Origin of the sequence: Pseudomonas sp. 10-1B, assembly GCF_000935045.1 — a bacterium.
GTDB lineage: Bacteria > Pseudomonadota > Gammaproteobacteria > Pseudomonadales > Pseudomonadaceae > Aquipseudomonas.
In genome coordinates this window covers 1-57,671 of sequence record NZ_JYKS01000024.1, presented here as the reverse complement: position 1 = coordinate 57,671, position 57,671 = coordinate 1, and the positions used below count along the sequence as shown (strand labels likewise).

Sequence of the window (57,671 nt, the reverse complement as noted above, 5' to 3'; positions counted from 1 at the left end):
TACCAGGGCCTTACCGCCGAATACGCCAGCCTGCTCGGCAAGGCCCTGCAGTTGCCGGTGCGGGTGCTGCGTTTTTCCAGCCGGCAGGCGGCGGTAGAGGCGCTCAAGCACGGAGATATCGACCTGCTTGGCAGCGCCAACGGCTATGAGGCGACCAGCGGCGGCCTGGCGCTGTCGCACCCTTATGCCATCGACCAACCGGTGCTGGTAACGCGTGAAGACGAAAGCCGAGCGCTGGACATGGACCTCAGCGGCATGCGCCTGGGCATGCTCTACCACTACTTGCCCAAGCAAGAGGTGCACAGTGCCTACCCCAATGCCGATCTGCTGGCCTTCGGCTCTTCCAGCCAGGCCCTGAACGCCGTGGCTTTCGGCCAGGCCGACGTATTCATCGGCGACACCATCTCCACTCACTACCAACTCAACCGCGGCCACCTGCCACACCTGCGCATGGCCAATTTCGGCAAGCACGAAGCCATCGGCTTCGGTTTTGCCCTGCGCCAGCAGGACACACTGCTGATGGGGTTGGTCAACAGCATCCTGGACAGCCAGCCCCCGGCCATACGCGCCAGTATCTTCAAACGCTGGAGCGCCGGCAGCGACCTGCTGCTGACAGACCGCAAGCTGCAGCTGACGGATGCCGAGGAGCAATGGTTGCGGCATCACCCGGTGATGCGCGTGGCAGTCGACGACACAGCTGCACCGGTATCCTATTTCGATGGCTCGGGGCATTTTCGTGGCATCACCGCCGACCTGCTGGAGCTTATTCGTCTGCGCACCGGTTTGCGTTTCGAAGTACAGCGCGCCAGCGGCATCGCTGACATGATCGCCCGCCTCAAGGATGGTCGCGCAGATGTCATCGCGGCGTTGGCCATCGATGGGTTGGCCGAAGGCGACCTGCAAATCAGCCGCCCCTACCTGGAAAGCACCTATGTGCTGGTCAACCGCAAGGACAAGGGCGCATTGGACTCGCTGGAGCAGCTGCAGGGGCATCGCATCGCCATTACCCGCTACAGCGCCATGGACGCGATGCTGTCCCGGCATTATCCGCAGATAGGCTGGGTCGAGACCGAAAGCCCGTTCTATTCCATGGCGTTGCTCAACAGCGGCGCCGTCGATGCGGTGATCACCACCCTGATCGACGCCAATCATGCCCTGGCGGGCAACCCTGACCTGGTCATCCGCACCACAGTCGGCAGCGAACCCGCCAATTTCGCCATGGCCACCAGCGCCCCGTCACAAGCGCTGGTGTCGATCCTCGACAAGGCGCTGCTAAGCATCTCGCCGGAAGAACTGGGGGTGATCAATAACCGCTGGCGCGGCTACACCCTGCACGACGATGGCAATGGCCAGGGCTACCGCCGGCTGGCGGTGCAGGTAGTACTGGGCACTGCCGTGCTTCTGCTGCTGGCCTTGCTCTGGAACGCCCGCCTGCGCCTGCAGATTCGTCAACGCCAACGCGCCGAACGCGCCCTGAACGACCAACTGGCGTTCATGCGTGCCCTGCTCAACGGCACTCCCCACCCCATGTACGTGCGCGACCGCGAGGGCCGCCTGCAAAGCTGCAACTACAGCTACCTGGAAGCGGTGCAAGCCCGTTCCGAAGAGATCATTGGCAAGCAGCTGGAGGGCAGCCTGTTCGCCGATTGCGAGCAGGCCCGCCAGATCCAGGCCGATTACCTGAAGGTCATGGCCGAAGGTTCGCCGCTGATCATGGACCGGCCGCTGCGGATCAAGGGACGGGAACTGACCATCTACCACTGGATTCTCCCGTATCGCGATTCGCTGGGTGAAGTTCAGGGCATCACCGGCGGCTGGATCGACATCAGCGATCGCCGCCAACTGGTCATGGAATTGCGCCTGGCCAAGCAGCAGGCCGACGATGCCAACCGCGCCAAAAGCACATTCCTGGCCACCATCAGCCATGAAATCCGCACCCCGATGAATGCAGTGATCGGCATGCTCGAATTGGCAGTCAAGCGCGCCGACCAAGGCCAAGTGGACCGCTGCGCGCTGGAACTGGCCCACCATTCGGCCAAGGACCTGCTGGGCCTGATCGGCGATATCCTCGACATCGTGCGCATCGAGTCCGGGCACCTGACCCTGGCGCCAGAGGCGGTCGACCTGGCAGCGCTGATCGAATCGGTAGGGCGCATTTTCGAGGGCCAGGCGCGGCAGAAAGGCCTGGCCCTGGAGGTGATGATCGCGCCGGCCGCGCGCTGCCATGCACTGCTCGATCCTCTGCGTTTCAAACAGGTGCTGTCCAACCTGGTGAGCAACGCCATCAAGTTCACCGAGCATGGCCAAGTGCGCATCTGCGTCGACCTGGTGGAAGACGGCACCACCACCCCCGCCGTGCTGGAACTGGAAGTGCGCGACAGTGGCATCGGTATCCACGCCGACGACCTGCAACGCCTGTTCAACCCGTTCATCCAGGCCAACCCACATAGCCAGGGCGCCCGCGCGGGTACCGGGCTGGGCCTGGCCATCTGTCGCAACCTGTGCGAAATGATGGGCGGCAGCCTGAGCATCAAGAGCCTGGAGGATGTCGGCACCCAAGTGCGCCTGAAGATGCCACTGCAGCGGGTTGACGCCGCGGCGCAGGCGGCCCCGCTGATCGAGAACGTCGACGTGCCCGACCCACGGCTGAACGTGCTGGTGATCGACGACCACCCGGCCAACCTGCAACTGATGGCGCAGCAGCTTGGCTACCTGGGCCTGGAGCACGCCAGCGCCCGCGACGGCCGTGAAGGCCTGGCCACCTGGCGGGCGGGCGACTTCGACGTGCTGGTGCTCGACTGCAACATGCCGCACATGAATGGCTACCAACTGGCGACCGCAGTACGCACTGAAGAACGCCATGGCAAGCGGCCACGCTGCACCATTCTCGGCTACACCGCCAACGCGCAGCCAGAAGTACGCCGCAAGTGCCTGAGCGCCGGCATGGACGACTGCCTGCTCAAGCCTATCAGCCTGAGTACCCTCAGCCAGCGCCTGGCCGGCATCCATCCGCGCCGCCAGCAAAAACGCCGGCGCAAGCTGTACCACCTGGACGGCCTGGCCGCGGTGGTCGGGCATGACCCGAACGACCGCCAGCGCTTCCTGCATGCCTTGCAACAGAGCCTGCAGGCAGACCTGGCCACCTTGATGGCGCTGGATCCAGAGCACGATACCGGCGCAATCGCCGAGCAGGCCCACAAGGTCCTCAGCGCGGCACGCATGCTGGAAGCCCCCGACCTGATGGCGGCCTGCGAAGCCCTGGAGGCCAGCGGCTTGACGACAACTCGGTTGCGCCTGCGGCGCCAGGCACTGGCACGGCACATGTGCCGTGTAGAACGTGCCCTGGCCAAGGAACTGGCTACAGGGACCTGCACTCAGGCAGGCAGCCAGGCGTGTTAACTGGTAGACTGCGCGGCGTTATTACCTAAGAGGATTGTTTCATGGCCACAAACCGCTCCCGTCGTCTGCGCAAGAAGCTGTGTGTCGACGAGTTTCAGGAATTGGGCTTCGAGCTGAACCTGGAATTCAAGGATGATCTGGATGACCAGGCAATCGATGCTTTCCTCGACGCGTTCCTGGAAGAAGCCATGGACGCCAACGGCCTGGACTATGTAGGCGGTGACGATTTCGGCCTGGTGTGCTCGGTCAAGCGCGGCTCGGTCAGCGAAGAACAGCGTGCAGCCGTTGAAGCCTGGCTCAAGGGCCGCAGCGAACTGACCAAGATCGAAGTCAGCCCGCTGCTGGACGCCTGGTACCCGGAAAAGCCGATCAACAAGGCTGAGTGATACCGGCCTGGCGCGATCGCTGAAAGGCCACCCTTGCGGGTGGCCTTTTTTATTGAGGGTAGTTTTTCACAGGTGTGCTTTCCGTCGAACGTGGCGCATCGTCGCTGCGCTTGGGGCATAATGTGTATTCTTTCGCCGGGGCCACCATCTCTTACAGCCCCAATGCCCTTTTCCCTCGCTGCAGGGTATTTGCTCACTATGATCAAAACGCTTCGTCCCCTCGTTCTCGCCGGCCTGCTGTTGCCACTCGCCTTGCCCAGCCAGGCCGCCGCTGTCAATACCACCCTGCCTGCCAAAGTGCAGCAGGCACTCAAGGCCAACAAGCTGCAAGACTCGGCGCTGTCGCTGGTGATGCTGCCGCTGAACGGCCCCGGCACGCCGACCATGTTCAATGCCGATGTCTCGGTGAACCCGGCCTCGACCATGAAACTGGTCACCACCTACGCCGCCCTCGAACTGCTTGGCCCGACCTTCCAGTGGAAAACCGAGTTCTACACCGACGGTACCCTGAGCAACGGCGTGCTCAACGGTAACCTGTACCTTAAAGGTGGCGGCGACCCGAAACTGAACATGGAAAAGCTGTGGCTGCTGATGCGTGACCTGCGCGCCAATGGCGTGCGCACCATCACCGGCGACCTGGTGCTGGACCGCAGCCACTTCGTGCAGCCCAACGTGCCGCAGTTCAACGATGACGGCGGCGATGAGAACAAGCCATTCCTGGTCAAGCCCGACTCACTGCTGGTCAACCTCAAGGCCCTGCGCTTCGTGGCCCGCAACGATGGCGGCAAGGTCACCATCGCGGTCGAGCCGCCGATTGCCAACATCCGCATCGACAATCAGGTCAAGGCACTGGCCAGCAAGCAGTGCTCGGGTGATGTTCGCTACAACCCGGTGCCCCAGGCCAATGGCATCAGTGTAACGGTCAGCGGCCAGCTGGGTGACGGCTGCAACTCGCAGACCTACCTGTCGCTGCTCGACCACCCGACCTACGCCGCCGGTGCCGTGCGCGCGATCTGGAACGAACTGGGTGGCAGTATCCAAGGCGGCGACCGCATCGAGAACGTGCCCAAGGGTGCTCGCCTGCTGGCCCGCGCCTTCTCGCCAGACCTGGTGGAAGTGATCCGCGACATCAACAAGTACAGCAACAACACCATGGCCCAGCAGCTGTTCCTGAGCCTTGGCGCGCAGTTCCGCACCGATGCCGATGGCGATGATGCCCGCGCCGCCCAGCGCGTGGTGCGCCAGTGGCTGGCGAAAAAGGGCATTACCGCACCGCACCTGGTGATGGAAAACGGCTCTGGCCTGTCGCGTGCCGAGCGGGTCAGCACCCGGGAAATGGCCGCGATGCTGCAGGCAGCCTGGCGCAGCCCCTACGCTGCCGAGTTCATGAGTTCGATGCCACTGGTTGGCATGGACGGCACCATGCGCAAACGCCTCAAGCGCACGGCCATGACCGGCGAAGGGCACATCAAGACCGGCACGCTGAACACCGTGCGGGCGATTGCCGGCTTCAGCCGTGACAGCAACGGCAATACCTGGGCTGTGGCAGCGATCCTCAACGACCCAAGACCGTGGGGGGCCTCGCAGGTACTGGACCAGGTGTTGCTGGAGCTGTACCGCCAGCCGAAGCTGGCCAACAGTACAGCGGCTAACTGATTCAAGGCCTGGTCCAGGTCCATGTGGGAGCGGGCGTGCCCGCGAAATAGGCGACGCGGTGTGCGGCACCGGCTTTGCCGGTGTTCGCGGGCATGCCCGCTCCCACAAAGATTGAGCAAGCCCTCAGATTTTGAGCAAGACAGTTACTCCCACAAAAGAACAGCGCCTGACTGAAGAGCAGCTATCAGGCCGACTCCCCTTCCACCCGGTCCCGCCCGGCCTGCTTGGCGGCATACACCCCCGCATCCGCGCGCAACAGCAAGGCATCCGCGCCCTCCCCCGGCCGCCACCCCGCCACACCAAAACTCGCGGTCACCTTCCCTACACCCTCCACTGGCACGTTACGCACCCCTTGCCACAGCTCCAGCGCCAGCAGCCGCGCCTGCTCGGCATCGCTGCCCGGGCACAGCACCATGAACTCCTCGCCGCCCAGCCGGCAGAACACATCGGTACGCCGCAGGCGCTGGCTGATACGCTGGCACAGGCTACGCAACACCCGGTCGCCCACGGCATGGCCGAAGCGGTCGTTGATGCGTTTGAAGTGATCGATATCGAGCATGATCACGGCCAACGCCAGGCCATCGCGCTGGGCCCGCTCCAGTTCGATCTTGAGCCGCTCCTGGAAGTAACGGCGGTTATGGATACCGGTCAGCGAGTCGGTCACCGACAGCGCCCGCAACTCTTCCTCCACCCCCTTGAGGTCGGAGATATCCGTCAGGTAGCCATGCCACAGGGTACAGCACTGCTCCCCTACCTCCGGTGTCGCCTCGCCACGCACCCAGCGCAACCCCGCACGCGGCAGGCATACACGGTACTCCTCGCGCCAGGGTGTCAGGTGCTCGGCCGAATAACGCACCGAACGGCGCACACGGTCCAGGTCATCGGGGTGGATACGCTCGAACACCACCGAGGCATCCTCGCGCAACTGCTGCAAGTCGACTTCGTAGATGTCGTACAGGCCCATGCTGGCATACGGAAAGCACGAATGGCCGTTGGCATCCAGGCGGTACTGGTAGATACCACCCGGCACCTCGGCGCTGAGTTTCTCCAGCAGCCGGTCACGTGCCGCCAGGGCCTCATGTACCCGGCGCCGTTCCGTGACATCGATGCAAATCGCCAGGTAGCCAACCCACAACCCTTGCTCATCGAGCATGGCGGTGACCAGCATATTGGCCACCAGCTGGCTGCCATCGGCGCGCAACAAGGTCCATTCCCCAGGTTCTGCGCCATGCTCCTGCACGGTTTCGGCAAACATGGCCTGGCCACCGGCAATGGGCCGCCCGAAGCGCAGGCTCAAGGCGTGGGCGCGCAGGCTCAACTCCTCGGGCAGTACCAGGTCTTCCAAGCGCAGTTGGCCGATCGCCTCGCTGGCCGGGTAGCCGAGCATGCGCTCGGCACCGGCGTTGAAGGTACTGACCACGCCCTTGAGGTTGGTGGCGATGATAGCGACCTGTGTCGCGGCATCCAGCACACTGCGCAGTTGATTGTGAGTGCCACGCAGGGACTGCTCGCTGACTCGCAACTCGGTCGTGCGCTGCTCGACCAGGGCCAAGGCGCGCTGACGCTGGCTGAACAGGCTGTAGAGCAAGGCGCTCAGCAGCAGGCTCAGCAACCCACCCAGCAGGACGACCGCCAGCACCGCCGAGGAACGGTTAGCCTGCACGAAGGCAAGGCTTGGCCGGATATTCACCTGGAAGTGATGGTCAGCCAGGTGCAGCAGCTGGTTGCTGGCCAGCGACAAGGGCGCAACCAGGTTCTGCGACTCGAACATCACTTCGGGCCCGTACAGCCCGGACGGGTCATCGATGCGCACGACCAAGTTGTCGTCGGGCGCCACCGGCCGCCCGTCACTGACCAGCTCACGCATGCTCAGCAAGGCCATTACATAGCCCACTGCCGCACCGTGGGGATTGGCATCGGAAAACACCGGCGCCACCATCAGTAAGCCACGCGCAACCGAGGTGGTATCGAACATGGGCAGTGGCTCGGACACCGCCATACTGCCCGGCCCCAGTGCCCGGGCCAAGGCTGCCTGGGGCACGCCCTGGCCGGCGACATCCAGCCCATAGGGCAGCCTGGGCAACTCGCCCGACTGGGTATAGAGCACCGGGAAGTAATGGTCGCGCGGCGGTGCGGGGAGCCATTGGCCCTGAGCATCCTGGTCACGGATCACATAGGCCTGGCCTGACTGTTCACTGGCCAGGCGCTCGAACTCGGTACGTTGCGCAGCCTCGACACGCGGCGCCCAGGCGTAGGCCAGGGTGCGGTTCAGCAACGGCCGGGCATAACCGTCGAACTCGCGCGCGGTAACTTCGTCGGAGAAACTGAAGAACCGCCGCAGCCCGTCCAGGCGCTGCTGCTGTGCATCAAAGCGCTCGGCAATACGGCTGAAGCGTTCGCTGGCCAGCAACTCGAAGCGCTGGCGCAACTGCTGCTTGTAGAACGTCTGCGCGGCAATTGCCAAGGCGGCCGTCAACAGGCCGCCCGCCACCAAGGCCACCAGTGCCACCGCCCAGGCGGACACGGTCTCCGTGCACAGGCCGAATAACCGCACACGCACGCCACCCTTTGACATACACCCATCTCGTCACGTCAGCGTCCTGCGGATTATCTTGCCCTGCCCTCAGTTATAGCTATTGGCCATTAGCCGCGCAATGTACCTCGTCGGCTCAACGCAATTGCAGGCGCCACGCCCGGTGAATGCGGTTGTTGCGGGCAAAGTCCGGGTCCAGGGTCTGGGCGGTGATTTCCTCAACCGCGTAACGGGCCATCAGGTGCTCGTCCAACTGGAACTTGCGGAAGTTGTTGGAGAAGTACAGCACGCCGCCCGGCGCCAGGCGGGCCATTGCCAGGTCCAGTAGCTGCACGTGGTCGCGCTGCACGTCGAACACGCCTTCCATGCGCTTGGAGTTGGAGAAGGTTGGCGGGTCGATGAAGATCAGCTCGTAGCTGTCGCGGTTGCCCTCCAGCCAGGCCATTACATCACCTTGCTCCAGGCGGTTGCGCTCGGAGAAGCCATTGAGCGCCAGGTTGCGCCGCGCCCAGTCCAGGTAGGTTTTCGACAGGTCGACGCTGGTGGTGCTGCGTGCACCGCCCTTGGCCGCGTGCACGGTGGCGGTGGCGGTGTAGCAGAACAGGTTGAGGAAGCGTTTGCCGGCCGCCTCGCGCTGGATGCGCATGCGCATCGGCCGGTGGTCGAGGAACAGGCCGGTGTCGAGGTAGTCGGTGAGGTTGACCAGCAGCTTGACGCCACCTTCGCTGACCTCCTGGAAGCGGCCCTCGGTAGCCTGGCGCTCGTACTGGCGCGTGCCGCTCTGCCGCTCGCGACGCTTGAGCACCACCCGCTGCGGAGCAATGCCCAGTGCCTGCGGGATGGCCGCCAGCGCATCGAGCAGACGTGCCTGGGCCTTGTCCGGGTCGACCGAACGTGGCGCGGCATACTCCTGCACGTGCACCCAGTCCTGGTACAGGTCGACTGCCAGGGCGTACTCGGGCATGTCGGCATCATACAGGCGGTAGCAGTCGATATGCTCGCGACGGGCCCACTTGCCCAGTTGCTTGAGGTTTTTCTGCAGGCGGTTGGCAAACATCTGCGCCCCTTCCGACAGGCGCGCCGGTTCGCTGGCCACCGGCGCCTGCTGCCGGATTTGCTCGCCGTCAGCCTGCGCTTCGCGGCGCTCGCCGGTGACGAACTGGTCGGGCAGCACCTTGAACAGCAGCAACTTGCATGGCAATGCGCCGTTCCAGAACGCGTACTGCTTGTGGCTGCGAATGCCCATGCGCTTGCCCAGCTGTGGCGCACCGGTGAACACCGCCGCTTCCCAACCCATACAGGCCTGGCGCAGGCGCTCGCCAAGATTCTGGTAGAGGTACAGCAGGCTGGCCTCGTCCCCCAGGCGCTCGCCGTAGGGCGGGTTGCTGATGACCAGGCCTTTCTGGTTCTGGTCCGGGCGTGGCTCGAACGTGCTGACTTCACCCTGATAGATCTTCACCCAGTCACCCAGGCCGGCACGCTCGACGTTGTTGCGGCCCGGCTGGATCAGCCGCGGGTCGGCCTCATAGCCACGAATCCACAGCGGTGGCTTGGCCAGGCCGGCCTGGGCCCGTGCCTGCGCCTGGTCATGCACCTTGCGCCACAGCGCCGGCACATGGCCGAGCCAGGCGCTGAAGCCCCAGCGCTCACGCTTGAGGTTGGGCGCGATATCGGCGGCGATCATCGCCGCTTCGACCAGGAAGGTACCCACACCGCACATCGGGTCGGCCAGCGCGCCACCTTCGGCAGCAATGCGCGGCCAGCCAGCGCGGATCAGCACCGCCGCCGCCAGGTTTTCCTTCAGCGGCGCGGCGCCTTGCTGCAGGCGGTAGCCACGCTGGTGCAGGCTGTGCCCGGAAAGGTCGAGGGAGAGGATCGCCTCGCCACGGTCCAGGCGCAGGTGCACACGCACGTCAGGGTCGATCTTTTCCACCGAAGGGCGCAGGCCTTCACGGTTGCGCAGCTTGTCGACGATCGCATCCTTGACCTTCAAGGCACCGAAGTGGGTGTTGTCGATGCCCGAGCCATGGCCGCTGAACTCTACCGCCAAGGTGCCATCGGCCGCCAGATGGTCGGCCCAGTCGACCGCGTGCACGCCGTCGTAAAGGTCATCGGCGTTCTTCATGGAGAAGCGCTTGAGCACCAGCAGCACCCGGTTGGCCAGGCGTGACCACAGGCACAGGCGGTAGGCGGTTTCCATGTCGGCAGCGCCGCGAATGGCCGAGGTGTGCTCGCGCACCTCATCCAGGCCGAGGCCACGAGCCTCTTCGGCGAGCAGGCCTTCCAGGCCTTTGGGGCAAGTGAGGTAAAGTTCGAAACGGTCCGACATGAGTAATCCAGCGCCTTGGGCTATTTGACTGACGGGGCGACGCATCGCCCCGCGATGTTTGCCCGCATACCTTTCCAGCAGGCGTGCGGGTGGCCCTTCCCGGCACACAAACGTGCCGCGAAAGGCCGGGCCGCCTGACCGATCTGCGCTTGGCCCAGTGGCAAAGACAGCTTAGATCATCAGGCAGTACGAAAAATTCTGGCGATAGCAGGGCCTTCTGTGACCCTTCGTCGCATTTCAAATTAATTCTGTCATCCGCGAACAGCGCTGGCGAAATGACGTCAATGATCGGCAAACCCTGATCATAGCGGGCTCAACGCTAAACAAGGTTGAGTCGCATTTATTTACTTATCCCCTCACCCTTGGAAAGGTTACGTGCTTATGACAAATCGATCATTCACACCGTGACTCGCATTCGATAGAACTGGTCTCAGGCCGCTTCGCAACGAGGCGGCACTTTCAGCTCGCCACGCCGGCAGCGAGCGCACACCGGCAGAAAGACTCTGCCCGGCCTCGGAGAGGCCGACGGGACATTACAGTCAACAAGTGAGGGCAACACCCTATGAGAAGACTTAAGCGTGATCCGTTGGAAAGAGCATATTCACGTGGTTACCAATACGGGGTCACCGGCAAATCCCGCGAACTTTGCCCCTTCAATCTTCCTTCTGTTCGCCAAGCCTGGATCAACGGCTGGCGCGAAGGTCGCGGTGATAACTGGGACGGAATGACTGGCACCGCTGGCATCCATAGACTCAACGAAAATCACGCCGTTGGCTGAGCGAGGACACTGAATTCGATTCACCATGCACGCCCCATCCGGGCGGCGGGCGAAGGCCCAGGGGCCCCTTGATGGGGCCCTTTTTTTGCCTTGGCAAACCTCATCGACTGTATCGGCCTCTTCGCGGGCAAGCCCGCTCCTACAGGTACCCCACTGCTCTCAAGACCTACGTGGTCCCTGTAGGAGCGGGTTTACCCGCGAATGGCCCTGTCAGGTTTACCGCGGCATCGCAGCGATAGCATCCACCGCTTCGCGAATCAGCGCCGGCCCCTTATAAATGAAGCCCGAGTAAATCTGCACCAGGCTCGCCCCGGCAGCGATCTTTTCGGCGGCATGCCGGCCTTCGGTAATGCCACCGGCGGCAATGATCGGCAACTTGCCGCCCAACTCAGCCGCCAGCACCTTGACGATGTGGGTGCTCTTCTCCAGCACCGGCGCACCCGACAGGCCGCCCGCCTCGCCGCCGAAAGGCAGCCCTTCCACACCCTCACGGCCCAGCGTGGTGTTGGTGGCGATCACCGCATCCATGCCCGACTCCATCAGCGCGACCGCCACCAGTGCGGTTTCTTCATCGCTCATGTCCGGCGCGATCTTGATCGCCAGCGGCACGCGCTTGCCATGGGTGCCGGCCAACTGCTCGCGGCGCTCGGCCAAGGCATCGAGCAACTGCTTGAGCGAATCACCGAACTGCAGGCTGCGCAGGCCCGGGGTGTTCGGCGAGCTGACGTTGACAGTGATGTAGCTGGCGTCGGTGTACACCTTGTCCAGGCAGATCAGGTAATCGTCGACGGCGCGCTCGACCGGGGTGTCGAAGTTCTTGCCGATATTGATGCCCAGCACGCCGTTGTAGCGCGCCGCACGCACACGGCCGAGCAGGTGATCGACACCCAGGTTGTTGAAGCCCATGCGGTTGATGATGGCCGTGGCCTCCGGCAGGCGGAACAACCGTGGCTTGGGGTTGCCAGGCTGCGGGCGCGGGGTGACGGTACCGATCTCGACGAAGCCGAAGCCGAGCTGGGCGAAACCGTCGATGGCCGCGCCATTCTTGTCCAGGCCGGCAGCCAGGCCCACCGGGTTGGCGAAGTTCAAGCCCATGACCGTGACCGGCAACGCCGCTGGCTGCTTGCACAGCATGCCGTTGAGGCCAAGACGGCCACCGGCGCCGATCAGGTCCAAGGACAGGTCGTGGGAGGTTTCCGGGGAAAGCTTGAACAGCAGCTGGCGGGCCAGGGTATACATGGGCGGGCAAGGCTCAGGGTGAGTGAGGGGGCGATTATAGCCAGCCCGGGGCTGGCAGGACAGCAAATCGTGGGGCTGCCACTGGCCTCATCGCCGGCAAGCCGGCTCCCACAGGTACACCACAGGGGCTGAAACATGCGCCGTACCTGTGGGAGCTGGCTTGCCGGCGATGAGGCCAGTGCAGGCGAGCACAAGACAGTTACTCCACAGTGCCCCCTGCCAGATGGCACATGGGTTGCACCGCTATAGCCCACAGCCTTATCAGTACGGGCGAGGAACCTTGTGAACACTGTACCCCGAGCAACGCCCCTGGCCTGGGTCAACGGCAGCGACGCGCCCGAGAAACCCAGCCTGAATATCGGCTACATGGCCCTGACCGATTGCGCCTCGGTGGTGGTCGCGGCCACCCAGGGCTTCGCCCAGCAGCACGGCCTTAGCCTCAACCTCAAGCGCCAGGGCTCCTGGGCCGGGTTGCGCGACAAGCTGGTCAGTGGCGAACTGGATGCCGCGCACTGCCTGTATGGCCTTGTCTACGCCGTACACCTGGGCATCGGTGGCGTCCCGGCCAGCGACATGGCCGTGCTCATGGGGCTGAACCAGAACGCCCAGGCCATCAACCTGTCCCCCGCCCTGCAGCGCAAGGGCGTGACCAACCCTGAAGCACTGGCACGCCTGGTGCACCAGCATGGCGCACGGTTGACCTTTGCCCAGACCTTCCCCACCGGCACCCACGCCATGTGGCTGTATTACTGGCTGGCCAGCCAGGGCATCCACCCGCTGCGCGACGTCGACAGCGTGGTGGTGCCGCCGGCGCAGATGGCCGCGCACATCCAGGCCGGCCGCATCGACGGCTTTTGCGTGGGCGAACCCTGGGCCGCCGACGCGGTGGCCAAGGGGCAAGGCTTTACCCTGGCCACCAGCCAGTCGGTCTGGCCGGACCACCCGGAAAAGGTCCTGGCCTGCGCCCGCGCCTTCGCCGAACAGTACCCCAACAGCGCACGCGCCCTGATCAAGGCGGTCCTCGCCGCCAGCAGGTTCATCGAGCAAAGCGCGGAAAACCGCCGCAGCACCGCGCAACTGCTCAGCGCCAGCGCCTACCTGAACACCCCGCTGGACAGCATTGAGCCGCGCCTGCTCGGCAGCTACCAGGATGGCCTGGGCAACCACTGGCAAGACCCGCATGCCCTGCGCCTGTTCGACCACGGCCGGGCCAACCTGCCATACCTGTCCGATGGCATGTGGTTCATGACCCAGTTCCGCCGCTGGGGCCTGCTGCGTGAAGACCCTGACTACCTCGGCGTGGCCCGCCAGGTACAGCAACTGGCGCTGTACAGCGAAGCGGCACGAAGCCTGGGCGTAGCCTGCCCTTCGCTGCCGATGCGCAGCAGCTTGCTGATCGACGGCAGCCGCTGGGATGGCAGCGACCCCTACGGTTATGCCCGCAGCTTCAGCCTGCATGCCCTGGGCGACCTGCCCGATGCCCGGGCCGGTGTGTGAGAGGGACGAACATGTTGCGCATCCTGCTGATCGACGACACACAGAACAAACTTGGCCGCCTCAAGGCGGCGTTGAGCGAGGCCGGCTTCGAGGTCACCGAAGCTCCAGGCCTGACCATCGACCTGCCCGCCTGCGTCGAAACGGTGCGCCCGGACGTGGTACTGATCGATACCGACTCACCGGACCGCGATGTGATGGAACAGGTGGTTCTGGTCAGCCGTGACCAGCCGCGGCCCATCGTGCTGTTCACCGACGAGCACGACCCTGGGGTGATGCGCCAGGCGATCCAGGCGGGGGTCAGCGCCTATATCGTCGAAGGCATCCATACCGCGCGGCTACGGCCGATCCTGGATGTGGCCATGGCCCGCTTCGAAAGTGACCAGGCGCTGAAGGCACAGCTGCTGGCCCGCGACCAGCAACTGGCCGAGCGCAAACGCATCGAACAGGCCAAGGGCTTGCTGATGAAAATGAAGGACTGCAACGAAGAACAGGCCTACACCCTGATGCGCCGCCAGGCCATGAGCCGCCAGCAGAAGCTGATCCAGGTGGCCGAGCAGATCATTGCCATGCACGAGATGCTGGGCTGATGCTCAAAATCTAAAGCTGGCCCCCACAAAAGCCTAGCCACCTCATAAGCCGAGTTGGCCCGGCTCTTGCTGAAGTGATTGCACCGGTAGCCAACGGCGGTTGCCCCACTTAAATCCCGACAAAGACGTCGCTCTCCCCTCCACCTCCGTGGAGCGGGTAGCGGCGTCTTTTTCGTTCCGTTGCATTGCCGAGTGAGGTGTTCGATGAGTACCAGCTTCTGGAAATCCGGGCATGTGCCCACGCTGTTCGCCGCGTTCCTGTACTTCGACCTCAGCTTCATGGTCTGGTACCTGCTGGGCCCGCTGGCGGTGCAGATTGCCGCCGACCTGCAACTGAGTGCACAACAACGGGGCCTGATGGTGGCCACGCCGATTCTGGCCGGGGCGATCCTGCGCTTTGCCATGGGCGTACTGGTCGACCGCCTGTCGCCCAAGAGCGCAGGCCTGATCGGCCAGGTGGTGGTCATCGTCGCCCTCGCGGCCGCTTGGCATCTGGGCGTGCACAGCTATGAACAGGCGCTGCTGCTGGGCGTGTTCCTCGGCTTTGCCGGCGCCTCGTTCGCCGTCTCGCTGCCGCTGGCCTCGCAATGGTACCCGCCGCAGCACCAGGGCAAGGCCATGGGCATCGCCGGCGCCGGCAACTCCGGCACGGTATTCGCCGCCCTGCTGGCCCCGGCGCTGGCCGCAGGCTTTGGCTGGAACAATGTGTTCGGCTTTGCGCTGATTCCATTGTCACTGGCCCTGGTGGTGTTCGCCCTGCTGGCGCGCAATGCCCCGCAGCGGCCCAAGCCGAAAGCCATGGCCGACTACCTCAAGGCCCTGGGCGACCGTGACAGCTGGTGGTTCATGTTCTTCTACAGCGTCACCTTCGGCGGCTTCATCGGCCTGGCCAGCGCCCTGCCCGGCTATTTCAATGACCAGTACGGCCTGAGCCCGGTCACCGCCGGCTACTACACCGCCGCCTGCGTGTTCGCCGGCAGCCTGATGCGCCCGCTCGGCGGCGCCCTGGCCGACCGCTTTGGCGGCATCCGCACCCTGCTGGGCATGTACAGCGTGGCGGCCATCTGCATCGCTGCGGTTGGCTTCAACTTGCCCAGCGCGGCCGCCGCCCTGGCGCTGTTCGTCAGTGCCATGCTCGGCCTCGGTGCCGGCAATGGCGCGGTGTTCCAACTGGTACCGCAGCGCTTCCGCCAGGAGATCGGCGTGATGACCGGGCTGATCGGCATGGCCGGCGGCATCGGCGGCTTCTTGCTGGCGGCCGGGCTTGGCACTATCAAGCAGCACACCGGCGACTACCAGCTGGGGCTGTGGCTGTTCGCCAGCCTGGGCCTGCTGGCCTGGTTCGGCCTGCATGGCGTCAAACAGCGCTGGCGCACCACCTGGGGCTCGGCGGCGGTTACCGCGGCGCGGGTCTGAGGCACGCCAATGAGCCTGCAACTGAGCTTTGCCCAGGCCAGCGCCACCGGGCCGCGCGCGGAAAACCAGGACGCCCTGCGCCTGGTCACCCCGGCGCCGGAGCTGGCCGCCAGCAAAGGCTACCTGTGCGCCCTCGCCGACGGCGTCAGCCAATGCGCCGATGGCGGCCTGGCAGCACGCGCCAGCCTGCAGGCGCTGGCCCTGGACTACTACGCCACCCCCGCGACCTGGAGCGTGGCCCAGGCCCTGGACCGGCTGCTGCTGGCGCAGAACCGCTGGCTGCGCGCCCAGGGTAGCGGCCAGCCATTGCTGACCACCCTCAGCGCATTGGTGCTGCGCGGCCGGCGCTTCACCCTGGCCCATGTCGGCGACTGCCGCGTGTACCGCTGGCACGCCGGGCGCCTGCAGTGCCTGAGCGAAGACCATGTGTGGGACCAACCCGGCATGCAGCACGTGCTCAAACGTGCGCTGGGCCTGGACCAGCACCTGCTGGTGGATTACCTGGAAGGCGAACTGCAGCCGGGCGAGTGCTTCCTGCTACTGAGCGACGGGGTCTGGGCCAGCCTGGGCGACCAGCACATCCAAGCGGTATTGCGCGAGCAACCCGACCTGCAACTGGCCGCCGACACCCTGGTCGCCAGCGCCCATCTCAACGGCAGCCAGGACAACGCCAGTGCCTTGCTGGTACAGGTCGAGCAACTGGGCACGGCCAACCTGGGCGATACCTTGGCGCAGTTGCAGCAATGGCCAGTGCCCGGCCCGCTACGGGAAGGCCAGGTGATCGATGGCTGGCAGGCCGAAAAACTGCATTCGCACAGCCGCCAGTCCCTGCTGTACCGGGTGCGCGACGGCCAGGGCCAACCCTGGCTGCTCAAGACCCTGCCCGCCGCACGCGAGCAGGAGCCCGGCGCAGCGCAAGGGCTATTGCTCGAAGAGTGGTTCCTGCGCCGCGTCGCTGGCCGGCACTTCCCCGAACTGCATGCCGCCAGCCAGCGCCAGCATCTGTACTACGTGATGCGCGAATATCCCGGCCAGAGCCTTGCAGCGCTACTGAGCGAACACGGCCCCCTGCCCCTGCCGCAGTGGCTGGAAACAGCCCGGCAACTGCTGCAGGCGGTCGGTGTGCTGCACCGGCGCAACCTGCTGCACCGCGACATCAAACCCGAGAACCTGCACCTGGGCAGCGATGGCCAGCTGCGCCTGCTGGACTTCGGCCTAGCCTACTGCCCGGGCCTGTCCGAAGAGCCGTTGCATGAGTTGCCCGGCACGCCGTCGTACATCGCCCCAGAAGCGTTCGACGGCCAGCCACCCAGCCCGCGCCAGGACCTGTATGCCGTGGGCGTGACCCTTTACTACCTGCTGACCGGGCATTACCCGTACGGCGAGGTGGAAGCCTTCCAACGCCCGCGCTTCGGCCAGCCGGTCAACGCCGCACGCTACCGCCCCGACCTGCCGGAATGGCTGCAGCACAACCTGCAGCAGGCGGTGGCAGCCGACCCGGCGCAACGCTTCGAAACCGCCGAACACTGGTTACTGCTGCTCGAGCGCGGCGACCGCCAGGAGCTGCCTAGCCGGCCACGCCCCTTGCTGGAGCGCGAGCCGTTGAAAGTCTGGCGCACCTTGGCCCTGCTGTCCTTGCTGTTCAACCTGATACTGCTGTTCACCCTGCTCAAGGGCTGAACGCAGCTTGCCGATGAGGAAACCCTGATGAATGCGAAAGTCTGGCTGGTCGGTGCCGGCCCTGGTGACCCCGAACTGCTCACCCTCAAGGCCGTGCGCGCCTTGCAGCAAGCCGCTGTGGTGATGATCGACGACCTGGTCAACCCGGCAGTGCTGGAGCATTGCCCACAGGCCCGGGTGATTGCAGTGGGCAAGCGCGGCGGCTGCCGCTCCACGCCGCAAGCGTTCATCCAGCGCCTGATGTTGCGCCATGCACGGCAAGGGCGTTGCGTGGTGCGGCTCAAGGGCGGCGACCCGTGCATCTTCGGCCGCGGTGGTGAAGAGGCGCTGTGGCTGCAGGGGCATGGCATCGAGGTGGAGGTGGTCAACGGCATCACCGCCGGCCTGGCCGGCGCCACGCAATGCGGGATTTCCCTGACCTCACGCGGTGTGAGCCGGGGGGTGACGCTGGTGACGGCGCATACCCAGGACGACAGCGAGCTGAACTGGGCGGCCCTGGCCCAGGGCGGGACGACGCTGGTGGTGTACATGGGGGTGGCGCGGCTGGAACAGGTTCGCCAAGGGTTGCTGGAGGGAGGCATGGCGCCGCAGATGCCGGTGGCGATGATCGAGAATGCCTCATTGCCGCAGCAGCGTGAGTGCCGCAGCGATGTGCAGGGAATGGTAGAGGATGCGCGGGGGTTCGGTTTGCGTAGCCCGGCGATTCTGGTGATTGGTGAGGTGGTTGGGGAGCAGGCGGTTCGGGACCTGTTGGCAGTAGCCGGGTGAAATGCAGGGCCCTTGTGGGAGCAACTGTCTTGTGCTGCCTGGACTGGCCTCATCGCCGGCAAGCCGGCTCCCACAGGGACTGCACAGGGCCTGAGGCGAATGCGGTCGAGGTGGGAGCTGGCTTGCCGGCGATGAGGCCAGTTTAGGCAATACAAGACAGTTGCTCCCACAGCCGGCAAAATCCAGGCAAAGAAAAACCCGGCCGAAGCCGGGTTTTTCTTGAAGCTTCAAACCAATTACTTGGCCTGGGCTTCTACCTGAGCTTCAACGCGACGGTTGATAGCGCGGCCTTCGTCAGTGGCGTTGTCGGCAACTGGACGGGTTTCGCCGTAGCCAACCGAGTCAACACGGCTGGATTCTACGCCGTACTGCTGGGTCAGGACCTGCTTGACAGCGTCGGCACGACGCTCGGACAGCTTCTGGTTGTAAGCGTCTGGGCCCACGGAGTCAGTGTGACCTTCAACCACGGTGGTGGTTTGTGGGTACTGATTCATGAAGTCAGCCAGGTTCTTGATGTCGCCGTAGCTGTTTGGCTTGACGACCGACTTGTCGAAGTCGAACTTGACGTCCAGCTCAACACGAACGACTTCGGCAACAGCCGGGCAGCCGTCGGCGTCAACGGTAACGTTGGCCGGGGTGTCAGGGCACTTGTCGACGTTGTCGCAAACGCCGTCGTTGTCGCTGTCGGAGCAGACTTCGGCAACTGGAGCCGGAGCAGGAGCAACTTTGCCACCGCTGCCACCGAAGTTCAGACCCACACCAACGGACGGGCCCCACTCGGTGTTGCCGTTGTCGATGTTGTACATGGCTTCAACGCCAGCACGGGCGAAGAACATGTCGGTGATGTACCACTTGGCGCCAGCGCCAACGTTGGCGAAGGTGGAGTGGTCACGGCCGCTACGAGTGGCCTGGCCCAGGCTCTCGTGAGCGAAACCAGCGGAAACGTACGGACGCAGAGCATCGCCGACGGTACCGAAGTGGTAGGTAGCGTCGAGCTTGGCTTTGGAACCTTTGATGTCTTTGTTGAAGACTTCGCCACGAGCGTTGTGGGTCTCGTTGTAGCCCAGGTCCAGGGATACGTCGTCGGTCAGGAAGTAACCGAGGCGAACACCAGGATTGGTGCCGTCGTTCTTGAAGTTACGCTCGCTGTCGTAGTACTGCTTGGTAACGTTACCTTCGATTTCGACTGCGCCTTGGCCTTGAGCCAGAACGCCGAACGAAGTAGCGGCTACGAGCGAGCCAATGGCCAAGCCCAAGGTGTTTTTCAATTTCATCCGTTAAATCCCCATCTGGTGATAGTTAAGCAGTCCCACCACAAACAAGGGGGACAACTCGACGGCAAGTCTAGCAGAACTCGCCGGTTGGTTAGAGATATTTGCAGGCCACTAAGTTTCATCGAGACCGGCAAATTTTTCCCGAAGCTTGTCTAGCGCACGCTTGTAGCGCATTTTCGTAGCGCTCAGGCCCATGTGCATGATGTCGGCAATTTCCTGGAACTCCAGTTCTGCGACAAAACGTAGCACCAGGATTTCCCGGTCAATCGGGTTCACATGTACCAGCCACTTGTCCAGCCCGCCTTTTTCTTCCGGCTTTGGAGCTTTGTCTTCGGACGCCTCTTCGACAGGGTCCAGACTCAAGGCATCCATCAACCGACGTTTACGGCGTTCCTTGCGGTACTGGGTAATGCACTCGTTGTAGGTGATGCTATAGAGCCATGTTTTGAACTTGGATTTACCTTCGAAGTTCTTCAGCCCGTACAACACTTTCAGCATCACTTCCTGACAGACATCGTCCGCGTCACGGTCGTTCCCCAGATAACGCGCACAGACGTTGAACAGGGTCCGTTGGTAGCGCCGCATGAGCTCCTCATAGGCGCGGGTAACGTGGTACAGCTCCTCATGCGAACGCGCCACCAACTCTTCGTCGGTGAGCTCGCGGGGGTCATAACGCATGGGCGGCGAATGAACTTTATTCAAAACGGATCTGGCCGACAGTCAGGTCAATGTCGCCGCGAGACCCCGTGGGTCGATTTTCGCGGCGGCATACATTAACAGCTTTTGTGCGGTTAGCGGCTATTGACGCGCTGCTCGAGCAGCTCGCGGTTAGACAGCGACACCAATTCGCCATCATCGGTCAGCAGCGTCGTCTTGACCGTACCGATTTCTTCGATTTGCCCTTCGACCTCTCCAATCCGCACCTGCTGGCCCACCTGGTACAGCTCGCGCACGTAGATGCCAGCCAGAATCTGCCCGGCAATTTCGCGGCTGCCAAGCCCCATCGCCAGCGCAACGGCCAGACCAACGGTAATCAGCCCGATGACGATCACGTGGTTCAGCAGGTCGGTTTTCACCTCCAGCTGGCTGATGGCCACCGAGATGCTGATGATGATCACCAGGCCCTGGGTGATGCGCCCAAGGCCTGCCGAGTATTCCAGGCCGATGCCTTCGGCCGCGCCGCGCACCAGGCCGTTGGCCACCTGCGCCAGCAGCACGCCGGCCAGCAGCACCAGGGCCGCGCCGAACACCTTCGGCAGGTACAGGGCAAGCATGTCGAGGGTTGCCGAGACCCGCTCCAGGCCCAGCGATTCGGCCGCCGAGACCAGGAAGATGAGCAGCACGAACCAGTAGACGATCTTGCCGATCAGGGTCGAGATCGGCACCTGGATACCAACCCGGCCGAGCATCTTGGTCAGGCCGGTGCCGGCCATCAGGCGGTCCAGGCCGAACTTGGCCAGCAGTTTGGACAGCAGCGTATCGAGCAGCTTGGCCACCACGAAACCGAGCAGCACCACGACCAGCGCGCCGAACAGGTTGGGGATGAAGTTCGCTACCTTGGTCCAAAGGGCAGTCATGGCGGTGACCAGGCTCTGGGTCCAGAGATCGAGTTCCATATTCAATCGGCCTTATCTGCTTTGCTGCCGCTGGCAGCGTTGCGGGAAGAGTGTCGACGCACCGGCGCGACATGCGCCGAGCCATTATTGACGGCGATCAGCAGCGCCTGGCTCCAACGGCCAAGCAGGCTGAACAGATCACCCGCGCCAACCTGACGGTTGGCGGTTTTCAGCACGCGACCCAGGCAAGCGGCGTCATCCCGGTCATCCCGGTCATTACCGGACGGTGACGCCTTGAGCAGGTCGCGCAGGGATTCTTCAAACGGATCGTGCATGGGCACCTCGCGCAGTGTCAGCAAGAGACGAGATGGCCGGGCGATGGGTCACACATCGCATTGGGACGAATGTTTCAAAATGAATGGTGTTTGCCTGCACTGCCCCTATCGCCGGCAAGCCAGCTCCCACCTCGACCGCATGGGCCTCAAGCCCTGTGCAGTACCTGTGGGAGCTGGCTTGCCGGCGATGAGGCCAGTCCAGGCAATACAAGACAGTTGCTCCTACCTCGACCGCGTCAAGCTCAAGCCATGCGCTATCTCTGTAGGAGCGGGCTTGCCCGCGAAGGGGCCGGTACCGGTCAATGAACATCTAGACCCACCGTAACCGGCGGAACAGCCACCATTGCCCCACCGCCAGCCCGAGCACGACGATGCAGGCGAACAGGAAGCCATAGGGGTTTTCCGCCCCCGGAATGCCGCCGACATTGATGCCCAGCAACCCGGTGATGAAGCTCATGGGCAGAAAGATGCAAGTGATGATGCCGAAGCGGTACATGGTGCGGTTCATGCGCTCGCTGCGCCGGCGATCTTCACTTTCCAGCACCAGCGCGGCCCGCTCGCGGGTCAGTTCCAGTTCTTCGAGGTAGCGGATCAGGCTGTTGTTCAGCTCGTTCCAGTAATCAGCGTCAGCGTCGGCGAACCAGCTCCATTTATGGCGCGACAGCTGGGCATAAATTTCCCGCTGCGGGGCGAGAAAACGCCGCAGACCGGCCGCACGCCGGCGAATCTGCTGCAGGCTGCCGTTCTCCGGGGTATACCGCTCGTCGGATTCGACCTTTTCTTCTTCCAGATCGACCAGCTCGGACAGGTCGCTGACCAGGCCCTGGACCTTTTCTGTCAGCAGTTCGCCCATCAGCAGCAACAACTCGGAGGCCGATTTCGGCCCCCTGCCCTGTTCGAGCTGCAGGAGAATCTCGTCACTGGCGCGCAACGGCCTCAGGCGCAGCGAAATAACCCGCTGCGCCTGGGCGAAAATGCGTACCGATACCATGTCTTCGGGCTCGGCACCTGGGTTGAGGTTGACCCCACGCAGGAACAGCAGCAGCTGTTCGCCCGCCATGGGCAGCAGGCGCGGCCGGGTGTTTTCTTCCAGCAGCAACTCGCAGGCGAACTCGCCAAGGCCGCTGTCGCGCAGCAGCCAGGTGCGGGTTTGCGGATGGCTGCGGTCCCAGTGCAGCCACAGGCTCTGCTCGGGTTGCAACTGCAAGCCGTCCAGTTCGGTACGGGCAATCGAGCGCGCGCCACCTTTGCCATCGAGCACCAGAGCATGTACCAGCCCCCACTGCGCGTTGTCTTCCTCGAACATCAAAGCTCCATCAGCGCGTGCGCCGCATCACTCCGGCATTTTCAGCGGGCTTGGCGAGACCAGCACACCGTTGTTGTCGGCATACACATACTCACCCGGGCGGAAGGTCACCCCGGCGAAGGTCACCGCCACGTTGAGGTCGCCGATGCCGCGCTTGTCGGTCTTCATCGGGTGGCTGGCCAGGGCCTGCACGCCGACGTCGGTCTGGATCAGCACGTCCACATCACGCACGCAACCGTAGATCACCAGGCCTTCCCAGCCGTTCCTGGCGGCCTTTTCGGCGAGCATGTCACCCAGCAGCGCACGGCGCAGCGAACCACCGCCATCGACCACCAGGACCTTGCCCTTGCCATCGAGCTCGACCTGCTCCTTGACCAGCGAGTTGTCCTCGAAGCACTTGATGGTGACGATCTGGCCGCCGAACGAGTCGCGGCCGCCAAAATTGCTGAACATGGGTTCCAGGACCTGCACCAGGTCCGGGTAGGCGTCACACAGGTCGGGCGTTACGTAATGCTGCATGGGAAGCTCCTGTCAGTCACAACGAAAGCGGGTATCGGGCAAGGCTACACCTTGGAGGCCATTGCAGTCATCCGGGACCAGGCAGTCAGTTGTGTTTTGCCTGCACTGGCCCTATCGCCGGCAAGCCAGCTCCCACAGGGATACCGCAAGGTTTGAGGCATGTGGTGTACCTGTGGGAGCTGGCTTGCCGGCGATAGGGCCAGGACAGGTAGAGCAAGATCAGCTGACAGGCACAGGATCTGCAGCCTCGGTAGACGCATGCACCGGCACCAGCGGGTCACGCAACCAACGCTCCACCAGCGGCCAAACCTGCACCTGCGCGGCCTTGCTCACCAGCATGTCGACATGCCCAAAGGCCTCGAACCCTTCCTCGCGCCCCAGCCGCAGGAACTGCTTGCGCTCGCCGCCCAACTGTTCGAACAGCTTGCGACAGGCCCATACCGGGTCCTGGAAGTCCCCCGCACCGGCCACGGCCAGCAGCGGCACATCCACCTCGGCCAACCCTGCCCACCAGTCGTTCTTGTTGTCGCCAAAACGCCCGAACAGGCCGTGCCAGCGCATGCTTTCCAGGGCCAGGCCGATCGGCTCGTCCTCCGGCCCACGCTTGAAACGCGGCCCGGATATCTGCCCCCAGCGCTTGAGCACCAGCTTCGCCCCCCAAGCCAGCGGTGGCACCTTCAACGGCCAGTAGATACGGCTGACCTGGGTGCCGAACAGCGCCACGCTGGCCACCTGCTCGGCCCCCAGAAAACCACCGCCCAGCGCTGCCGCCAGGGTCGTACCACCCAGTGAATGGCCAACCCAGTGCGGCACCTGGCCCGACTGCTCGCGCACGAACGCGGCAATCAGCGGCAGGTCATCACGGGCATAGCCAGCGACGCTGTTGTGCTTCCAGGCGCGGTTGCGTGGCGACAGGCCATGGCCGCGCATTTCCGGGATCCACACATCGAAGCCGGCGCGGGCGAGATAGGCACCCAGGCCAATGCCCTTGGGCGAGTACCAGAAGCGGCGGTTGGAAAAGCTGCCGTGCAATAGAATGACTGGCACGCCCTGGGCCGGGCCCTGGTCGGCCAGGCCCAGGCGGGTCACGGCCAGCTCGACGCTGGGGTCTGGGCCGTTGCCGGCCTTGATCCGGTACACATCTTCGCTGAGGTCGCCGCGGCGCTCGGCACTGAGCAGGGCCACGGGGAATAGAGTGCTGCTGCTTTGCATAAGGTTGCTTGGTGCACAAAAAAGGGCGGGATCCATTGCTGGAGCTCGCCCTGGAAAAACCCAGGCGGGGGTACGCCAGACGTCCCCCCGCGTTTTTACTGCGTCAGACCGCGCCTTGGCCTTCGGCCAGATAGAACCAGGTCTCGAGTACCGAGTCCGGGTTCAACGACACGCTGTCGATACCCTGCTCCATCAGCCACTTGGCCAGGTCCGGGTGGTCCGATGGGCCCTGGCCGCAGATACCGATGTACTTGCCTGCCTTGTTGCACGCGGCAATGGCATTGGCCAGCAGCTTCTTCACCGCCGGGTTACGCTCGTCGAACAGGTGGGCGATGATGCCCGAGTCACGGTCCAGGCCCAGGGTCAGCTGGGTCAGGTCGTTGGAGCCGATCGAGAAGCCGTCGAAGTATTCGAGGAACTCTTCGGCAAGAATGGCGTTGGACGGCAGTTCACACATCATGATCACGCGCAGGCCGTTGTCGCCACGGGCCAGGCCGTTTTCGGCAAGCAGGTCGACGACCTGGCTGGCTTCGCCCAGGGTGCGCACGAACGGCACCATGATCTCGACGTTGGTCAGGCCCATCTCGTTGCGCACGCGCTTCAGCGCACGGCACTCGAGCTCGAAGCAATCACGGAACGATTCGCTGATGTAGCGCGAAGCACCGCGGAAGCCCAGCATCGGGTTTTCTTCTTCCGGCTCGTACAGCTTGCCGCCGATCAGGTTGGCGTATTCGTTGGACTTGAAGTCCGACAGGCGCACGATGACCTTTTTCGGGTAGAAGGCCGCCGCCAGGGTGCTGATGCCCTCGACCAGTTTCTCGACGTAGAAGCCGACCGGGTCGTCGTAGCCGGCGATGCGCTTGTCGACACTGTCTTTCAGCTCGGCCGGCAGGCCGGCATAGTTCAACAGCGCCTTGGGGTGCACGCCGATCATGCGGTTGATGATGAATTCCAGGCGCGCCAGGCCGACACCAGCGTTGGGCAACTGGGCGAAGTCGAAGGCGCGGTCCGGGTTGCCGACGTTCATCATGATCTTGAACGGCAGGTCAGGCATGGCGTCGACCGAGTTCTGCTTGACGTCGAAGCCCAGTTCACCTTCGAAGATGAAGCCGGTGTCGCCTTCGGCGCAGGAAACAGTCACGCCCTGGCCGTCTTTCAGCAGCTGGGTAGCGTTGCCGCAGCCCACGACTGCCGGAATACCCAGCTCACGGGCGATGATCGCCGCGTGGCAGGTACGCCCGCCGCGGTTGGTGACGATGGCGCTGGCGCGCTTCATCACGGGTTCCCAGTCCGGGTCGGTCATGTCGGAGACCAGCACGTCGCCCGGCTGGACCTTGTCCATTTCCGACACGTCGTTGATCACGCGGACCTTGCCGGCGCCGATGCGCTGGCCAATGGCACGGCCTTCGACCAGCACGGTGCCCTTTTCCTTCAGCAGGTAGCGTTCCATGACGTTGGCGCTGGAGCGGCTCTTCACCGTCTCAGGGCGGGCCTGGACGATGTACAGCTTGCCGTCGTCACCGTCCTTGGCCCACTCGATGTCCATCGGGCGCTGATAGTGCTGCTCGATGATCATGGCCTGCTTGGCCAGCTCGCTGACCTCGGCATCGCTCAGGCAGAAGCGTGCGCGCTCGGCGCGGTCGACTTCGACGGTTTTCACCGAACGGCCGGCCTTGGCTTCGTCGCCATAGACCATCTTGATCGCCTTGCTGCCCAGGTTGCGGCGCAGGATGGCCGGGCGGCCGGCCTGCAGGGTGTTCTTGTGCACGTAGAATTCGTCAGGGTTGACCGCACCCTGCACCACGGTTTCGCCCAGGCCGTAGGCGCCAGTGATGAACACCACGTCGCGGAAGCCCGACTCGGTGTCGAGGGTGAACATGACGCCGGCGGTGCCGGTTTCCGAGCGGACCATGCGCTGCACACCGGCGGACAGGGCGACCAGCTTGTGGTCGAAGCCCTGGTGCACGCGGTAGGCGATGGCGCGGTCGTTGAACAGCGAGGCGAACACCTCCTTGGCCGCGCGGATCACGTTATCGACGCCACGGATGTTGAGGAAGGTTTCCTGCTGGCCGGCGAACGAGGCGTCCGGCAGGTCTTCGGCGGTGGCCGAGGAACGCACGGCAACGGCCATGTTGTCGTTGCCGGCCGCCATCGCGGCGAAGGCGGTTCGGATTTCCGAATCCAGACGTGGCGGGAAGTCGGCTTCCATGACCCACTGGCGAATCTGCGCGCCGGTCTTGGTCAGGGCATTGATGTCATCCACGTCGAGGGCGTCGAGCGCGGCATGGATACGGTCGTTGAGACCACTCTGTTCGAGAAAATCGCGGTACGCCTGCGCCGTAGTGGCAAAGCCGCCCGGTACCGATACACCAGCACCTGCAAGGTTGCTGATCATCTCGCCCAGGGATGCGTTCTTGCCCCCCACATGCTCCACATCATGGACGCCGAGCTTATCGAGGGAAACTACGTACTCTACCAAGGTGATCTCTCCACTAACTGTGTTGGAAAAGCTCAAAAAGGCGCCCGCCTGTCTTCTGTGACTTGGCCGGGCGTTTGTGGCCTGTACCTGGAAAATAGGGTCTGCAATTGTGGCAGAATGCCGACAGCCGCATTCGGCAAACCGAACTTATCATATCCAAGAATCGTCATCAGCTTAAGGCCCAGATCGCAAATGAAACGAACCGCGTTCTTCATCTCCGACGGCACCGGTATCACCGCCGAAACCTTGGGCCAGAGTCTGCTCGCGCAATTCGAGAGCATTCCGTTCAACAAATTCACCCGCCCCTACATCGATTCGCCGGACAAGGCACGCAGCATGGTCCAGCAAATCAACACCGCGGCCGAGCGGGACGGTGTGCGTCCGATCATCTTCGACACCATCGTCAACCAGGACATCCGTGAGATCCTGGCGACCTCCAATGGCTTCATGATCGACATCTTTTCTTCGTTTTTATCCCCGCTCGAGCAGGAATTGACCGCCCATTCGTCGTATTCCGTCGGCAAATCGCACTCGATTGGCGGCAATTCCAACTACATGGAACGCATCGAGGCGGTGAATTTCGCCCTGGACAACGACGATGGCGCGCGCACCCACTACTACGACAAGGCCGACCTGATCCTAGTGGGCGTGTCGCGCTGCGGCAAGACCCCCACCTGCCTGTACATGGCCATGCAGTTCGGCATCCGCGCCGCCAACTACCCGTTGACCGAGGACGACATGGAACGCCTGCAACTGCCGGCGGTGCTGAAAAAGCACCACAACAAGCTGTTCGGCCTGACCATCGACCCCGACCGCCTTACCGCCATCCGCCACGAGCGCAAGCCCAACAGCCGCTACTCCAGCTTTGCCCAGTGCGAGTTCGAAGTACGCGAGGTGGAAAACCTGTTCCGCCGGGAGAACATTCCCAACATCAATTCCACGCATTTTTCGGTGGAAGAGATTTCGGCGAAGATCCTGGTCGAAAAGGGCGTCGAGCGCAGGTTCAAGTAAGCCTGTTCCGGCCTCTTCGCGGGCTCGCCCGCTCCCACAGATATCGCACAGATTTCAAGGTTGGTGAAAACCTGTGGGAGCGGGCGTGCCCGCGAAGAGGCCAGCACAGGAATACAAAAAAGCCCCAGCATCACTGCCGGGGCTTTGTTTTACCTCACTAAAAGGCTCAGGACGGCACCACCGCCGCCTGCCCGCTCATGGCCAGGTCGACCAGCTCGCGGTTGGCCACCGCGTACATCGCATAGTCGGTGCCGGTGGCATTGCGCAGGTCATCCAGCATGGCGCGCCAGCGCTCCACCATCACCCGGTGCTGCTCGGCCCACAGCGCCACGCGGGCATCCATGTCTTCCGGCGCATCGGCCATCTGCAAGACCGAGATAGTAATCGCCCGCTGCTGCAGGTCGATGTCGTCGCGGAAGGCTTCGCGGGCCAGGGCCTGCCAGTTGTTCTCCACCGGCAGGTTGCTGATTTCCTGCAGGTACCAGGTCAGGTCCAGCGCGCTGCCCACGGCGAAGAACGCCTTGGCCACCTGCGCCGGATCATGGCCAGTGACGTCGGCCGCTTCGATGATCGGCAGCAGGGTGTACAGGTGGCTGGTACCGGCCACCATGCGCGCCAGCAACTCCGGCACACCGGCGTCGACAAAGCCCTGGTAGCGGACCATCCAGCGTTCCCGGGTCGGGCCTTCGAGCAGTTCGTCGAGCTTGAGCCCCAGCTGCGCGATTTTCGGCCCGAAGTGCGCGGTGTCGCGCCCGGCGTCCTGCTCGTTGCGGCGGCTGCGCAGGAACCAGCGGGTGGCGCGGCGGCCCAGGCGCATCAGCTCGTCCATCAGGGTCAGCTGGATTTCGGCCGGCACCTGGTAGTCCAGCGCCTCGATCTGGCGGAACCAGTGCGGCAGGTGGAAGATGTCGCGCACGATCACATAGGCCCCAGCCACGTTGGCCGGGCTCATGCCGGTCGACTCCTTCAGGCGCTGGACGAAGGTGATGCCCATGTTGTTGACCAGGTCGTTGGCGATCTGGGTACTGACGATTTCGCGCTTCAGACGGTGACGGCGCATGGAATCGGCGAACTTGTTGACCAGCGACGGCGGGAAGGCGGTTTCCATGTCGCGGGTCAGGTAGTCATCGTCCGGCACCAGCGACTTGAGCAGCTGTTCCTTGAGGTCGATCTTGCTGTACGAGATCAGCACCGACAGTTCGGCGCGGGTCAAGCCCTGGCCGGCGGCCAGGCGTTCGGCCAACTGCTCTTCGGACGGCAGGAACTCGATGGCGCGGTCCAGCTTGCCACGCGCTTCCAGGTCGGCCATCAGGCGCTTGTACTCGGCAATCCGCTCGCGGGCGCGGCGGGCTGCCAGCGACAAGGCCTGGGTCTGCTTGTAGTTGTTGCCCAGCACCAGGCCGGCCACTTCGTCGGTCATGCTGCCCAGCAGCTGGTTGCGCTGCTTCTCGGTCATGTCGCCACCCTGCACCACTTCGTTGAGCAGGATCTTGATGTTGACCTCGTGGTCGGAGCAGTCCACGCCGCCGGCGTTGTCGATGAAGTCGGTGTTGGTGGCGCCGCCGTTGAGGCCGAACTCGACCCGGCCGAGCTGGGTCATGCCCAGGTTGCCGCCCTCGCCCACCACCTTGCAGCGCAGTTCGTTGCCGTTGACCCGCAGCGCGTCGTTGGCCTTGTCGCCGACATCGGCGTGGCTTTCGCTGCTGGCCTTCACATAGGTACCGATGCCGCCGTTCCACAGCAGGTCCACCGGTGCCTTGAGCAGCGCGTTGAGCAGCTCGGTCGGGGTCAGGCGGTCAGCTTCGATGGCGAAGCGTTCCTTCATCTGCGGGCTGATGGCGATGCTCTTGGCACTGCGCGGGAAGATGCCGCCGCCTTCGGACATGATGCTGGTGTCGTAGTCGCTCCAGGCCGAACGCGGCAGGTCGAACAGGCGCTTGCGCTCGGCAAAGCTGGTGGCAGGCTCTGGGTTGGGGTCGATGAAGATGTGCAGGTGGTTGAACGCCGCCACCAGTTGCAGCTTGTCGGACATCAGCAGGCCGTTGCCGAACACGTCACCGGCCATGTCGCCCACGCCAATCACGGTGATCGGGTCTTCCTGCACGTTGATGCCGCGCTCGCGGAAGTGGCGCTGCACGCCCACCCAGGCGCCACGCGCGGTAATGCCCATCTTCTTGTGGTCGTAACCGGCCGAACCGCCCGAGGCGAAGGCGTCGCCCAGCCAGAAGCCGTAGTCGATGGCGATGCCGTTGGCGATGTCGGAGAAGGTCGCGGTGCCTTTGTCGGCCGCCACCACCAGGTACGGGTCGTCATCGTCGTGGCGCACCACGTTGGCCGGCGGTACCACGCCACCGTCCTTGAGGTTGTCGGTGATGTCGAGCAGACCGGAAATGAAGATGCGGTAGCACGCCACGCCTTCGGCGGCGATCTCGTCACGGCTGCCGCCCAGCGGCAGGCGGCGCGGCAGGAAGCCACCCTTGGCACCGACCGGCACGATCACCGAGTTCTTCACCTGCTGGGCCTTGACCAGGCCGAGCACCTCGGTGCGGAAGTCTTCCTCGCGGTCGGACCAGCGCAGGCCGCCGCGGGCAACGTTGCCAAAGCGCAGGTGCACGCCCTCAACCCGCGGCGAGTAGACGAATATCTCGAACTTGGGCACCGGCTTGGGCAGTTCGGGGATCAGCTTGGGGTTGAACTTGAAGCTGAAGTACGACTTGTTGTGACCATTGGCGTCCGGCTGGTAGAAGTTGGTGCGCAGGGTAGCCTTGATCAGGTCCAGGTAGCGGCGCAGGATGCGGTCTTCGTTGAGCACCTGCACGTCGTCCAGCGCGGTCAGGATGGCCTGCTCCAGGCGCTGCTGCTTGTCATCCAGGTCATCCTGGGTGAGCTTGCGCGCCAGGTAGAAGCGAGTCTTGAACAACCGGGTCAGCTCGCGGGCGATGTCGGTGTGGTTGTTCAGGGTACTGGCGATGTAGCCCAGGTCGAAGCCCAGGCGAATCTGCTTCAGATAACGGGCGTAGGCACGCAGCAGCGCCACGTCACGCCATGGCAGGCCGGCGGTCAGCACCAGGCGGTTGAAGGCGTCGTTCTCGGCATCGCCGCGGACGATGTGGATGAAGGCGTCCTGCAGGATGTCGTTGAGCTGCTGGATATCCAGGCTCAGGCCTTCGCTGTAGGTGAAGGCGAAGTCGTGAATCCAGTACTCGCGGCCAGTGGCATGGCGCAGGCGGTAGGGGAACTCGCCAAGCACGCGCAGGCCGAGGTTTTCCAGGATCGGCAGCACGTCGGACAGCGCCAGCGGCGTATCGGCGTGGTACAGCTTGCAGTGCAGGATGCGCTCGCCAACCTGGGTCAGCGGCTGGTAGAAGCTCATTGCCAGCGGCTTGCTTTCCGACAGGTTCAACACATGTTGCAGGTCGACCACCGCCGAGTGCGCGGCAAAGCGCTCGCGGTAGCCGGCCGGGAAGCCTTTGGGGAAGTCGGCCAGGATGTTGGTGCCCAGGGCTTCACCGAAGTTCTCGATCACCAGCGCCGAATAGTCGTCACGCCACGAGCGGCAGGCCTGGATCACTTCGCGTTCCAGCTGCTGCGGGTCGATGTCGATGCGGTTCTTCGGGTCGACCCGCAGAATCAGCTGCACACGGGCCAGTACCGATTCGGAGAAGAAGGTCCAGAACTCGCAGTCGCTGGCCTTCAGGCGCTCCATCAGCACCTGCTGGATCTTCTGCCGTACTTCGGTGGAGTAGATTTCCCGTGGGACGTAGGCCAGGCAGTAGCAGAAGCGGCCGTACGGGTCCTTGCGCAGGAACACCCGGATCTTGTTGCGTTCCTGGATCTGCACGATCGCCATGACGGTGCTGAACAGCTCGTCGACCGGTGTCTGGAACAGGTCGTCGCGCGGCAGCACTTCCAGCACCTGGGCCAGCTCCTTGCCCAGGTGGGCCTTGGGGTCGAAGCCCGAGCGGCGTTCTACTTCAGCGACCTTGACGCGGATATAAGGGATGGCATGCACGCTTTCGCCATACACCGACGAGGTGTACAGGCCCATGAAGCGGTGCTCCTTGACGACCTTGCCGTCGGCGTCCAGCTGGCGAATCGACACGTAGTCCGGGTAGGCCGGGCGGTGTACACGGCTGGGCAGCGCGGCCTTGGCGAACGACAGCAGCAGCGGCTCGTTGAGGTAGGCCACGGCGTAGTCTTCGATGCGCAGCTCTTCCGGCGTAAGGCCTACGCGCAGACGGCGCGGCAGGCCGAGGAAGGATTGCTCGTCGTAGACCATCTGGCCGCCATCGGCGTCGCCCTTGACGGTGAATTCTTCATAGCCGAGGAAGGTGAAGTGGTTGTCCAGCAGCCATTCGAGGAACGCCTTGACCTCGCCCTTTTCGTGCTGCGCCGGGCCGAAGGCGGTCTGTTCCACCTGCGCCACCACTTCACGCAGCTTGGCTTTCATCGGCTCGAAGTCGGCGACTACCACCCGCACCTCGGCCAGCACCTGCTCGATCTCGCGGGTCAGCACGGTCAGCTCGGCGGCGTTGGCGCAACGGTCGATCTCCAGGTACATCAGCGACTCGTGGCGTACGCCCTCGCCCTGGGTGCCCTTGGGCAGCAGCTCCAGCAGTTCGCCCTTGGCGCCACGGCGCACGCTGAGCACAGTGGTCTGCAGGGTATGGATGCTGTAGCCGCGGCGGTTGAGCTCGGTGCGCACCGAGTCGACCAGGAACGGCAGGTCGTGGTGCAGCACCTCGACCACGGTGTGGGTCGACTGCCAGCCATTGCGCTCGTAATCGGGGTTGTACACCCGCACTTGCGGGTATTCGGGGTCGAAACGCTCGATGATACGCCAGGCCGACAGGGTGCAGCCGGCCAGGTCGGAAAGCCTGCGCTGGGTGAGTTCGTCCAGAGAGATGATGCCGAAGAACTGCTCGGCGAACAGCGCCACTTGTGGCAGGGACTGTTCGCTGATGTGCTGCGCCAGGGCCGCTTGCAGTTGATGCTGGAAGTCGGCTTTGCTGGCTGCGGTGAAGAACGCCATCTGTGGTACTCCGCTTGGGCTTTGTAATAATTGAAGCGTCGCTGCGTGCGCCGTGTACGGATCAACGATAGCCAACCCGTGGCAAGGCGGACGGTAAAAACCAGACGTTGAACGTGCGCAGGCACGCCCAGGGCTCGCCGAAGCTTAACGACTGATCGGTCATCAAGGCTTGCAGCGCTGCGACAATTTCGGTCAAGGGGCGGTAACTTTACGTTTATGCATGCAGGCAAGACTGTCAGAATTCCCTTCCGTTTCCTTTGATCCGAGCCTTGTCCATGCAAATCAATACCGCCCTGCTCTTCGCCACCCCTTGCGATGACGAGGAAGACAACATGGCGACCCTGTGCTGCCACAGCGACAAGGGTCAGATGTTCCTGCTTACCCGCTACCCGGACGAAGACACCGTCGACCTGACCCTGGATGACGAGCCGTCGACGCTGGATGGGCTGAAAGTGACCTTGAGTGCCAAGCGCCTGCTGATCGAAGTGGCGGCGGGCGACCGCGATGCGCTGAAGGGGGACGAGGTGCTGGAGATCAACCTGACCAGCGAGCTAAGTGACATGGATGAGGTGAAGCAAACCCTGGAGAACATCCTGGCCGGGACTGGTACCTTCATCTGCGAGCTCTGAATCGCAGCGCTATCTGGCTTGGCTGCTGTACTGCCTGTACCGGCCCTATCGCCGGCAAGCCAGCTCCCACATCGACCGCATCAGCCCCAAGCCTTGTGCAGTACCTGTGGGAGCTGGCTTGCCGGCGATAGGGCCGGTACAGGTAAAGCCCCTTGGAGCGAGCCAGGCCTCAGGCCAACGCCGCCTGCATCTCCTGGGCCTGCACCCGCAGCGCCTGGCAAAATGGCTCCACCGCCGCCGATGCCGGCCGGTGGTCTGGCCTGATCAACATCACCTGGTACGGCACCGACACCCGTAAGCGGCGGATCGGCAGCCCACCCTGCGCCGCCTCCAGCCCGCTCAGCGGGTTGATGATCGCCACCCCCAGGCCTTGCCTGACCATGGCACACACCGAGGCGGCACTGGTGGTCTCGATGACCGTGCGGCGGTTCACCCCCGCCGCCCGAAAGTGCTGGTCCAGGCGCTGCCGGTAGGTATCCAGGCTGGCCAGGTTGATGAAGTCGACCTCGTGAAAATCGCTCAGCTCCAGCTCGGCCTTGGTCTGCAACGGGTGAAACTCGGGCAGCACGCACACCATATTGGCGCTGAACAGCAGTTCGCCGTATGCGCCGCGCGGTATCTGCTCGAGCTCGGTCAGGCCAAGGTCATGCTGCTGGGCAACCAACGACTCTTCCAGCAACGGCGATTCCTGCGCCAGGATGCTCACGCTCACGCCCCGGTGCTGCTGGTGAAAGCGCTGGCAGGCCTTGGGCAGGAGCGTTTGCGAAAACAGCGGCAGGCAGGTGATGGCCAGCCGGCCCTGTTCGAAATTGCGAATGGCCTGGGCAAAGCGGTCGATGCGCTCCAGCCCGACGTAGGCGCGCTCCACCTCCTCGATCAACAGCAACGCCTGGGCCGTCGCCACCAGGCGCCCACCTTCGCGCTCGAACAGGTTCAGGCCGGTCACCTGCTCCAACCGCGCCAGCTCGCGGCTGACGGTCGGCTGCGAGGTGAACAGCAGGCGCGCCGCACCGGTGACGCTGCCAGCGGCCATGATGGCGCGGAAGACTTCGATATGGCGGACCGACAGTTTCACGGCAATACCCTGCAAGACGATGGGTATATCAGATATGAATGGCTGGCAGAAAAATAGCTATTTTTCTGAATTTCCGCTTTGGGTCATCCTCGTGGCCTTCCTTTTACGAGTAACGCCAGCATGACTGCACCCTTCACCCTCCTGGCCGAGGCGGTCCGCCAGCACGGCTCACCGCTGTGGGCCTACGACGCCAGCACCATCGCCGAACGGGTCGAACAACTGAAGGTGTTCGACACCGTGCGCTTCGCCCAGAAAGCCAACCCCAACCTGCATGTGCTGCGCCTGATGCGCGCCCATGGCCTGGTGCTGGACGCGGTATCGCTGGGCGAGATGGAACGAGCGTTCGCTGCAGGTGCGCGCGTGGATGGCGACCCGGCCGGCGTGGTACTGACCTGCGACGCGCTGGACCGGCCCACCCTGGAGCGGGTGGTGGCAGAAAAGATCGAGGTCAACGCCGGCTCCATCGACATGCTGCGCCAGCTCGGTGAACGCTCGCCCGGCCATCGTGTGTGGATCCGCATCAACCCCGGCTTCGGCCATGGCCACAGCCGCAAGACCAACACCGGCGGCGAAAACAGCAAGCACGGCATCTGGCATGAAGAGCTGGACGAGGCGCTGGCGTGTATCAAGGCCTATGGCCTGCACCTGGTGGGCGTGCACATGCACATTGGCTCCGGGGTGGATTACCAGCACCTGGAGCAGGTGGCCCGCTCGATGATCGAGCTGATCGGCCGCCTGGGCGTGGACATCGAGGCGTTCTCCATCGGTGGCGGGCTTTCCACCCCGTACCGCAGCAGCGACAAGCCGGTCGACCTGCAGCGTTACGCCCAGACCTGGGCGGTGGCGCGCCAGGAAATCGAAACGATGCTCGGCCACCCGGTGCGCATGGAGATCGAACCAGGCCGCTTCCTGGTGGCCGAGTCCGGTTACCTGGTGGCCGAAGTGCGTGCGGTGAAACAGGTGGGGCGCAATACCTTCGTGATGATCGACGCCGGCTTCAACGACCTGATGCGCCCGGCCATGTACGGCGCCTATCACGGCATGACCCTGCTCGATGCCAACGGCCAGCCGGTGGACCGCCCACGCCAGCCGACCGTGGTAGCCGGGCCGCTGTGCGAATCGGGTGATGTGTTCACCCAGGATGACCAGGAACTGACCCCGCAAGACCTGCCCCAGGCGCAGGTGGGCGACCTGCTGGTGATCCACGACGCCGGGGCCTATGGCGCGTCGATGTCGTCGAACTACAACAGCCGACCGCTGCTGCCGGAGTTCCTGATCGAGGACGGGGCACTGCGGATAATTCGCCGGCGGCAGACGGTGCAGGACCTGCTGAGCCTGGAGGCTGGCTTCTAAACTCATTTTTCAAGGCCCACACAAGCTCCTGTGGGAGCGGGTTCACCCGCGAATCAGGCAACGCGGTGGTTGGCACCGGCTGCGCCGGTGTTCGCGGGTAAACCCGCTCCCACAGGGGCATGCGGTTGCCGGTCATCTTTGGACAGGACACAAGGCCCCGGAAACAAGAATGACCCTTGCAATCAGCCTGCCCCATCGCGACAATGCGATCAATTCCCATTCATAATGCGATCTTGACGCCATGTCGACGCTCGATCCCCAAGCCCTGCACCAGCTGTACAGCGAAAACAACAGCTGGCTCAAGGGCTGGTTGCGCGCCCGCCTCGGCAACGCCGCCGATGCCTCCGACCTGGCGCACGACACCTTCCTGCGGGTAATGACCGCGCGCAATCAGTTGCCGATCCGCGAACCGCGCAGCTACCTCACGGCCATCGCCCGCTCGCTGCTGATCGACAAGGTCCGCCGCCGCACCATCGAACAGGCCTACCTGCAGGCCCTGGCCCTGCGCCCGGAGCCGGTAGAGGTATCCCCGGAAGTGCGCCTGTCGATCATCGAAATGCTGGTAGCGGTAGACAGCCTGCTCGATGAACTCGGCGCCAAGACCCGCGCCATCTTCCTTGCGGTGCAACTGGAAGGCCTGACTTACGGGGCAGCAGCCGAACGCTTCGGTGTGTCGGTCACCACGGTGAAGAACCACCTGATCAAGGCCATGACCCGCTGCCTGCTGGCAGTGGAAGGCTGATGACCGTGGACATCAAGACACTCGAAGCCGCTGCCACCTGGTACGTGCAGCTCAACGACGGCGACAGCGACGAGGCCCGCACCCAGGCCTGGCGGCAGTGGTTGCAGGCCAGCCCGCAACACGCTGCCGCCTGGGCGCGGGTAGAAAAACTGCAGCAGCAATGGACCATGGTGCCGCCGCAGGTGGCACTGTCCAGCCTTGGCGCTGCCCAGGCACAGCGCCGTGACGTACTTAAAGTGCTGGGCCTGCTGCTGGCCATGGGCGGCGGCACCTGGCTGGCAGCCGAACAAGTGCCCTATCGCGCCCTGCTGGCCCAGCAGCGTACCAGCACCGGCGAACGTCGCACCCTGCAGTTGGCGGACGGCTCGCAGTTGGAGCTGAACGTGGGTACCGCGCTGAATGTGCGCTATGACCAGAAGGTGCGGGCGATCCAGCTGTACCAAGGGGAAATCCTGGCAAGACCAGCCAGCGACGTGCAACGACGCCCGTTCATCGTGCACACCGAAGACGGCAGCATCCTGGCCCACAGCAACGAGTTCAGCATTCGCAAGCTCGCGCAACAGACGCGCGTGGGCGTACTGCAAGCCTCGGTTGAGGTCCGCCCGCAGCGCCATCTGGACCGCGTGCTGCAGTTGCAAGCCGGCCAGCAGGTGAGTTTTGACCAGGATGACTTCGCCCGTCCCCATATCCTGCCCGCCGACTCGACCGCCTGGCTGCAGGGCATGTTGAGCGTGAACGACTGGCGCCTGGGCGACTTCATCGAAGAACTGGGGCGCTACCGGCCAGGGCTGCTGCGCTGCGCCTCGTCGATTCGTGACATGAGCATTTCCGGCGCATTCCGCATCGACGACACCGATATCGCCCTGGCCAACCTGCCGAAAACCCTGCCTGTGCGGGTGCGCTACCTCAGCCGCTACTGGGTCAGCGTGGAGCCTGCCTGAACAGCGAGTGAAAAAACTTTCAGTGAAATCTTGCTGATTTCGATTCTCGTCCGTCCCTGACACAAGCCGCGACGACAGCGACTTTCTGCCATGACTCGGAAGGATCACGTAATGCCCCACCTGCACCCCACCCCTGCAACCAAGCTGAGCCAGGCCGTGCGCCTGGTGCTGTTCGGCATGTCCCTGGCCAGCGTACCCAGCCTGCTGCTGATGCCCGCCCAGGCCATGGCCCAGAGCCAGACCGCCTACCATGTCGCCCCCGGCCCACTGGGCAATGCCATCACCCAGTTCGGCGTGCAGGCGGGCGTGACCATTTCGTTCGACACCACACAGACGCGCAACCTGACCAGCACAGGTCTGGAGGGCAGCTACAGCGTCGAGGAAGGGCTGGTGCGCCTGCTGGGCAACAGCGGCTTGCAGGCTCAGCGCCAGGGCAACGGCGGCTATGTGCTGGTGCCTGCCGACAACGGCGCGGCGATGGAACTGGGCCCGCTGAACATCGACGCCAACCGGCTGGATGCGACCAGCGAGGGCACCCAGTCGTACACCGCCCGTGCAGTGACCATCGGCAAGGGCGTGCACACGCTGAAAGAAACCCCGCAGGCGGTCACCGTGATGACCCGCAAGATGCTCGACGACCAGAACCTCAACACCCTCGAGCAGGTGCTGGACAAGACCCCGGGCATCACCGTGTACGACTCGCCCATGGGCGGCAAGTACTTCTATTCCCGCGGTTTCAACCTGGACGGCCAGTACCAGTACGACGGCGTACCGCTGGACGTTGGCGGCAACTACGTGCAGGCCAACAGCTTTTCCAGCGACATGGCGTTCTATGACCGCGTCGAAATCCTCAAAGGCGCGGCCGGCATGATGAAGGGCTCCGGCTCCTCCGCCGGTGGCGTCAACTTCGTGCGCAAGCGCGGCCAGGACAAGGCCGCGACCACTGTCACCCTGTCTGCAGGCCGTTGGGACAACTACCGCGGCCAAGTCGATGTGGGTGGCCCGCTGAACGATTCGGGGACGGTGCGTGGCCGCGCCGTGGCGGCGCTGCAGGACCGCCAGTACTTCTACGACGTGGCCAAGCGCCAGGATCAGGTGCTGTACGGCGCCATCGACTGGGATGTCACCCCCGACACCACCCTGGGCTTCGGCCTGGCCTACGAGGATGTCGATGCCACGCCGTGCTACCACGGCCTGCCGCGCTACGCCGATGGTAGCGACCTGAAGCTGTCGCGCTCGACCTGCCTGGGGGCCAGCTGGAACGACCTGCAAAGCCAGAGGGTCACCGGTTTCGCCGACCTCAAGCACCGTTTCAACGATGACTGGACGCTGAACTTTGCCTCGGTCTACACCCACAATACCCAGGACATCGAATACGGCTACTCGGAAGGCGCGGTGCCGGTTGGTGCAACCAGCGCCAGCATCGGCCGCTATGCCGGCCGCTTCGACTACGACCAGGATGACTACGGCTTCGATAGCTACGTCGATGGCAAGTTCGAGGCCTTCGGCCTACAACACGAGCTGATCATCGGTGCCAACGCCAGCCGGCAGAAGACCCATGACTACTTCTGGCTGATGCCTCTGAGCGGCAGCCAGAACCCGTTCGATCCGTCTGCAAGCTTCCCCCATCCGTCAAAGGCCGACTTCCAGGTAAACCCGACCCGCGGTGGCAACATACCGACCGACTCCACCACCACCCAATATGGCACCTACGCCAACCTGCGCCTGAAACTGGCAGAGCCGCTGACCCTGGTACTGGGTGCGCGGGTCAGCTGGTATCGCAACAAGAGCGATTCCTATACCCAGTTCTATGACTACTGGGTGAACAACCGCAGCCAGGAGAACGGCCAGGTCACACCATTTGCCGCCGTGCTGTACGACCTGAACGAGCAGTGGACGGCCTACGCCAGCTATGCCGACATCTTCCAGCCGCAGAGCGACAAGGTGAATGCCGAGAGGCAGCCGCTACAACCCAAGACCGGTGCCAACTACGAAGTCGGCATCAAGGGCGAGCTACTCGACGGCGCGCTGAACACCTCGTTCAATCTGTTCCGTACCATCGAAAATCACCGTGCGGAAACCGATTTCGTCGATACCTGCCCGTCAGGCGACGGCTATTGCTACACCGATAGCGGCAAGGTCCGCGCCCAGGGCTTCGAAGCCGAAATCAGCGGCTCGCCGGTCGAGCGCCTGCAGTTGCTGGCAGGCTACACCTATACCCAGACCAAATACCTGAAGACCATCGAGGACAGCGACCCGACCGAGCTGACCTTCACCTCCAGCTTCATTCCGCGGCACATGCTCAAGGTGTGGGGCGATTACCAACTGGGCGGTGCCCTTGAGCGCTGGACACTGGGCGCCGGCCTGAACAGCCAGAGCGAGAACTTCCGCACCACCCGTGGCACCCGCGTCGAGCAGGCAGGCTACACAGTTTGGAACGGCCGCGTGCAATACCGCCTCGACCAGAACTGGACCGTGGCCGTCAACGGCAACAACCTGTTCGACAAGAAGTACTACTCCACCATCGGCGCGCCGGCGTGGGGCAACTTCTATGGTGAGCCGCGCAACTTCATGTTAACCCTGCAAGGTACGTTCTGACACCGCCGCAAGCCGCGCGCAATCTTTGTGGGAGCGGGCAAGCTCGCGAACACCGGCAAGGCCGGTGCCATCCATCGCGCTGGACTCTTCGCGGGCAAGCCCGCTCCTACACAGTACTGTGCAGGTTTCGGGCTCACGCTATACCTGTGGGGGCGGCTTTAGCCGCGAACACCGGCAAAGCCGGTGCCATCCATCGCGCTGGATTCTTCGCGGGCAAGCCCGCTCCTACACAGGTGCTGTGCAGGTTTCGGACTCACACAGCCTGTGTGGGAGCGGCCTTGTGTCGCGAAAGGGCCGCAAAGCGGCCCCAGACATCAGCATTGCAGCAAAGAATGCCGGGGCTGCTTCGCAGCCCTTTCGCGACACAAGGCCGCTCCCACAAGGATCGCGCCAGCCTGTTGTTTTCGTTAGTCGATAAAGAAATCACCCATGCGCCCCAACAAAGCCCCGGTTCGCGTTTTTCTGGGCATCGCTCGACGACTTGCCCCATGCCGAGTGCCATCCGGTCTTCCAGCAGTCGGCGATCAACCCATGACCGCTTCCCGCTCACCGCCCATGTACTGCTCCAGGCGGCTGCGCAACCAGCGCTCGGCGGGGTCGTTGTCGGTGGTGCTCAGCCAGACCATGGCCAGCTCCAATGCAACGGTTTCGAACGGCAGCGGCTCGGCCTGCAGGTTGCCCCAGCGCTCCATGCCCTGCGCGGCGTAGTCCGGGCAACAGGCCAACAAGTCGGTACCAGCCAGAATCGCCGGCAGCGAACTGAACTGCGGTACCGACAGCACCACCTTGCGTTCGCGGCCGATCTCTTGCAGCCAGTCATCGACCATACCTTGGGTATTGGCGGTTGGCGACACCTGGACGTGCGGGCGGGTGCAGAACTCATCCAGGGTCAGCGGCGTGGCTGACTTGTCGGCACGCACTACCCGGCCCTGCATGGTGCGCAGCACCTTGCGCTTGGCATTGGCCGGCAGCCCCTTGGTCTGGCTGATGCCGACCGTTACGTCGCCGGCTGCCAGCAGGTCCGGGATACGCCAATAGTCGACATGCTGCACCACCACTACCACGTTCGGTGCCTCGACCCGCAGCGCCCGCAGCAGCGGCGGCAACAGCCCGGACTCGACGTCATCGGACAGACCGATGCGGAACGTCATCTTGCTGGTCAGCGGGTCGAAATCGTGGGTCAGGCTGAGGGCGACAGACATCGCATCCAGCGCCGGGGTGAGGTACTTGATCACTTCCTCGGCCCTGGCCGAAGGCTCCATGCGGTTGCCCACACGGATCAGCAGCGGGTCGTTGAACATTGCCCGCAACCTGGCCAGCGCGGCGCTGACCGTGGGTTGGGCGACGAACAGCTTTTCCGCGGCACGGGTGAGGTTGCGCTCCTGCATCAGGGCTTCGAACACCACCATCAGGTTGATATCGGCTTTGCGCAGTTCGTTGCGGTTCATTGGCGCTCCCGGCCCAGGTTCTTGTTGTGCAGAGCCAATTCCAGCATCGACAAGAATCCTAGTCGAGTCAAAATCCGAAGATGTCCTTGTAGGAGCGGGCTTGCCCGCGAACACCGGCGCAGCCGGTGCCAGCCACCGCGTTGGATCCTTCGCGGGCGTGCCCGCTCCCACAGAGGCCGCGTCGCACTTCAGCGCAGCCCAAAGGGCTGGGCGATCTCCTACAGGGAACGTGCTATTGCAGTGATGCCACGCTTTTACCTGAACGGCCAGCTCAAGTGAGCTTGCGCAATGCAGGCAGACGCACCAGTGACCAGCCGGCCTCCGACTCGGCCAGGGTCAAGCGGATGCCGTCCACCGGCACGGTATTCAATAGCGTCACCGCCAGGTCGCCCACCATCCAGTTGGCTGTGTTGGAAGCAATAACGCGGCCGTCGGCGGAAATCAGCACGGCTTCATGCTCCAGCCGCATCAAACTGCGCACCAACAGGCGCTCGACGTTGTGCAGGGACAAGTCCAGGCCCGCGACACCGATGAACCGGCCCTGGACGATGATCGGCGTGGTAAAGGTCAGCACGTACAGGTTGGTGCCATACAAGTCCACGTAGGGCCCCTCGACCACACTCTTGCCCGTGTCACGTGGGCGGCTGTACCAAGGCATTGCCGTGTAGTCGTAGTAGTTTTCTCGACGGCGGTCGAAATTGGGGCGCAACGGCAGGGTCTTGCCGCCATCGGCCAGGTACCACCACTCCAGGTGCATCTCGCGATCGGCCAGGCAGTGGGGTTCCACGATCACACCGCCGCCGCAGCCGAACGCACCATTGGCCAGCAGCTGACGGTCAATCGAGGGGCGCAACGAGGCAAGGTCCTTGGCGGCGGGTTGGCGCCCTTCGGCGAGGACGCGCTCCCACAATGCCTGGGTTTCTTCCACCAACTGGCGGACCTGGCTGAAGATCGTTCCCAGCGTGCTGTCCAGTTGCTCGGCACAGGCCGACAAGGGGTCGTTATCGCTCAGGGCAAACATGGCATTACCTCACGCAGGTTCAACGTTCTTGTTATCGATCTACCACCCGCTCTTCAAGGATGCGGGCGTTTGTCGCAATGCGGCGCAATTACCAGGCCAAACCCGGCCCCAACCTGCCCATGGGCCTCCTCAGGCCTGCGCCTCGGCCAGCAAATCCAGGCGCAGGCTGATCAAGCGCTTGATGCCGCGGCTCACATGCGCCTCGGCCAACGCGCCGGCCAATACCGCATCGCCTGCGATCAGCGCCTGCAATATCGCCCGGTGCTCTTGCTCGACCACCGTCACATCGCTGCCGCCGGCAGCCTCCATCCAGAGCAATTCGCCCACCTCCGATTGCAGGCGCATTTCGGCATTGGTCAAGCGCAACGATTGGGCCGCGGCGGCCACTTCGATGTGAAAGCGGGCATCGGCCCGGTGACGCGCCAGCCGTGAGCTGGCCTGCGTGAGGGTTTCGATATGCTGGGCGATGCGCGCCTGTTGCTCGGGCGAGCTGCGCTTGGCCGCAAGACGCGCCGCGGTGCCAGAAATGGCGGTCTGTTCATCGCCCAGGTCGCGCAGGTCGGGGCCGCTCATATCGCACAAGCGCTGCAACAGCAGCGGCTCGGGCAGTTCCACCGGGGCGCAGACGAAGCTGCCACCGTTGCGACCACGCCGGGTTTCGATCAAGCCGCGCTGGCGCAATACCACCAGCGCTTCACGCAAGGTGACGGTGGCCACCCCGAGCTGCAGGGCCAGTTCCGACTCGCTGGGCAGTTGCTGGCCTTCGGTGAACAAGCCCAGCTCGATGGCTTCCACCAACCTGCGCGCCACTTCATCGGTCCGCCCCTCCTGGCGCAACCGGATGAAGGCGGTATTACGGGCAGTATTCAGGGCAGTCATTGCCTCTCCCTATCGAGTAATCGCCAGGCCCGGCATGCGCCACGGCCAAAAGGTTCAGTTTCGTATCTTAATAGCGAACAGGTGAACGCCGATACCGATTATCTGCGCATTCTACCGCGTCGAGAAAGGCAGTTGGCAAACAACAAAGTATAAGATATGGTTTCAAATGTTAATGACGCAATGAGCTCGACGCACCTCGGCCCGCCTGTGCTGCGCGACTTCCACTAACAAGACCGACCAAGGAAAACGTCATGCAAACCCAACTCCTGATCAACGGCCAGTTGGTCGATGGACAAGGCGCCCCCTATGCCGTGTACGACCCGTCCGCAGGTACCGTGCTGGCGAATATCCCCGAAGCCAGCAGCGCGCAGGTCGATGCCGCGGTACAAGCCGCGGACCAGGCGTTCGACAGCTGGTCGCAGACGCCCCCCAAGGACCGCGCGCAACTGCTGCTGAAACTGGCCGACCGCATCGAAGCCCAGGCACAGAGCCTCGCCCGCCTGGAGTCGCAGAACTGCGGCAAACCGTACCAGGCCGCGCTCAACGACGAAATACCGGCCATCGCCGATGTGTTCCGCTTCTTTGCCGGTGCCAGCCGTTGCCTGTCGGGCTCGGCGGGGGGCGAATACCTGCCTGGCCATACCTCGATGATTCGTCGCGACCCTCTGGGCGTGGTCGCCTCCATCGCCCCCTGGAACTACCCCCTGATGATGGTGGCGTGGAAGCTCGCGCCGGCCTTGGCGGCGGGCAACTGCGTGGTGCTCAAGCCCTCGGAGCAAACCCCGCTCACCGCGCTGGCACTGGCCGCCATGATCGCCGACCTGTTCCCGGCCGGGGTGGTCAACATCCTGTTCGGCCGTGGCCCTAGCGTTGGCGAGCCACTGGTCAACCACCCCAAGGTACGCCTGGTATCGCTGACCGGCTCGGTGGCCACGGGTTCGCGCATCATCGCGAGCACCGCCAGCAGCGTCAAACGCACCCATATGGAGCTGGGCGGCAAGGCCCCCGTGTTGATCTTCGATGATGCCGATATCGATGCCGCAGTCGAAGGCATTCGCGCCTTTGGCTTCTATAACGCCGGCCAGGACTGCACCTCCGCCTGCCGCCTGTACGTCCAGCAAGGGGTCTATGACCGCTTCGTGACCAAGCTGGGCGAGGCCGTGGCCAGCCTGCGCATGGGCATGCAGGACGACCCCGCCACCGAACTCGGGCCACTGATCACCCGCGACCACCTGGAGCGAGTGGAAGGTTTCGTGACCCGCGCCAAGGCCCAACCGCACATCCGCGTGGTCACCGGCGGCAAGCGTGTCGATGGCCCTGGCTTCTTCTTCCAGCCGACGGTGCTGGCCGACGCCCGCCAGGATGACGAGATCGTCCAGCGCGAGGTATTCGGCCCGGTGGTGAGCGTCACCCCCTTCGAAGACGAAGCCCAGGCTCTGGCCTATGCCAATGATTCGGACTACGGCCTGGCTTCGTCCGTGTGGACCCGCGACGTCGGCCGTGCCAACCGCCTGGCCGCCCGCCTGCAATACGGCTGCACCTGGGTCAACACGCACTTCATGCTGGTCAGCGAAATGCCTCATGGCGGCATGAAGCAATCGGGCTACGGCAAGGACATGTCCATGTACGGGCTCGAAGACTACACCTGCGTGCGTCATGTGATGTTCAAGCACTGAACCCGTGCACGGCGCCTCGAAAAGGGGCGCCGCGCACTTCGCATCCTCGGCAACGCAAGCACTTGACCCGGTATGAACGCTCAACCTGGGCCTTCACAATAAAACATATAAAACCATAGGCAATATGGCATGGGTCCTGCTTCATTCCCTGCATGAGCCTGAAACCAGCCGTCATCGTTACCATCCGGCACAACCGGGGGTAGCGAGGCCACGAGGTGTGTCACCATGCTTATCACAGGCATCAAGAGCCGCCCGGTCTATGACCGGTTGCAACCCATGGCAGGCGGCCTGCATCACTTGATCGCAGGCCAGGGCAGCGGCGGTATCGCCATGCTGCGCCTGCTCGCAGACATGTCGCCGACGCAACGCCAAAACAGCTCGGTGTTCTACTCCACCGAATCTTTCTCCGGGCAGGACCACTTGCAGGCGCTGCAAGCGGCGCATGCGGCCGGGGTCGAAGTGTTCGCCGACAACCAGGCACTGATCGACGCCCTGCGTGCGAAGCTCGGCGAGTCGCACATGGGCACACGACTTTACCTGAGCGGTTCGGAGAGTTTCATCGGCACGGCGATGCAAGCCGCCAACGCCGTCGACCTGAACCGCGACGAGGTATTGCGCGAACACAGCGGCACCTTGGTGCGCCGAGTGTGGTGCGCGCACTGCGACACCTACACCGAGAACGTCACCCACCGCGTGTTCACCTGCCCCGGTTGCCAGCTCGACCTGGTGGTGCGCGACCACTATTCCCGCCGCCTGGCTGCCTTCCAGGGCATCAAGGCCGACGGCGAAGTACCCGGCGAACTGCCAGCGGCCGAGGAGCTCGACACATGAATACCCATAACGGCACTCTCAGCGTACGTGTTGCCCGGATCGAGCAACTGACGCCGGAAATCAAGCGTTTCACCCTGGTTGCCCTCGACGGCCGGCACCTGCCGGCTTTCTCTGGCGGCAGCCATGTGGTCGTGGTCCTGGAAGATGGCGACAAGACCCATCGCAATGCCTATTCGCTGATGAGCTCGCCCTACGACTCCAGCGCCTACCAGATCGCGGTGCGCCGCGTCAGCGACGGGCGAGGCGGCTCGCGCTACCTGCATGACCGAGTCAGCGAAGGCCGGGTGCTGCAGATCCTGCAACCGGCCAACCTGTTCCCGCTGGCCAAGCATGCGCGGCAACATCTGTTCATTGCCGGAGGCGTCGGCATCACCCCGGTCTACTCGCAACTGGAGGAACTGCAGCTCAAGCAGTCCACCTTCGAACTGCACCTGGCCGTGCGTGGCCCCGAGCACACCGCCCTGGGCCAGGAGCTGCGCGCCCGCTACGGCGAGCGGGTGCACCTGTACGTGCAAGGCCAAGGCCCGCGCATGGATATCCGGCACATCCTGCAGGCCCGTCCGCTGGGCAGCCATGTGTATGTCTGCGGCCCGGACAGCATGATCGACGACACCCTCGACAGCGCCCATGCCCTGGGCTGGACCGACAGCCACATCCACTACGAGCGCTTTGTCGAGCAGGGCTCCAGCGGCCAGCCGTTCAGCGTCACCCTGGCACGCCAGGGTGTCACCCTCGAAGTACCCGCCGAGCAATCCCTGCTCGAGGCCGCCGAGCAGGCGGGGTACAAGGTGCCCTACCTGTGCCGGGGTGGTGCCTGTGGCTATTGCGAAACCGAAGTGCTGGAAGTCGATGGCGAACTCGACCATCGCGATGACTGGCTCAGCGAGGAAGACAAGCTGAGCAAGCGCAAATTCATGCCGTGCGTATCACGCGCCAACTGCAGCCGCCTGGTCGTAGACCTCTGAAACAGGAAAACAACAAGATGACCGTATTCAAGCCGATCGAAACCTACGCCGACGCCGGTGACGCGCATACCTACAGCAATAGCCGCGATGCCGTGCTGCGCCTGCCCTTCCCTTATCCGGAAGACCAGTACATGTATTCGATGAACGTCGAGCCCCATGTGCCCTTCGGCAGCGGCGCGCTGCGGGCGCAGTTCGACATCGACGAGCACTACATCTCCGAATGCCATCACCGGGCACAGACCCTCGATGCCCAACCCGGCGTGCACTACGCTGCACTGCCGCACATGATGGAAGCGCAGTGGGACCTGCTGGAACTGTTGATGGAGTCGTACTCGCGCGACTTCCCGGAACACTTCACCCTGGAAAAGAAAGGCAGCCAGTGGCACTGGATCAATCGCCCGCTGCAAATCGACGACACCTTCACCTTCGGCGATGCCAGCACCTTGCCGATGGACCCCATGGAGTACATCACCCGTCAGGCCCAGGGCGAGTTCATCCTGCTTGAAGAGCGCGATGACACCCTGGTGATGGGCGCCGGCATGGCCACCCAGCGCGCGGACTATTCGCTGCGTTTCAACCTGGGCATGAGCTTCATGGAGTTCCATGGGCCGGTACCCAAGCTGCATGAGATGGGTATCCTGCAACGGGCCTTGAAGTTCCTGTTGCGCTTGCGCCCTGGCCACCCGGTGCGGCGCACCAACTGGTCGATCACCGTCAACCCGCGCCTGGAAACGTCCGCCGAGACCCTGCCAGACTGGGCACCCGATCGCACCATCGTCACGCCGGAGAATGCCGGGGACCTGGTCAACCTGCGCATCGAGCTGCAACCCCTGCATCGTCTTCCGCGCAGCAACGCCGTGCTGTTCCCGGTGCGCACCTACCTGGTCAGCCTGAAGCAACTGGCCGAATTCGCGCCCCAGTGGGCCAAGCGCATGCACCGCGTCATCCGCGACCTGGACCAGGAGCTGGTGGATTACAAGGGCTTCACCCGCTACCGCGATGCAATGGTGACCTGGTTGTCGCAATACGACGACGGCACCCCGGTCGACGAAAGCCGACAGTAACGTTCACCACGCGCGTCGGCAGCGACGCGCCCCCAACGATTGCGTGCCAACCAGGGATCTCCCATGAAAACAACAATACGCAACTGCTTGCCTGAAAGCTGGAGTCTGGTGTTCTCCGCCGCGGGTTCGGCCTACGGTGTCGGCCTGCTTGGCCTCTGGGCCTTGCCTTTTCTGATCAGCGCGATCATCAACGACTTGCAGCTCAATGAAGCCCAGGCAGGGCTACTGATGTCGGCCGAGTTCGGTTTCACCATGCTCGCCTCGCTGCTGGTCGCCCCCTTCATGGGGCACGCGCCACGCCGGACCCTGGCCCTGGTCGGCACATTGCTGGCGATTGCCGCCAACCTGGTCAGCGCCAACATCGACGATATCGCCATGCTGGCCGCCGTGCGCTGCATCGCCGGCATCGGTGCCGGCCTGGCCCTGGCCTGCGGCAACGCCGCGGTCTCCAGCGCCAGGCATCCGGACCGCATCGCAGGGCACATGAACATCCTGTCGGTGGTGCTGATGATCGTGGTGATGCTCGGCTATGCCAAGGTCATGGCGCTGTTCGGCCTGTCGGGTCTCTACTACGCCATGGCCGCGACCATGGCGGTGATGTTGCTGGCCATCCCCGCAATGGCACAGCGCGCGCCCATTGGCGAGCTGTGCACGCAGAGCGGTACCACCAGCAAAGGCGCAGGCAACATTTTGCTGAGCCTGCCGGCGATCTGCATGATGCTGGCGATGTTCGTGTTCCAGGCCCGCGACACCATGGGCTGGGCGTTCGTCGAGCGTATCGGCACCATGGTCGGCTACAGTGGCGACGAGCTGGGCGTGCTGCTGTCGTTTCAGTCCTTCGTCGGCCTGATCGGCCCGCTGATCGCAGCGGTGGTCGGCAAACGCTTCGGCATGAGCACACCGGTGATCCTGGCCATTCTCCTGACCGGCGGCACCAGCCTGAGCTACGTGCTGGGCGAGCATTCCAAGACCCTGTATACCGCCGGGGTGATGACCATCTGTGTCACCTACTTCTATGCCCTGAGCTACCTGACTGGCCTGGCGGCAGCCCTGGACCGCGAAGGCCGTGTGGTCGCCGCCGCCAGTAGCTTCCTGAGCCTGGGCTTGGCGGTGGGGCCGGCGATCTCCGGTGGCCTGATTTCACTGGGCGGGTTCACCCTGGCCGCCTGGGGGATTGCCGTGACCGTGGTACTGACCCTGCTGCTGGTGATCATCCCGCTGGCCAGCATTCGCCGTGAGCAGGTGACCTTGGCAGCGGCCGCGCCGGCCTGATCCATATGTTCGCAGGGCAAGTCCTGGTGCCAGGCAGCCAAGCGATTTTGGGCTGACAGGCACTAGGGCTCACCCTGCCACTGATACACTGCCGAGCGAGGAAACTTACAAGACAGAGCCAAGGTATGAACCCGACGCGCTACGCCACCGTGGCGAAGGATTTGATGGAAGGCATCGCCAGCGGTCGCTACCCGGTCGGCAGCCTGCTGCCGACCGAGCTGGAGCTATGCGACCTCTACGATGTGAGCCGGCACACGGTGCGCGCCGCCATCGACCAGTTGCTCAGCCAAGGGCTGGTATCGCGCCGCAAGCGCGTCGGTACCCGGGTGGAAGCCAACAGCCCGCGCGGTGGCTATTCGCAGTCGCTACCCAGCGTAGCGGACCTTGCGCAAGTGGCCGCGACGCAGCAACGGGAAGTCCAGAGCGTACGCCATTTCGTCGCCGACCTGAATGAAACGACGCGGCTGGGCTTGGTTGCGGGGGAACATTACTTCTGCATATCGAGCATCCGCGTCGACCGCCAATACAATGCGGCACCGTTGTGCTGGGCCGATGTATATGCCCAGCGGGACTATGCCGAGGTCATCGAACTGGCCCGCGAACACCCCGGCCAACTGATCGCGGAGTTGATCGAACAGCACTATGGCCGGGTGATCGCGGTGGTCGACCAGCAGGTACGAGCGGTGTCGCTGACGGAAGCAATGGCCCAGGCGCTGAAGGCCGAGGCGGGTTCACCGGCACTGAAGATCATTCGCCATTACCGTGAGGAAAACGGCGACTTGATGGCGGTTTCCGAGACCGTGCATCCGGATGACCGCTTCACTCTGGTTACCCAGATGCGCAAGGTTCGCTCGCTCTAACGAGCAAGCACCTGCCTGCGCAACTCATCCGCGAAAAAGCGCACCGCAGGCGCTGGCTCACTGCCGCTCTGCCTCAGCTCGATCACCACATTGCCCAGTGGCGGCAATGTCCTGTCGCCAGTCTCGATGATCTGCCAGTTTGGCAGGATCAGCGGGGACGACGTGGCAGCAATCGCCAAGCCGCTCTCCACGGCAAGCTGCACCCCGGTAACGCCTGTGCACTCGAAGACGATGTCGTAATCGATCAGGCTGGCGCTGAGTGCAGCCAGGATATGCCGCCGATAGCCGCAACCATGGGGGTACAGTGCCAGCGGCACCGGCGCCGTCGGGTCGAGCTTGTAGCCTGCTGCTGCCACCCAGTGCAGTTGGTCACACCGCAAGATCTCGCCATGGCCATCAGTTGTACGCTGGGTGACCAGCGCCAGGTCCAGCTCGCCATCCTCCAGTGCCGTGAACAGGTTCTGGCTGATGTCGTTGCGGATCTTCAGGCTGACTTTGGGATAACGCCGGGTGAATTGCTGGATGACCGGCGGCAGGAACGCACTGGCGTAGTCATCGGGTATGCCGAAACGCACCGCGCCGCACACCTCGCCTTTGGCAAAGAATTCGATAGCTTCATCGCTCAGCGCCAGCATCTTCCGCGCGTATTGCAGCAACTGCTCGCCCTGGCGTGTCAGCACCATGGCCTGATGGCCTCGCTCGATCAGCCGCCCGCCAATCTGCTCTTCCAGCTTTTTCAGCTGAATGCTCACCGCTGCCGGTGTTTTCAGCAGCCGCTGCGAGGCCAGAGTAATGCTCTTGCATTCGGCAATGGTCTTGAAACTGTGCAGCAGGGCAAGGTCGAGATGACGCACAGCACCTTCCTCAGCGAATGAAATCAAGCCTTCTGGCAGCGACGCAGAAGAGCACTGAGAGGCATTAGGCAAACAAAAAAATCGCCTGTCAAACGCGGCCACGCCCAACACATGCCCGGCAACGACAGCCACTTGCGGCTTAAAAATTATTTAACCGATGGTTATTTTTTATTCGATTTCCAGGCTGCCCGGGCTTGGCTAGATTGGCCCCACGAACAGTGCATGAGACGCCTCGGCGGTAAGCCTGGCTGTGCGTGTTGGAGAACAAGAATGAAAGCCGAGTTTGATTATGTAATTGCAGGCGCAGGTTCTGCGGGCTGTGTACTGGCGCGTCGGCTTTCCGATGCGGGCCATCAAGTGCTGTTGCTGGAAGTAGGCCCCAGTGACAAATCCTGGATCATCCGCATGCCGGCCGGCCTGCGCTCGGCGTTCAAGCCGACATCCAAGTACAACTGGTGGTATTACACCGAAGAACAAGTGCACTTGAACAAGCGCAAGATCCAGCAACCGCGAGGCCGCGTGCTGGGCGGTTCTTCCTCCATCAATGGCATGACCTGGCTGCGCGGGCACCCGATGGACTATGACGCCTGGGAAGCCCAAGGGGCCAAAGGCTGGAGCTGGGCCGACTGCGCGCCGTACTTCAAGAAGATCGAATCGAGTGACATCGGCGGCATCCATCGCGGCCACGACGGACCGATTCGCGCTCAGCGCCAAGAGCAACTCAGCCCGCTGAACGCAGCGTTTCTCGAAGCAGGCCAGCAAGCAGGTTTCACCCTCACCGACGATGTGAACGGCTATCGCCAGGAAGGCGTTTCACGTTTCGAAATGAGCGTGCGCGACGGCATCCGCAACAGCGCCGCTTATGGTTATATCCACGCCATGGGCGAACACCCCAACCTGACCATCTGGCTGGCTTGCGAAGTGCAGAAGATCAACTTCGAAGGCAACCGGGCCTCAGGCTTTCGGGTCATCCGGCAAAATCAGTCGATCGATGTGCGCGCACGGCGCGAGAGCATCGTTTCCTGCGGCGTATTCGGGTCGGCGCAATTGCTGATGTTATCGGGCATCGGCCCGGCCGAACATTTGCGGGAACACGGCATCACGGCGAAAGTGGATGCGCCAGGCGTAGGCGAAAACCTGCAGGACCATCTGGAGTGCCATATCCAGATGGAAACCAAAGAGCCGGTTTCGCTGAACCGCGAACTGCAGTACCACCGCATGCTCTGGGCCGGTTTGCAATGGTTCGGCTTCAAGAAAGGCGTCGCCTCGGTCAACCAGTGCCACGTCGGCGCGTTCCTCAACAGCGCACCCACCACGCCGCACCCGGACATCCAGTTCCACTTCTTCCCGGTGTTCTTCGACAAGAACTGGATACCGGTGTGCACGACCTATGGCTACCGTATCGGTGTCGGCCCGATGCGCCCGACCAGCCGTGGCACGGTAAGACTGCGCAGTGCGAAAGTGTCGGACCCGTTGCGTATCGATCCCAACTACATGGCCACCGAAGAAGACTGGCGGGTCATGCGTGAAGCCATGCGCCTGGGCATCGAGTTTGCCGAGCAGCCCGCCTTCAAGCGCTACAACCACCGCGAAGACACGCCCGGCCACGACATCCGTTCCGGCAAAGCCCTGGATGCATTCATCCGTGAGGATGCGGCCAGTGCCTACCACCCCTGCGGCACCTGCAAGATGGGGAACAGGACTGACCCGATGGCGGTGGTCGACAGCCAACTGCGGGTCAGAGGCGTCGACAACCTCAGGGTGATCGATGCATCTGTCTTCCCGACTGTGCCCAGCGCCAACATCAATGCCGCCACCATCATGCTCGCCGAAAAAGCCAGCGACCTGCTGCTCGGCAAGCCGGGTTTGCCGCCAGAGGCACTGCCCTACCACAGCCAGACCAGACAGCCCGACAACCACAAGGCCTCAGCCTGATTGCAAACAGGAGTTAGCGCATGACCACCATCACTGTCCGCCAGGCCACCCCGCAAGAACTGGAAAACTGCCAGGCATGGTCACTCTGGGAAAGCGGCGAAACCGACCGCTTTACCTACCAATACGATCAGGATGTCGAGTTTGTGGTGCAACGCGGCGAGGCGGTCATTCACAGCCAGAGCAATGCCCCCGTCGCTATTGCAGCCGGCAATCACGTCACCATCAGAAAAGGCGTAGACGGTATCTGGGCCATTCGCGCGGCGGTCGTCAACCGCTACCAATACCTGTAAACCGTCGTCACCTGTTCCCTACAGCCAGCGCCCGGCTGCTCACAACAAAACCAGACGGCGCAATCATCAAGCTGCCAAACCTACTACTACAAGAAATGGAGATGCCCGATGATCCGCAATATCATGACTGCGCGTAACACCTGTCATTGGCTGGCCGGTGCCGCCCTGATAGCCATCGCCAGCCTTGGCCATGCCGAGGAAAAGAAACCCGTGGTAGTTGGCTGGGTAAACTGGGCCGATGCAGAAATAGCCACCAAGCTGGCCAAGCTCGCCCTTGAAGACCAGTTGCAGCAGCCGGTGAAACTGGTAATGGCCGATATCGGTATCCAGTTCCAGGCCTTGGCCGCCGGCAAGGTCGACATGATTCCGATGGCCTGGCTGACCTACAGCCACAAACCGTTCTGGGAAAAGTACCAGGCCAAGCTCGAAGACCTGGGTGTGCTGTACGAGGGCCGCCTTGGGCTTGCCGTGCCCAGCAGCATCCCCGAAAGCGAAGTCAAAAGCATTGAGGACCTGAACAAGCCGGAAGTACGCGCCAGGTTCGCTGGCAAGATCCTCACTTCGGAAGTAGGCAACGGCCAGTACAAGACCGCTACCCGCGCCATCGCCGACTACAAGCTCGATGGCTACAAACTGGTGGCCTCGTCCGAAACCGGCATGCTCAACGAGTTCGACCGCCAGCTCAAACGTGACCAATGGGCCCTGCTCAATGCCTGGAGCCCGCACTGGATGTTCTCTACCTGGTCGCTGCGCTACCTCGACGACCCGAAAGAAGTCTATGGCAAGGCCGAGCAGATTCACGCCGTCGGACGCAAGGGCTTCACTAGCGACTTTCCGCAGGTGGCTACCTTCTTCGCCCACTACAAGCTCCCCCTCAAGGACCTTGAAGGGATGATGAAGCAAGCCCGCGAGACCTCGGCCGACCAGGTGGTGGCCGAATACTACGCCGCCCACAAGACCACCTTCACCGCCATGTTCAAGGGCGAACCAGCCATCACTGCGCAGCAGCCCTGAGCTGACGCATTTTCCAACTGCCAACTGCGAAACGCTGCGTGCACGGCCTTCGGTGGCACTGAAGCCGGGGCGAGTTGTGCGCGCGTTTCAGGCCTCGCGTCAGGAAACAGCAATGAACAACCTACAGGTTTCAATTGAAGACGTACCGCTCAACCGCTTTCACCAGTGGCTGACCGTGCGCTCCGGTGGCGGCTCGTTCGTCGATGGTTATGTGCTGAGCATTGTCGGTGTAGTGATGCTGCAGCTGTCCAGCGCCCTGCAACTGGACAGCTTCTGGGAAGGGATGATCGCCGCATCGGCGCTGATCGGCATTTTCTTTGGCGGGTTTATCGGTGGCTGGCTGACCGACGTGGCCGGCAGGAAGCGCATCTTTTTCGTCGGCCCGGTCATCTTTGTGCTCTCCTCGCTCGCCCAGTGCTGGGCGGACTCTGCATTAGCCTTGTTCCTGTTACGCTTGCTGACCGGTATTGCAGTCGGCATCGAATACCCGGTGGCCACTGCGTTGCTGGTTGAGTTCATGCCCAGGAAATACCGTGGCCCCAGGTTGGCAGCCTTGGCGCTACTCTGGTTTGCCGGGGCTGCGTGTGCCTACCTCGTCGGTGAACTCATCTTGCGCAGCGGCGTGGCGGATGCCTGGCGCTGGGTGCTGGCCAGCGGTGCGGTGTTTGGCGGCCTGCTGTTGCTGGTACGCCTGGGTACACCGGAATCACCCCGCTGGCTGCTGAACAAAGGGCGCCAGGCAGAAGCGGACACCATCATCAAGAACGTCTACGGCAAGCACTTCTCGCTGGCGAACCTGCCCGAACAGGCCGAGGAACATAAACTGCCGCTGCGCGCCCTGCTGCACTCGGGGTATGGCAAGCGCATGTTGTTCGTGGTGGTGTTCTGGACCTGCTCGATCGTGCCGGTTTTCGCGGTGTATGCGTTTGCCCCGAAAGTGCTGGCGGCGCTGAACCTGACGGGTGATCTTGGCTCGTTCAGTTCCATCGTCATCACCCTGTTCTTCGTGATCGGTTGCCTGCTTGCAACGCGCCTGGTCAACGTGATGGGGCGGCGCAACATGCTGATCTGCAGCTTCCTGTTTTCGGGGCTCGCCCTGCTCGGGCTGGGTACCTACAACAGCAGCTCGGGCGCCTTGATCGTGCTGTTCTTTTCGCTGTATGCGCTGTTCATCGGCGGTGCGCAGGTGCTGACGCTGGTGTACCCGAACGAGATCTTCCCCACCGAAATGCGTGCGGTGGCCGTAGGCATTGGCACCTCGTTTTCGCGGGTTGGCGCGGCAGCGGGTACCTACCTGGTACCAGCGGCGCTTGGCGGTATCGGCGTGGCCAACACCCTGTACGCAGCGGCCGCCATTACCCTGGTCGGCTTGCTGGTTTCGTGGTTGTACGCGCCGGAAACCCGAGCGTTGAGCCTGCAGGAAGCTGCGGCGCTGGAATAAAAACCTTGGGGCTGCTGCGCAGCCCATCGCCGGCAAGCCAGCTCCCACAAGGGTCGCGCAACTCTTGGATTCAGCTCCACACCTGTGGGAGCTGGCTTGCCAGCGATGGGGCGCGAAGCGGTTCATGCAGTGCTCCGATCATAAGGGAAAGCGGTTGCGGGGAAGTTCGGGCAGGACTATAAGAGCTCAACTTAACTTGAGGTCGATAGGCATGGCAGCGGATAACACGCGAATGCTAACGGTGGGCGAAGTGGCCAAGCGCAGCGGCGTGGCGGTGTCTGCGCTGCACTTCTACGAAACCAAGGGGCTGATCGCCAGTGTCCGTACGGCTGGCAACCAACGCCGCTATCCCACGTTGGTGCTGCGTACACTGGCAATCATCAAGGTGGCGCAGCGCACCGGTATTCCGCTGGAGGAAATCAAGCAGGCGTTCAGCCGTTATGCCCCCAACAGCAAGCTTACTGCAGCGCAATGGGGCGAGATGTCCACGGCCTGGCGCGAGGACCTTAATGCCCGCATTCGCACGCTGGAAGCACTGCGCGACAGCCTGGACAACTGCATTGGTTGCGGCTGCCTGTCGCTGGAGGATTGCCCGCTGCGCAACCCCGAGGATGTGCTGGCCAAGGAAGGTAGCGGGGCGCGGATTCTGGAGAAGAAGGCGCGCTAGCCTCGCCCTCTCAAGCCATGTGCTCAATTCCTTGTAGGCGCGCGTGGCTTGAAGGTGGTGAGTAGTTGGAACCATTGCCGCCCTTCACCTCCCTAACCCTGTGCTGTTAACCCAAAGCCGCTTACAGGAAGGAACATTGCCATCATGAAACGCGAACAGATCGAAGGTGTTGCCGAGAACCTTGCAGGCAAGGCGCAGAGCGCTGTAGGCCGGCTGGTCGAAGACCCGGCGCTGGAAGCCGAAGGCGATGCGCGTCAGGCTGCAGGCCAGGTGACCAAGACCTATGGTGATGCCGTGGACACGGTGTCTTCGTTCGTCAAGGAAAAACCTATCGCCGCACTGGCCATCACCGCCGCCGTCACACTGGTGATTTCTCGCCTGCTGCGCCGTTGACCCAGGGCGCAACGCAATGGCATCAGGGTTGTCAGGTGCTCGCCGCGGCATCTTCAGCGCCTGTGAGACCGAGCGCCGCCCGCGCGGCGCATCGCGAGCTGGCGCTCGCTCCTACGTTTGTTTCGGGCCAATCATTCCTATGGGATTTGCGCGCGAACGCTTTGGCGCATGGCTCGATATCGCGTCGTACGAACAAGGCGGTCGCGCGCGCCTGTCACAGGACTTACTGGCCCGAAACAAACGTAGGAGCGAGCGCCAGCTCGCGATGCGCCGCGCGGGCGGCGCTCAGTCTCACAGGCGCTGCATATCTTGTGGCCAACACCTGTCAGCCCTGATGCGATCCCTGTGGGAGCGGGTTTACCCGCGAAGAAGCCACCGCGGTGGATGGCACCGGCTTTGCTGGTGTTCGCGGCGGTTCGACGCCTCGATGAACCCGCTCCCACAGGTACTGTGTCGGCTCGATAGCTGCGCTATGCCTGTGAGGGTCGGTTTGTCGGTGGAGGGGTCGATTCGATGCCATCGAGTATCGCCTCGATCACACCCTCTGCCATTTCAATCGCATGCAGGTTCGACCAGAACATGCCACGGCCTTCTTCGCGCATGTAGTCCAGGGCTTTGTAGCCGGTTTCATAAGCGCTGCGAAGGTACAGGGCTACATGGACCAGAGCGTCTTCGGCGGAAATGTTCGGGTTGACGGTGAAGAGGGGATCATGGCCAGCATCGCAGCGGCC

The 57,671-nt window shown here is 63.4% G+C and carries 46 protein-coding genes (1 of these 46 running past the window's edge); 27 read left to right on the top strand and 19 right to left on the bottom strand.

Annotation, left to right across the window (positions count from 1 at the left end; translation table 11 throughout):
- The 3 genes from TZ03_RS15115 to dacB all read left to right on the top strand — a co-directional run.
- Nucleotides 1–3,399 carry the 3' portion of an ATP-binding protein gene (locus tag TZ03_RS15115; RefSeq protein ID WP_051098813.1) on the top strand. Its footprint begins 228 nt before the window's first position, so the window shows 3,399 of its 3,627 coding nt (coding positions 229–3,627); the start codon falls outside the window, past its left edge; the stop codon is at nucleotides 3,397–3,399.
- Nucleotides 3,400–3,440: 41 nt separating this feature from the next.
- Nucleotides 3,441–3,785, top strand: coding sequence for a YggL family protein (locus tag TZ03_RS15110; RefSeq protein ID WP_051098812.1), 345 nt, complete (start codon nucleotides 3,441–3,443; stop codon nucleotides 3,783–3,785).
- Between the two features lie 198 nt (nucleotides 3,786–3,983).
- Nucleotides 3,984–5,441, top strand: coding sequence for a D-alanyl-D-alanine carboxypeptidase/D-alanyl-D-alanine-endopeptidase (dacB, locus tag TZ03_RS15105; protein WP_051098811.1), 1,458 nt, complete (start codon nucleotides 3,984–3,986; stop codon nucleotides 5,439–5,441).
- A gap of 184 nt (nucleotides 5,442–5,625) precedes the next feature.
- Here the strand turns inward: dacB and TZ03_RS15100 are convergent, their stop codons facing one another.
- Complete coding sequence (locus TZ03_RS15100; protein ID WP_051098810.1) at nucleotides 5,626–8,016, bottom strand: GGDEF domain-containing protein; 2,391 nt, start codon at nucleotides 8,014–8,016, stop codon at nucleotides 5,626–5,628.
- A 94-nt stretch (nucleotides 8,017–8,110) separates the two neighbouring features.
- The gene (gene rlmKL / locus TZ03_RS15095; protein ID WP_051098809.1) at nucleotides 8,111–10,303 is read right to left on the bottom strand and encodes a bifunctional 23S rRNA (guanine(2069)-N(7))-methyltransferase RlmK/23S rRNA (guanine(2445)-N(2))-methyltransferase RlmL; all 2,193 of its coding nucleotides are present in this window, start codon (nucleotides 10,301–10,303) and stop codon (nucleotides 8,111–8,113) included.
- Nucleotides 10,304–10,865: 562 nt separating this feature from the next.
- On the opposite strand from rlmKL, the gene rmf reads away from it, so the two are divergent.
- On the top strand, nucleotides 10,866–11,081 hold the full coding sequence (rmf, locus tag TZ03_RS28830; RefSeq protein WP_003248687.1) for a ribosome modulation factor: 216 nt from the start codon (nucleotides 10,866–10,868) through the stop codon (nucleotides 11,079–11,081).
- 216 nt (nucleotides 11,082–11,297) lie between these two features.
- Here the strand turns inward: rmf and TZ03_RS15090 are convergent, their stop codons facing one another.
- Entirely contained in the window at nucleotides 11,298–12,320 is a 1,023-nt protein-coding gene (locus TZ03_RS15090; RefSeq protein WP_051098808.1) for a quinone-dependent dihydroorotate dehydrogenase, read from the bottom strand.
- Nucleotides 12,321–12,602: 282 nt separating this feature from the next.
- Here TZ03_RS15090 and TZ03_RS15085 point away from each other — a divergent pair, with 282 nt between their 5' ends.
- The 5 genes from TZ03_RS15085 (at nucleotide 12,603) to cobA (ending at nucleotide 18,268) form a co-directional block, all read left to right on the top strand.
- Nucleotides 12,603–13,817, top strand: coding sequence for a CmpA/NrtA family ABC transporter substrate-binding protein (locus TZ03_RS15085; protein WP_051098807.1), 1,215 nt, complete (start codon nucleotides 12,603–12,605; stop codon nucleotides 13,815–13,817).
- Between the two features lie 11 nt (nucleotides 13,818–13,828).
- Nucleotides 13,829–14,404: an ANTAR domain-containing response regulator gene (locus TZ03_RS15080; protein WP_051098806.1), complete on the top strand. Its 576-nt coding sequence runs from the start codon at nucleotides 13,829–13,831 to the stop codon at nucleotides 14,402–14,404.
- A gap of 204 nt (nucleotides 14,405–14,608) precedes the next feature.
- Nucleotides 14,609–15,820 (top strand): nitrate/nitrite transporter, encoded by a 1,212-nt coding sequence (locus tag TZ03_RS15075; protein WP_051098805.1) that lies wholly within the window; start codon nucleotides 14,609–14,611, stop codon nucleotides 15,818–15,820.
- A gap of 9 nt (nucleotides 15,821–15,829) precedes the next feature.
- A complete protein-coding gene (locus TZ03_RS15070) occupies nucleotides 15,830–17,500 on the top strand; it encodes a bifunctional protein-serine/threonine kinase/phosphatase (protein ID WP_051098804.1) in 1,671 nt (556 codons plus the stop codon).
- 27 nt (nucleotides 17,501–17,527) lie between these two features.
- Nucleotides 17,528–18,268 carry a uroporphyrinogen-III C-methyltransferase gene (gene cobA / locus TZ03_RS15065; RefSeq protein WP_051098803.1) on the top strand — a complete coding sequence of 247 codons (741 nt, stop codon included), beginning with the start codon at nucleotides 17,528–17,530 and terminating at the stop codon, nucleotides 18,266–18,268.
- Between the two features lie 236 nt (nucleotides 18,269–18,504).
- Here cobA and TZ03_RS15060 read toward each other — a convergent pair whose 3' ends face one another.
- From TZ03_RS15060 to ppsA, 8 genes are all read right to left on the bottom strand, one after another.
- On the bottom strand, nucleotides 18,505–19,542 hold the full coding sequence (locus TZ03_RS15060) for an OmpA family protein (protein WP_051098802.1): 1,038 nt from the start codon (nucleotides 19,540–19,542) through the stop codon (nucleotides 18,505–18,507).
- Between the two features lie 111 nt (nucleotides 19,543–19,653).
- Nucleotides 19,654–20,220 (bottom strand): RNA polymerase sigma factor SigX, encoded by a 567-nt coding sequence (gene sigX / locus TZ03_RS15055; protein ID WP_003248665.1) that lies wholly within the window; start codon nucleotides 20,218–20,220, stop codon nucleotides 19,654–19,656.
- Between the two features lie 113 nt (nucleotides 20,221–20,333).
- Entirely contained in the window at nucleotides 20,334–21,158 is an 825-nt protein-coding gene (locus TZ03_RS15050) for a mechanosensitive ion channel family protein (RefSeq protein WP_051098801.1), read from the bottom strand.
- Between the two features lie 2 nt (nucleotides 21,159–21,160).
- A complete protein-coding gene (locus TZ03_RS15045) occupies nucleotides 21,161–21,433 on the bottom strand; it encodes a hypothetical protein (RefSeq protein WP_051098885.1) in 273 nt (90 codons plus the stop codon).
- 310 nt (nucleotides 21,434–21,743) lie between these two features.
- Nucleotides 21,744–22,739, bottom strand: a complete 996-nt coding sequence (locus tag TZ03_RS15040; protein ID WP_051098800.1) for a zinc transporter ZntB — start codon at nucleotides 22,737–22,739, stop codon at nucleotides 21,744–21,746.
- Between the two features lie 27 nt (nucleotides 22,740–22,766).
- Complete coding sequence (gene rraA / locus TZ03_RS15035; RefSeq protein ID WP_016500794.1) at nucleotides 22,767–23,258, bottom strand: ribonuclease E activity regulator RraA; 492 nt, start codon at nucleotides 23,256–23,258, stop codon at nucleotides 22,767–22,769.
- Nucleotides 23,259–23,477: 219 nt separating this feature from the next.
- Nucleotides 23,478–24,470 (bottom strand): alpha/beta fold hydrolase, encoded by a 993-nt coding sequence (locus TZ03_RS15030; RefSeq protein ID WP_236692838.1) that lies wholly within the window; start codon nucleotides 24,468–24,470, stop codon nucleotides 23,478–23,480.
- A 103-nt stretch (nucleotides 24,471–24,573) separates the two neighbouring features.
- Entirely contained in the window at nucleotides 24,574–26,949 is a 2,376-nt protein-coding gene (ppsA, locus tag TZ03_RS15025) for a phosphoenolpyruvate synthase (RefSeq protein ID WP_051098798.1), read from the bottom strand.
- A 192-nt stretch (nucleotides 26,950–27,141) separates the two neighbouring features.
- On the opposite strand from ppsA, the gene TZ03_RS15020 reads away from it, so the two are divergent.
- Nucleotides 27,142–27,960: a pyruvate, water dikinase regulatory protein gene (locus TZ03_RS15020; RefSeq protein ID WP_051098797.1), complete on the top strand. Its 819-nt coding sequence runs from the start codon at nucleotides 27,142–27,144 to the stop codon at nucleotides 27,958–27,960.
- Nucleotides 27,961–28,126: 166 nt separating this feature from the next.
- On the opposite strand, the gene TZ03_RS15015 is transcribed toward TZ03_RS15020, so the two are convergent.
- Nucleotides 28,127–32,992, bottom strand: coding sequence for an NAD-glutamate dehydrogenase (locus TZ03_RS15015; RefSeq protein WP_051098796.1), 4,866 nt, complete (start codon nucleotides 32,990–32,992; stop codon nucleotides 28,127–28,129).
- Between the two features lie 61 nt (nucleotides 32,993–33,053).
- Nucleotides 33,054–33,188: a hypothetical protein gene (locus TZ03_RS31745; protein WP_269082564.1), complete on the bottom strand. Its 135-nt coding sequence runs from the start codon at nucleotides 33,186–33,188 to the stop codon at nucleotides 33,054–33,056.
- Between the two features lie 79 nt (nucleotides 33,189–33,267).
- On the opposite strand from TZ03_RS31745, the gene TZ03_RS15010 reads away from it, so the two are divergent.
- Nucleotides 33,268–33,621, top strand: a complete 354-nt coding sequence (locus tag TZ03_RS15010) for a hypothetical protein (protein ID WP_051098795.1) — start codon at nucleotides 33,268–33,270, stop codon at nucleotides 33,619–33,621.
- A 169-nt stretch (nucleotides 33,622–33,790) separates the two neighbouring features.
- Here TZ03_RS15010 and TZ03_RS15005 read toward each other — a convergent pair whose 3' ends face one another.
- Nucleotides 33,791–34,696 carry a LysR family transcriptional regulator gene (locus TZ03_RS15005; RefSeq protein ID WP_051098794.1) on the bottom strand — a complete coding sequence of 302 codons (906 nt, stop codon included), beginning with the start codon at nucleotides 34,694–34,696 and terminating at the stop codon, nucleotides 33,791–33,793.
- A gap of 120 nt (nucleotides 34,697–34,816) precedes the next feature.
- On the opposite strand from TZ03_RS15005, the gene lysA reads away from it, so the two are divergent.
- The 4 genes from lysA to TZ03_RS14985 all read left to right on the top strand — a co-directional run bounded on the left by lysA (nucleotide 34,817) and on the right by TZ03_RS14985 (nucleotide 40,330).
- Nucleotides 34,817–36,049, top strand: coding sequence for a diaminopimelate decarboxylase (lysA, locus tag TZ03_RS15000; RefSeq protein ID WP_051098793.1), 1,233 nt, complete (start codon nucleotides 34,817–34,819; stop codon nucleotides 36,047–36,049).
- A gap of 241 nt (nucleotides 36,050–36,290) precedes the next feature.
- A complete protein-coding gene (locus TZ03_RS14995; protein ID WP_051098792.1) occupies nucleotides 36,291–36,791 on the top strand; it encodes a sigma-70 family RNA polymerase sigma factor in 501 nt (166 codons plus the stop codon).
- Nucleotides 36,792–36,796: 5 nt separating this feature from the next.
- A complete protein-coding gene (locus tag TZ03_RS14990; RefSeq protein ID WP_051098884.1) occupies nucleotides 36,797–37,732 on the top strand; it encodes a FecR domain-containing protein in 936 nt (311 codons plus the stop codon).
- 111 nt (nucleotides 37,733–37,843) lie between these two features.
- The gene (locus TZ03_RS14985) at nucleotides 37,844–40,330 is read left to right on the top strand and encodes a TonB-dependent siderophore receptor (RefSeq protein WP_051098791.1); all 2,487 of its coding nucleotides are present in this window, start codon (nucleotides 37,844–37,846) and stop codon (nucleotides 40,328–40,330) included.
- Nucleotides 40,331–40,854: 524 nt separating this feature from the next.
- On the opposite strand, the gene TZ03_RS14980 is transcribed toward TZ03_RS14985, so the two are convergent.
- The 3 genes from TZ03_RS14980 to TZ03_RS14970 form a co-directional block, all read right to left on the bottom strand.
- Nucleotides 40,855–41,778 (bottom strand): LysR family transcriptional regulator, encoded by a 924-nt coding sequence (locus tag TZ03_RS14980; protein ID WP_051098790.1) that lies wholly within the window; start codon nucleotides 41,776–41,778, stop codon nucleotides 40,855–40,857.
- Between the two features lie 271 nt (nucleotides 41,779–42,049).
- Nucleotides 42,050–42,799 carry a cache domain-containing protein gene (locus TZ03_RS14975; RefSeq protein WP_051098789.1) on the bottom strand — a complete coding sequence of 250 codons (750 nt, stop codon included), beginning with the start codon at nucleotides 42,797–42,799 and terminating at the stop codon, nucleotides 42,050–42,052.
- Between the two features lie 129 nt (nucleotides 42,800–42,928).
- Entirely contained in the window at nucleotides 42,929–43,678 is a 750-nt protein-coding gene (locus TZ03_RS14970; protein ID WP_051098788.1) for a FadR/GntR family transcriptional regulator, read from the bottom strand.
- Between the two features lie 251 nt (nucleotides 43,679–43,929).
- Between TZ03_RS14970 and TZ03_RS14965 the strand changes: the two genes are divergently transcribed.
- From TZ03_RS14965 to TZ03_RS14940, 6 genes are all read left to right on the top strand, one after another.
- Nucleotides 43,930–45,354: a gamma-aminobutyraldehyde dehydrogenase gene (locus TZ03_RS14965; RefSeq protein ID WP_051098787.1), complete on the top strand. Its 1,425-nt coding sequence runs from the start codon at nucleotides 43,930–43,932 to the stop codon at nucleotides 45,352–45,354.
- Between the two features lie 225 nt (nucleotides 45,355–45,579).
- Nucleotides 45,580–46,185 carry a dimethylamine monooxygenase subunit DmmA family protein gene (locus TZ03_RS14960; protein WP_051098786.1) on the top strand — a complete coding sequence of 202 codons (606 nt, stop codon included), beginning with the start codon at nucleotides 45,580–45,582 and terminating at the stop codon, nucleotides 46,183–46,185.
- Nucleotides 46,182–47,150, top strand: coding sequence for a PDR/VanB family oxidoreductase (locus TZ03_RS14955; protein WP_051098785.1), 969 nt, complete (start codon nucleotides 46,182–46,184; stop codon nucleotides 47,148–47,150). The genes TZ03_RS14960 and TZ03_RS14955 overlap by 4 nt, the downstream gene beginning before the upstream one ends.
- Before the next feature lie 17 nt (nucleotides 47,151–47,167).
- Nucleotides 47,168–48,214, top strand: a complete 1,047-nt coding sequence (locus tag TZ03_RS14950; protein WP_051098784.1) for a heme-dependent oxidative N-demethylase family protein — start codon at nucleotides 47,168–47,170, stop codon at nucleotides 48,212–48,214.
- A 63-nt stretch (nucleotides 48,215–48,277) separates the two neighbouring features.
- The gene (locus TZ03_RS14945) at nucleotides 48,278–49,486 is read left to right on the top strand and encodes an MFS transporter (protein WP_051098783.1); all 1,209 of its coding nucleotides are present in this window, start codon (nucleotides 48,278–48,280) and stop codon (nucleotides 49,484–49,486) included.
- A 125-nt stretch (nucleotides 49,487–49,611) separates the two neighbouring features.
- A complete protein-coding gene (locus tag TZ03_RS14940; RefSeq protein WP_051098782.1) occupies nucleotides 49,612–50,346 on the top strand; it encodes a GntR family transcriptional regulator in 735 nt (244 codons plus the stop codon).
- Here the strand turns inward: TZ03_RS14940 and TZ03_RS14935 are convergent.
- On the bottom strand, nucleotides 50,343–51,200 hold the full coding sequence (locus TZ03_RS14935) for a LysR family transcriptional regulator (protein ID WP_053388438.1): 858 nt from the start codon (nucleotides 51,198–51,200) through the stop codon (nucleotides 50,343–50,345). The two genes, TZ03_RS14940 and TZ03_RS14935, sit on opposite strands and share 4 nt — an antisense overlap.
- Nucleotides 51,201–51,470: 270 nt before the next feature.
- Between TZ03_RS14935 and TZ03_RS14930 the strand changes: the two genes are divergently transcribed.
- The 6 genes from TZ03_RS14930 (at nucleotide 51,471) to TZ03_RS14905 (ending at nucleotide 56,940) form a co-directional block, all read left to right on the top strand.
- Entirely contained in the window at nucleotides 51,471–53,135 is a 1,665-nt protein-coding gene (locus TZ03_RS14930; RefSeq protein WP_051098781.1) for a choline dehydrogenase, read from the top strand.
- Nucleotides 53,136–53,155: 20 nt separating this feature from the next.
- Nucleotides 53,156–53,425 carry a cupin domain-containing protein gene (locus TZ03_RS14925; RefSeq protein ID WP_051098780.1) on the top strand — a complete coding sequence of 90 codons (270 nt, stop codon included), beginning with the start codon at nucleotides 53,156–53,158 and terminating at the stop codon, nucleotides 53,423–53,425.
- A 108-nt stretch (nucleotides 53,426–53,533) separates the two neighbouring features.
- Entirely contained in the window at nucleotides 53,534–54,439 is a 906-nt protein-coding gene (locus TZ03_RS14920) for a glycine betaine ABC transporter substrate-binding protein (RefSeq protein ID WP_051098779.1), read from the top strand.
- Nucleotides 54,440–54,551: 112 nt separating this feature from the next.
- Complete coding sequence (locus TZ03_RS14915) at nucleotides 54,552–55,880, top strand: MFS transporter (protein WP_051098778.1); 1,329 nt, start codon at nucleotides 54,552–54,554, stop codon at nucleotides 55,878–55,880.
- Between the two features lie 211 nt (nucleotides 55,881–56,091).
- Nucleotides 56,092–56,547: a redox-sensitive transcriptional activator SoxR gene (gene soxR, locus TZ03_RS14910; protein WP_051098777.1), complete on the top strand. Its 456-nt coding sequence runs from the start codon at nucleotides 56,092–56,094 to the stop codon at nucleotides 56,545–56,547.
- A gap of 144 nt (nucleotides 56,548–56,691) precedes the next feature.
- Nucleotides 56,692–56,940, top strand: coding sequence for a CsbD family protein (locus tag TZ03_RS14905; RefSeq protein ID WP_051098776.1), 249 nt, complete (start codon nucleotides 56,692–56,694; stop codon nucleotides 56,938–56,940).
- A 470-nt stretch (nucleotides 56,941–57,410) separates the two neighbouring features.
- On the opposite strand, the gene TZ03_RS14900 is transcribed toward TZ03_RS14905, so the two are convergent.
- A partial coding sequence (locus tag TZ03_RS14900; RefSeq protein ID WP_051098775.1) for a hypothetical protein occupies nucleotides 57,411–57,671 on the bottom strand: 261 nt, incomplete at its 5' end.

Bases quoted from the DNA above. Each gene is read 5' to 3' on its own strand.
- TZ03_RS15110 (WP_051098812.1), top strand. From the start codon at position 3,441: ATGGCCACAAACCGCTCCCGTCGTCTGCGCAAGAAGCTGTGTGTCGAC.
- dacB (WP_051098811.1), top strand. From the start codon at position 3,984: ATGATCAAAACGCTTCGTCCCCTCGTTCTCGCCGGCCTGCTGTTGCCA.
- TZ03_RS15100 (WP_051098810.1), bottom strand. From the start codon at position 8,016: ATGTCAAAGGGTGGCGTGCGTGTGCGGTTATTCGGCCTGTGCACGGAG.
- rlmKL (WP_051098809.1), bottom strand. From the start codon at position 10,303: ATGTCGGACCGTTTCGAACTTTACCTCACTTGCCCCAAAGGCCTGGAA.
- rmf (WP_003248687.1), top strand. From the start codon at position 10,866: ATGAGAAGACTTAAGCGTGATCCGTTGGAAAGAGCATATTCACGTGGT.
- TZ03_RS15090 (WP_051098808.1), bottom strand. From the start codon at position 12,320: ATGTATACCCTGGCCCGCCAGCTGCTGTTCAAGCTTTCCCCGGAAACC.
- TZ03_RS15080 (WP_051098806.1), top strand. From the start codon at position 13,829: ATGTTGCGCATCCTGCTGATCGACGACACACAGAACAAACTTGGCCGC.
- TZ03_RS15075 (WP_051098805.1), top strand. From the start codon at position 14,609: ATGAGTACCAGCTTCTGGAAATCCGGGCATGTGCCCACGCTGTTCGCC.
- TZ03_RS15070 (WP_051098804.1), top strand. From the start codon at position 15,830: ATGAGCCTGCAACTGAGCTTTGCCCAGGCCAGCGCCACCGGGCCGCGC.
- cobA (WP_051098803.1), top strand. From the start codon at position 17,528: ATGAATGCGAAAGTCTGGCTGGTCGGTGCCGGCCCTGGTGACCCCGAA.
- TZ03_RS15060 (WP_051098802.1), bottom strand. From the start codon at position 19,542: ATGAAATTGAAAAACACCTTGGGCTTGGCCATTGGCTCGCTCGTAGCC.
- sigX (WP_003248665.1), bottom strand. From the start codon at position 20,220: ATGCGTTATGACCCCCGCGAGCTCACCGACGAAGAGTTGGTGGCGCGT.
- TZ03_RS15050 (WP_051098801.1), bottom strand. From the start codon at position 21,158: ATGGAACTCGATCTCTGGACCCAGAGCCTGGTCACCGCCATGACTGCC.
- TZ03_RS15045 (WP_051098885.1), bottom strand. From the start codon at position 21,433: ATGCACGATCCGTTTGAAGAATCCCTGCGCGACCTGCTCAAGGCGTCA.
- TZ03_RS15040 (WP_051098800.1), bottom strand. From the start codon at position 22,739: ATGTTCGAGGAAGACAACGCGCAGTGGGGGCTGGTACATGCTCTGGTG.
- rraA (WP_016500794.1), bottom strand. From the start codon at position 23,258: ATGCAGCATTACGTAACGCCCGACCTGTGTGACGCCTACCCGGACCTG.
- TZ03_RS15030 (WP_236692838.1), bottom strand. From the start codon at position 24,470: ATGCAAAGCAGCAGCACTCTATTCCCCGTGGCCCTGCTCAGTGCCGAG.
- TZ03_RS15020 (WP_051098797.1), top strand. From the start codon at position 27,142: ATGAAACGAACCGCGTTCTTCATCTCCGACGGCACCGGTATCACCGCC.
- TZ03_RS15015 (WP_051098796.1), bottom strand. From the start codon at position 32,992: ATGGCGTTCTTCACCGCAGCCAGCAAAGCCGACTTCCAGCATCAACTG.
- TZ03_RS15010 (WP_051098795.1), top strand. From the start codon at position 33,268: ATGCAAATCAATACCGCCCTGCTCTTCGCCACCCCTTGCGATGACGAG.
- lysA (WP_051098793.1), top strand. From the start codon at position 34,817: ATGACTGCACCCTTCACCCTCCTGGCCGAGGCGGTCCGCCAGCACGGC.
- TZ03_RS14995 (WP_051098792.1), top strand. From the start codon at position 36,291: ATGTCGACGCTCGATCCCCAAGCCCTGCACCAGCTGTACAGCGAAAAC.
- TZ03_RS14985 (WP_051098791.1), top strand. From the start codon at position 37,844: ATGCCCCACCTGCACCCCACCCCTGCAACCAAGCTGAGCCAGGCCGTG.
- TZ03_RS14980 (WP_051098790.1), bottom strand. From the start codon at position 41,778: ATGAACCGCAACGAACTGCGCAAAGCCGATATCAACCTGATGGTGGTG.
- TZ03_RS14975 (WP_051098789.1), bottom strand. From the start codon at position 42,799: ATGTTTGCCCTGAGCGATAACGACCCCTTGTCGGCCTGTGCCGAGCAA.
- TZ03_RS14970 (WP_051098788.1), bottom strand. From the start codon at position 43,678: ATGACTGCCCTGAATACTGCCCGTAATACCGCCTTCATCCGGTTGCGC.
- TZ03_RS14965 (WP_051098787.1), top strand. From the start codon at position 43,930: ATGCAAACCCAACTCCTGATCAACGGCCAGTTGGTCGATGGACAAGGC.
- TZ03_RS14960 (WP_051098786.1), top strand. From the start codon at position 45,580: ATGCTTATCACAGGCATCAAGAGCCGCCCGGTCTATGACCGGTTGCAA.
- TZ03_RS14955 (WP_051098785.1), top strand. From the start codon at position 46,182: ATGAATACCCATAACGGCACTCTCAGCGTACGTGTTGCCCGGATCGAG.
- TZ03_RS14950 (WP_051098784.1), top strand. From the start codon at position 47,168: ATGACCGTATTCAAGCCGATCGAAACCTACGCCGACGCCGGTGACGCG.
- TZ03_RS14945 (WP_051098783.1), top strand. From the start codon at position 48,278: ATGAAAACAACAATACGCAACTGCTTGCCTGAAAGCTGGAGTCTGGTG.
- TZ03_RS14940 (WP_051098782.1), top strand. From the start codon at position 49,612: ATGAACCCGACGCGCTACGCCACCGTGGCGAAGGATTTGATGGAAGGC.
- TZ03_RS14930 (WP_051098781.1), top strand. From the start codon at position 51,471: ATGAAAGCCGAGTTTGATTATGTAATTGCAGGCGCAGGTTCTGCGGGC.
- TZ03_RS14925 (WP_051098780.1), top strand. From the start codon at position 53,156: ATGACCACCATCACTGTCCGCCAGGCCACCCCGCAAGAACTGGAAAAC.
- TZ03_RS14920 (WP_051098779.1), top strand. From the start codon at position 53,534: ATGATCCGCAATATCATGACTGCGCGTAACACCTGTCATTGGCTGGCC.
- TZ03_RS14915 (WP_051098778.1), top strand. From the start codon at position 54,552: ATGAACAACCTACAGGTTTCAATTGAAGACGTACCGCTCAACCGCTTT.
- soxR (WP_051098777.1), top strand. From the start codon at position 56,092: ATGGCAGCGGATAACACGCGAATGCTAACGGTGGGCGAAGTGGCCAAG.
- TZ03_RS14905 (WP_051098776.1), top strand. From the start codon at position 56,692: ATGAAACGCGAACAGATCGAAGGTGTTGCCGAGAACCTTGCAGGCAAG.